General features: G+C 66.0%; 55 protein-coding genes and 8 tRNA genes (2 of these 63 cut by a window edge). 47 read left to right on the top strand and 16 right to left on the bottom strand.

Annotated elements, in window-relative coordinates:
* The 3 genes from AC5P6E_RS09680 to AC5P6E_RS09670 all read left to right on the top strand — a co-directional run.
* Positions 1 to 227, top strand: partial view of a cytochrome c1 gene (locus tag AC5P6E_RS09680; protein WP_010486117.1) — the 3' portion only. The gene continues 523 nt to the left of window position 1, outside the view; only the last 227 of its 750 coding nucleotides appear in the window; its start codon lies off the left edge, out of view; it ends in the stop codon at positions 225 to 227.
* A 134-nt stretch (positions 228 to 361) separates the two neighbouring features.
* Complete coding sequence (locus tag AC5P6E_RS09675) at positions 362 to 997, top strand: glutathione S-transferase N-terminal domain-containing protein (RefSeq protein WP_005408842.1); 636 nt, start codon at positions 362 to 364, stop codon at positions 995 to 997.
* An 84-nt stretch (positions 998 to 1081) separates the two neighbouring features.
* The gene (locus AC5P6E_RS09670) at positions 1082 to 1534 is read left to right on the top strand and encodes a ClpXP protease specificity-enhancing factor (protein ID WP_005412806.1); all 453 of its coding nucleotides are present in this window, start codon (positions 1082 to 1084) and stop codon (positions 1532 to 1534) included.
* Between the two features lie 104 nt (positions 1535 to 1638).
* Here the strand turns inward: AC5P6E_RS09670 and AC5P6E_RS09665 are convergent, their stop codons facing one another.
* The 4 genes from AC5P6E_RS09665 to AC5P6E_RS09650 form a co-directional block, all read right to left on the bottom strand.
* Positions 1639 to 1989, bottom strand: coding sequence for a DUF3301 domain-containing protein (locus tag AC5P6E_RS09665; RefSeq protein ID WP_005408844.1), 351 nt, complete (start codon positions 1987 to 1989; stop codon positions 1639 to 1641).
* Between the two features lie 68 nt (positions 1990 to 2057).
* Positions 2058 to 3056 carry a DUF2272 domain-containing protein gene (locus tag AC5P6E_RS09660; protein ID WP_333580188.1) on the bottom strand — a complete coding sequence of 333 codons (999 nt, stop codon included), beginning with the start codon at positions 3054 to 3056 and terminating at the stop codon, positions 2058 to 2060.
* Between the two features lie 198 nt (positions 3057 to 3254).
* Positions 3255 to 4106 carry a carboxylating nicotinate-nucleotide diphosphorylase gene (gene nadC, locus AC5P6E_RS09655; RefSeq protein ID WP_010486110.1) on the bottom strand — a complete coding sequence of 284 codons (852 nt, stop codon included), beginning with the start codon at positions 4104 to 4106 and terminating at the stop codon, positions 3255 to 3257.
* Positions 4103 to 4372, bottom strand: coding sequence for a Trm112 family protein (locus AC5P6E_RS09650; RefSeq protein ID WP_005408847.1), 270 nt, complete (start codon positions 4370 to 4372; stop codon positions 4103 to 4105). The genes nadC and AC5P6E_RS09650 overlap by 4 nt, the downstream gene beginning before the upstream one ends.
* Positions 4373 to 4430: 58 nt before the next feature.
* Here AC5P6E_RS09650 and purE point away from each other — a divergent pair, with 58 nt between their 5' ends.
* From purE to AC5P6E_RS09635, 3 genes are all read left to right on the top strand, one after another.
* On the top strand, positions 4431 to 4934 hold the full coding sequence (gene purE, locus AC5P6E_RS09645; protein WP_043400461.1) for a 5-(carboxyamino)imidazole ribonucleotide mutase: 504 nt from the start codon (positions 4431 to 4433) through the stop codon (positions 4932 to 4934).
* Positions 4931 to 6079, top strand: coding sequence for a 5-(carboxyamino)imidazole ribonucleotide synthase (locus AC5P6E_RS09640; RefSeq protein WP_414614840.1), 1149 nt, complete (start codon positions 4931 to 4933; stop codon positions 6077 to 6079). The genes purE and AC5P6E_RS09640 overlap by 4 nt, the downstream gene beginning before the upstream one ends.
* A 112-nt stretch (positions 6080 to 6191) precedes the next feature.
* On the top strand, positions 6192 to 6533 hold the full coding sequence (locus AC5P6E_RS09635; protein ID WP_004152082.1) for a carboxymuconolactone decarboxylase family protein: 342 nt from the start codon (positions 6192 to 6194) through the stop codon (positions 6531 to 6533).
* A gap of 74 nt (positions 6534 to 6607) precedes the next feature.
* On the opposite strand, the gene AC5P6E_RS09630 is transcribed toward AC5P6E_RS09635, so the two are convergent.
* Positions 6608 to 7186 carry a superoxide dismutase gene (locus tag AC5P6E_RS09630; protein WP_019337156.1) on the bottom strand — a complete coding sequence of 193 codons (579 nt, stop codon included), beginning with the start codon at positions 7184 to 7186 and terminating at the stop codon, positions 6608 to 6610.
* Between the two features lie 120 nt (positions 7187 to 7306).
* Between AC5P6E_RS09630 and grxD the strand changes: the two genes are divergently transcribed.
* The 11 genes from grxD to AC5P6E_RS09575 all read left to right on the top strand — a co-directional run bounded on the left by grxD (position 7307) and on the right by AC5P6E_RS09575 (position 21622).
* On the top strand, positions 7307 to 7627 hold the full coding sequence (gene grxD, locus AC5P6E_RS09625; protein WP_005408852.1) for a Grx4 family monothiol glutaredoxin: 321 nt from the start codon (positions 7307 to 7309) through the stop codon (positions 7625 to 7627).
* Positions 7624 to 8400 (top strand): SDR family NAD(P)-dependent oxidoreductase, encoded by a 777-nt coding sequence (locus tag AC5P6E_RS09620; protein WP_241872549.1) that lies wholly within the window; start codon positions 7624 to 7626, stop codon positions 8398 to 8400. Before grxD ends, AC5P6E_RS09620 begins: the two co-directional genes overlap by 4 nt.
* A 233-nt stretch (positions 8401 to 8633) precedes the next feature.
* Positions 8634 to 11882, top strand: a complete 3249-nt coding sequence (locus AC5P6E_RS09615) for a TonB-dependent receptor (protein ID WP_241872548.1) — start codon at positions 8634 to 8636, stop codon at positions 11880 to 11882.
* Positions 11883 to 12134: 252 nt separating this feature from the next.
* The gene (gene ppnN, locus AC5P6E_RS09610) at positions 12135 to 13523 is read left to right on the top strand and encodes a nucleotide 5'-monophosphate nucleosidase PpnN (protein WP_049436550.1); all 1389 of its coding nucleotides are present in this window, start codon (positions 12135 to 12137) and stop codon (positions 13521 to 13523) included.
* Positions 13524 to 13684: 161 nt separating this feature from the next.
* Complete coding sequence (locus tag AC5P6E_RS09605; RefSeq protein ID WP_043400476.1) at positions 13685 to 14200, top strand: GspH/FimT family pseudopilin; 516 nt, start codon at positions 13685 to 13687, stop codon at positions 14198 to 14200.
* Positions 14197 to 14667 (top strand): type IV pilus modification protein PilV, encoded by a 471-nt coding sequence (gene pilV / locus AC5P6E_RS09600; protein WP_054171396.1) that lies wholly within the window; start codon positions 14197 to 14199, stop codon positions 14665 to 14667. Before AC5P6E_RS09605 ends, pilV begins: the two co-directional genes overlap by 4 nt.
* An 8-nt stretch (positions 14668 to 14675) precedes the next feature.
* A complete protein-coding gene (locus AC5P6E_RS09595; RefSeq protein ID WP_313123896.1) occupies positions 14676 to 15848 on the top strand; it encodes a PilW family protein in 1173 nt (390 codons plus the stop codon).
* 7 nt (positions 15849 to 15855) lie between these two features.
* Complete coding sequence (locus AC5P6E_RS09590) at positions 15856 to 16347, top strand: pilus assembly PilX family protein (protein ID WP_099559616.1); 492 nt, start codon at positions 15856 to 15858, stop codon at positions 16345 to 16347.
* Positions 16344 to 21035, top strand: coding sequence for a pilus assembly protein (locus AC5P6E_RS09585; RefSeq protein ID WP_171954106.1), 4692 nt, complete (start codon positions 16344 to 16346; stop codon positions 21033 to 21035). The genes AC5P6E_RS09590 and AC5P6E_RS09585 overlap by 4 nt, the downstream gene beginning before the upstream one ends.
* Positions 21036 to 21058: 23 nt before the next feature.
* The gene (locus AC5P6E_RS09580) at positions 21059 to 21472 is read left to right on the top strand and encodes a type IV pilin protein (RefSeq protein ID WP_483698741.1); all 414 of its coding nucleotides are present in this window, start codon (positions 21059 to 21061) and stop codon (positions 21470 to 21472) included.
* A 73-nt stretch (positions 21473 to 21545) separates the two neighbouring features.
* Positions 21546 to 21622, top strand: a tRNA-Asn gene (locus AC5P6E_RS09575).
* Between the two features lie 60 nt (positions 21623 to 21682).
* Here the strand turns inward: AC5P6E_RS09575 and AC5P6E_RS09570 are convergent.
* On the bottom strand, positions 21683 to 22207 hold the full coding sequence (locus AC5P6E_RS09570) for a GspH/FimT family pseudopilin (protein ID WP_313208353.1): 525 nt from the start codon (positions 22205 to 22207) through the stop codon (positions 21683 to 21685).
* Positions 22208 to 22335: 128 nt separating this feature from the next.
* On the opposite strand from AC5P6E_RS09570, the gene uvrB reads away from it, so the two are divergent.
* The 3 genes from uvrB (at position 22336) to AC5P6E_RS09555 (ending at position 24715) form a co-directional block, all read left to right on the top strand.
* The gene (gene uvrB / locus AC5P6E_RS09565) at positions 22336 to 24360 is read left to right on the top strand and encodes an excinuclease ABC subunit UvrB (protein WP_049412587.1); all 2025 of its coding nucleotides are present in this window, start codon (positions 22336 to 22338) and stop codon (positions 24358 to 24360) included.
* Between the two features lie 107 nt (positions 24361 to 24467).
* Positions 24468 to 24542 (top strand) — tRNA-Val (locus tag AC5P6E_RS09560).
* Between the two features lie 98 nt (positions 24543 to 24640).
* A tRNA-Val gene (locus AC5P6E_RS09555) sits at positions 24641 to 24715 on the top strand.
* Between the two features lie 98 nt (positions 24716 to 24813).
* Here the strand turns inward: AC5P6E_RS09555 and AC5P6E_RS09550 are convergent.
* Positions 24814 to 25146, bottom strand: coding sequence for a hypothetical protein (locus AC5P6E_RS09550; RefSeq protein WP_049412590.1), 333 nt, complete (start codon positions 25144 to 25146; stop codon positions 24814 to 24816).
* A 182-nt stretch (positions 25147 to 25328) separates the two neighbouring features.
* Here AC5P6E_RS09550 and AC5P6E_RS09545 point away from each other — a divergent pair, with 182 nt between their 5' ends.
* Positions 25329 to 25469, top strand: a complete 141-nt coding sequence (locus AC5P6E_RS09545; RefSeq protein ID WP_272774012.1) for a hypothetical protein — start codon at positions 25329 to 25331, stop codon at positions 25467 to 25469.
* A 45-nt stretch (positions 25470 to 25514) separates the two neighbouring features.
* Here the strand turns inward: AC5P6E_RS09545 and AC5P6E_RS09540 are convergent, their stop codons facing one another.
* Positions 25515 to 25799, bottom strand: coding sequence for a hypothetical protein (locus tag AC5P6E_RS09540; RefSeq protein WP_483698707.1), 285 nt, complete (start codon positions 25797 to 25799; stop codon positions 25515 to 25517).
* A gap of 30 nt (positions 25800 to 25829) precedes the next feature.
* A complete protein-coding gene (locus AC5P6E_RS09535; protein WP_010486085.1) occupies positions 25830 to 26597 on the bottom strand; it encodes a MipA/OmpV family protein in 768 nt (255 codons plus the stop codon).
* A 145-nt stretch (positions 26598 to 26742) separates the two neighbouring features.
* Here AC5P6E_RS09535 and AC5P6E_RS09530 point away from each other — a divergent pair, with 145 nt between their 5' ends.
* From AC5P6E_RS09530 to AC5P6E_RS09440, 19 genes are all read left to right on the top strand, one after another.
* Positions 26743 to 27414, top strand: a complete 672-nt coding sequence (locus tag AC5P6E_RS09530) for a response regulator transcription factor (RefSeq protein WP_010486084.1) — start codon at positions 26743 to 26745, stop codon at positions 27412 to 27414.
* 1 nt (position 27415) lies between these two features.
* Positions 27416 to 28759 carry a sensor histidine kinase gene (locus AC5P6E_RS09525; protein WP_197578859.1) on the top strand — a complete coding sequence of 448 codons (1344 nt, stop codon included), beginning with the start codon at positions 27416 to 27418 and terminating at the stop codon, positions 28757 to 28759.
* A gap of 59 nt (positions 28760 to 28818) precedes the next feature.
* Positions 28819 to 31218, top strand: a complete 2400-nt coding sequence (locus tag AC5P6E_RS09520) for a DNA internalization-related competence protein ComEC/Rec2 (protein ID WP_483698710.1) — start codon at positions 28819 to 28821, stop codon at positions 31216 to 31218.
* A 3-nt stretch (positions 31219 to 31221) separates the two neighbouring features.
* A complete protein-coding gene (locus tag AC5P6E_RS09515) occupies positions 31222 to 31884 on the top strand; it encodes a MotA/TolQ/ExbB proton channel family protein (protein ID WP_010486081.1) in 663 nt (220 codons plus the stop codon).
* Between the two features lie 3 nt (positions 31885 to 31887).
* Positions 31888 to 32310, top strand: a complete 423-nt coding sequence (locus AC5P6E_RS09510; protein ID WP_010486080.1) for an ExbD/TolR family protein — start codon at positions 31888 to 31890, stop codon at positions 32308 to 32310.
* Complete coding sequence (gene msbA / locus AC5P6E_RS09505; protein ID WP_010486079.1) at positions 32307 to 34055, top strand: lipid A export permease/ATP-binding protein MsbA; 1749 nt, start codon at positions 32307 to 32309, stop codon at positions 34053 to 34055. Before AC5P6E_RS09510 ends, msbA begins: the two co-directional genes overlap by 4 nt.
* The gene (lpxK, locus tag AC5P6E_RS09500; protein ID WP_126560706.1) at positions 34055 to 35074 is read left to right on the top strand and encodes a tetraacyldisaccharide 4'-kinase; all 1020 of its coding nucleotides are present in this window, start codon (positions 34055 to 34057) and stop codon (positions 35072 to 35074) included. Before msbA ends, lpxK begins: the two co-directional genes overlap by 1 nt.
* Positions 35075 to 35148: 74 nt before the next feature.
* Positions 35149 to 35922 carry a 3-deoxy-manno-octulosonate cytidylyltransferase gene (gene kdsB, locus AC5P6E_RS09495; RefSeq protein ID WP_197578862.1) on the top strand — a complete coding sequence of 258 codons (774 nt, stop codon included), beginning with the start codon at positions 35149 to 35151 and terminating at the stop codon, positions 35920 to 35922.
* Positions 35919 to 36407: a low molecular weight protein-tyrosine-phosphatase gene (locus AC5P6E_RS09490; protein ID WP_019337178.1), complete on the top strand. Its 489-nt coding sequence runs from the start codon at positions 35919 to 35921 to the stop codon at positions 36405 to 36407. Before kdsB ends, AC5P6E_RS09490 begins: the two co-directional genes overlap by 4 nt.
* Positions 36404 to 37816, top strand: coding sequence for a hypothetical protein (locus tag AC5P6E_RS09485; RefSeq protein WP_019337179.1), 1413 nt, complete (start codon positions 36404 to 36406; stop codon positions 37814 to 37816). The genes AC5P6E_RS09490 and AC5P6E_RS09485 overlap by 4 nt, the downstream gene beginning before the upstream one ends.
* Positions 37813 to 39657, top strand: a complete 1845-nt coding sequence (gene uvrC / locus AC5P6E_RS09480; protein ID WP_010486074.1) for an excinuclease ABC subunit UvrC — start codon at positions 37813 to 37815, stop codon at positions 39655 to 39657. Before AC5P6E_RS09485 ends, uvrC begins: the two co-directional genes overlap by 4 nt.
* An 18-nt stretch (positions 39658 to 39675) precedes the next feature.
* Positions 39676 to 40302, top strand: coding sequence for a CDP-diacylglycerol--glycerol-3-phosphate 3-phosphatidyltransferase (gene pgsA / locus AC5P6E_RS09475; RefSeq protein WP_012510614.1), 627 nt, complete (start codon positions 39676 to 39678; stop codon positions 40300 to 40302).
* Between the two features lie 115 nt (positions 40303 to 40417).
* A tRNA-Gly gene (locus AC5P6E_RS09470) sits at positions 40418 to 40493 on the top strand.
* A gap of 138 nt (positions 40494 to 40631) precedes the next feature.
* Complete coding sequence (locus AC5P6E_RS09465) at positions 40632 to 41738, top strand: NAD(P)/FAD-dependent oxidoreductase (RefSeq protein ID WP_197597966.1); 1107 nt, start codon at positions 40632 to 40634, stop codon at positions 41736 to 41738.
* Positions 41739 to 41852: 114 nt separating this feature from the next.
* Positions 41853 to 41928: transfer RNA gene (locus AC5P6E_RS09460), tRNA-Gly, on the top strand.
* A 369-nt stretch (positions 41929 to 42297) separates the two neighbouring features.
* Complete coding sequence (locus AC5P6E_RS09455) at positions 42298 to 43761, top strand: efflux transporter outer membrane subunit (protein ID WP_019337181.1); 1464 nt, start codon at positions 42298 to 42300, stop codon at positions 43759 to 43761.
* Positions 43758 to 44897, top strand: coding sequence for an ABC transporter permease (locus AC5P6E_RS09450; protein ID WP_313270893.1), 1140 nt, complete (start codon positions 43758 to 43760; stop codon positions 44895 to 44897). Before AC5P6E_RS09455 ends, AC5P6E_RS09450 begins: the two co-directional genes overlap by 4 nt.
* 10 nt (positions 44898 to 44907) lie before the next feature.
* The gene (locus AC5P6E_RS09445; RefSeq protein ID WP_313270891.1) at positions 44908 to 45636 is read left to right on the top strand and encodes an ABC transporter ATP-binding protein; all 729 of its coding nucleotides are present in this window, start codon (positions 44908 to 44910) and stop codon (positions 45634 to 45636) included.
* Positions 45633 to 46553: an HlyD family secretion protein gene (locus AC5P6E_RS09440; RefSeq protein ID WP_126560710.1), complete on the top strand. Its 921-nt coding sequence runs from the start codon at positions 45633 to 45635 to the stop codon at positions 46551 to 46553. The genes AC5P6E_RS09445 and AC5P6E_RS09440 overlap by 4 nt, the downstream gene beginning before the upstream one ends.
* A gap of 22 nt (positions 46554 to 46575) precedes the next feature.
* Here the strand turns inward: AC5P6E_RS09440 and AC5P6E_RS09435 are convergent, their stop codons facing one another.
* Positions 46576 to 47004: a hypothetical protein gene (locus tag AC5P6E_RS09435; protein ID WP_010486062.1), complete on the bottom strand. Its 429-nt coding sequence runs from the start codon at positions 47002 to 47004 to the stop codon at positions 46576 to 46578.
* Entirely contained in the window at positions 46997 to 47398 is a 402-nt protein-coding gene (locus AC5P6E_RS09430; RefSeq protein WP_019337185.1) for a hypothetical protein, read from the bottom strand. The genes AC5P6E_RS09435 and AC5P6E_RS09430 overlap by 8 nt, the downstream gene beginning before the upstream one ends.
* Positions 47399 to 47528: 130 nt before the next feature.
* Here AC5P6E_RS09430 and AC5P6E_RS09425 point away from each other — a divergent pair.
* From AC5P6E_RS09425 to AC5P6E_RS09415, 3 genes are all read left to right on the top strand, one after another.
* Positions 47529 to 47604 (top strand) — tRNA-Gly (locus AC5P6E_RS09425).
* Positions 47605 to 47746: 142 nt separating this feature from the next.
* Positions 47747 to 47822, top strand: a tRNA-Gly gene (locus tag AC5P6E_RS09420).
* A 66-nt stretch (positions 47823 to 47888) separates the two neighbouring features.
* Positions 47889 to 47962 (top strand) — tRNA-Cys (locus AC5P6E_RS09415).
* A gap of 72 nt (positions 47963 to 48034) precedes the next feature.
* Here AC5P6E_RS09415 and AC5P6E_RS09410 read toward each other — a convergent pair.
* Positions 48035 to 48493 (bottom strand): NUDIX hydrolase, encoded by a 459-nt coding sequence (locus AC5P6E_RS09410; RefSeq protein WP_181389984.1) that lies wholly within the window; start codon positions 48491 to 48493, stop codon positions 48035 to 48037.
* A gap of 57 nt (positions 48494 to 48550) precedes the next feature.
* Here AC5P6E_RS09410 and AC5P6E_RS09405 point away from each other — a divergent pair, with 57 nt between their 5' ends.
* Both AC5P6E_RS09405 and AC5P6E_RS09400 read left to right on the top strand, forming a co-directional pair.
* On the top strand, positions 48551 to 49048 hold the full coding sequence (locus AC5P6E_RS09405; protein ID WP_312720418.1) for a GNAT family N-acetyltransferase: 498 nt from the start codon (positions 48551 to 48553) through the stop codon (positions 49046 to 49048).
* Positions 49049 to 49105: 57 nt separating this feature from the next.
* A complete protein-coding gene (locus AC5P6E_RS09400; protein ID WP_224329178.1) occupies positions 49106 to 49636 on the top strand; it encodes a GNAT family N-acetyltransferase in 531 nt (176 codons plus the stop codon).
* A gap of 4 nt (positions 49637 to 49640) precedes the next feature.
* Here AC5P6E_RS09400 and AC5P6E_RS09395 read toward each other — a convergent pair whose 3' ends face one another.
* Positions 49641 to 50282, bottom strand: a complete 642-nt coding sequence (locus tag AC5P6E_RS09395) for a flavin reductase family protein (RefSeq protein ID WP_313208725.1) — start codon at positions 50280 to 50282, stop codon at positions 49641 to 49643.
* Between the two features lie 105 nt (positions 50283 to 50387).
* Here AC5P6E_RS09395 and AC5P6E_RS09390 point away from each other — a divergent pair, with 105 nt between their 5' ends.
* Together AC5P6E_RS09390 and AC5P6E_RS09385 are read left to right on the top strand one after the other, a co-directional pair.
* Complete coding sequence (locus AC5P6E_RS09390; RefSeq protein WP_159359989.1) at positions 50388 to 51092, top strand: ArsR/SmtB family transcription factor; 705 nt, start codon at positions 50388 to 50390, stop codon at positions 51090 to 51092.
* Between the two features lie 124 nt (positions 51093 to 51216).
* Entirely contained in the window at positions 51217 to 51486 is a 270-nt protein-coding gene (locus AC5P6E_RS09385) for a hypothetical protein (protein WP_043402175.1), read from the top strand.
* A 15-nt stretch (positions 51487 to 51501) separates the two neighbouring features.
* Here the strand turns inward: AC5P6E_RS09385 and AC5P6E_RS09380 are convergent, their stop codons facing one another.
* From AC5P6E_RS09380 to AC5P6E_RS09370, 3 genes are all read right to left on the bottom strand, one after another.
* Positions 51502 to 52266 (bottom strand): acyl-CoA thioesterase domain-containing protein, encoded by a 765-nt coding sequence (locus AC5P6E_RS09380; protein WP_197654467.1) that lies wholly within the window; start codon positions 52264 to 52266, stop codon positions 51502 to 51504.
* A gap of 118 nt (positions 52267 to 52384) precedes the next feature.
* Positions 52385 to 52585, bottom strand: coding sequence for a hypothetical protein (locus tag AC5P6E_RS09375; RefSeq protein WP_197654468.1), 201 nt, complete (start codon positions 52583 to 52585; stop codon positions 52385 to 52387).
* A 90-nt stretch (positions 52586 to 52675) separates the two neighbouring features.
* Positions 52676 to 53614: the 3' portion of an alpha/beta hydrolase family protein gene (locus tag AC5P6E_RS09370; RefSeq protein ID WP_329834775.1), read on the bottom strand. The gene runs 135 nt beyond the window's last position; the window shows 939 of its 1074 coding nt (coding positions 136-1074); its start codon lies off the right edge, out of view — the gene reads right to left on this strand; it ends in the stop codon at positions 52676 to 52678.

Raw genomic sequence — 53614 nt, 5'->3', positions numbered from 1 at the left:
CGGGCATGGACCCGCCGGTGACCGGCCTGAAGATTGAAACGCCGGGTTCGGTCGATGCCGGGCAGTACGACCAGGCCGTGCGGGACATCACCAACTTCCTCGAATATGCCGGCGAACCGGCCGCGCTCAAGCGCCAGCAGCTGGGCGTGTGGGTGATCCTGTTCCTGGCCCTGCTGACCTTCCTGCTGTATCTGTTGAAGAAGGAATACTGGAAGGACGTTCACTGAATCTGCCGCCGGCCATCGCACGGGCCTATTGGCTTTTGTGATGGTCGGTTGCACACTCGGGGAGGAGTCGATCGCTGGCACGGTGCCGGCGGCGCCGATGCGGCAGGCGGTCTCCTGTCGTGGGAGAGCCTTTGATGGCGGCGAGCGTACGCATGCGCAATACACTGACGCTGTTTTCCTCGAACGACGATGTACTGTGCCACCGTGTACGCCTGGTCCTGGCGGCCAAGGGTGTGACCTTCGACTTCGTTCCGGTCGATCCACAGAATCCGCCTGAAGACCTGATCGACCTCAATCCGTACCACTCGGTGCCGACCCTGGTCGAACGCGAACTGGTGCTTTACGCCGCGTCGGTGGTCAGCGAGTACCTGGACGAGCGCTACCCGCATCCGCCGCTGATGCCGGTCGACCCGCTGTCGCGTGCGCGCATCCGCCTGGCCATGCTGCGCATCGAGCACGACTGGGTGCCGCAGGTGCAGGCCATCCAGCTGGGCAACAAGACCCAGGCCGAGGCCGGCCGCAAGCGCCTGAAGGAGTTGCTGACCGCCTCGCTGCCGCTGTTCAAGGCCAGCAAGTTCTTCCTCAACCCGGAAATGAGCCTGGCCGACTGCGCGATGGCGCCGATCATCTGGCGCCTGCAGTCGCTGGACGTACCGCTGCCGAAGGACGGCAAGGCGATCGAAGACTACGGCAACCGCATCTTCCGCCATCCCGGTTTCGTCCGCAGCCTGACCGACCAGGAAAAGAAGCTGCGCGATCTGCCGGTCTGATCCGGGCATGCGTTACCCGTCTGCACGCCGACCGGCGTGCAGGCGATCCGCCCCGGCAGGGCGCCGGGCGCGTACACTTCACGCATGACCGAAGACTTCTTCCACATGACCAGCCACCGCCCGTACCTGCTGCGGGCGCTGGTGGAATGGATCAACGACAACCAGCTGACCCCGCACATCCTGGTCGACGCCGGCGTTCCCGGCGTGCAGGTCCCGCCTTCGGCGGTCAAGGATGGCCGGGTCGTGCTCAACATCGCCGAACGTGCCGTCGTGCGGCTGATGATCGACAACGAGATGGTGAGCTTCTCGGCGCGCTTCTCCGGCACCAGCTACCCGGTGCAGGTACCGATCAGCGCCGTGCTGGCCGTCTACGCCCGCGAGACCGGGCAGGGCATGGCATTGCCGGATGACATTCCGGGCAACGAAACCGCGCCGACCAGCGACGAGCTGCTGCACGAGGAAGGCACGCCGCCGGACGATACGCCGCCGGCCAGTCCGCCGCCGAAGGGGCGCCCGAACCTGCGCGTGGTCAAGTAATGTTTCCGACGCCGCCCCGATGGGCGGCGTTTTCCTTTGCAGGATTTATCGGCGGGTGCCGGAATTGTGTGGGTGCCGACCGTTGGTCGGCACACCTTCAGGTCCTACACATCCTCGGCATCGTCCACATCTGCGCGGATCTGGCTGATCCGCGCCGCGCCCGGGCCAGTGAATGAGATCAGCTGATCGCCGCGCAGCACCATGCGGCCTACATGGCGATCGATGCCATCGTAGGAATACTCGAACTTGAAGGTGCGCTCGAAGCCGAGTCGGCCATCCTCGCCGCGCGACAGGCGCAGGCCGGTGGCGTGCACCGCCTGGTCCAACCATTGCACATCGGCGGCGCGGCAGGCATTGCGCCCCAGTTCGACCGCGCGCTCGGCGGCCGAACGTGCGGCATTCCAGAAGAAATAGATGATTCCGCCGGCAATCAGCAACAGCAGCAGGGTGGGCATGGCTTCAGCCGTCAGAGGTCGATCCCGCAAAGATGGCGGCGAACGCGCGCTGGATCAAGCGCCTCGCATCACCGCGTCGGTTGTGGACCAGCAGAGACTGGTTGAGGCGGTATGACGACCGGCTGCGGTGGCGCGGGCTGCATTGGCGTCGCAGTTGGCGACGGCATCACCAGCGGTGATGTGGCGGTCAACTGCAGCAGCGCTGCCCAGTCCTGGCGGTTGAAGCTGCATTCGTCCTCGCGGCCGGGCGTGCAGCTGGGGTCGATGCCGGTACTGTTGCGTTCGCGTGCCGGAGGCAACTTGATCAGCCCGGTGCGGTCCAGCTGCAGCAACCGCATCGCCACGGTGTTCATGACGTTGCCACCGACCAGGTACAGGGTCTGGTCGCCCCCCAGGTTGGCAGCCACCACCACTTCGCAATGCGATTTCCAGTGGCCCACCGAACCGTTGCCCAGCGCCTGCACCAGCCCGCTGTAGCTGAGCGTGGTGCTGCGGTCGCGCAGGAAGCACAGCAGGTCGCCGGGCGCGGGCTTGGCGGTGGCCGGGTCGACCAGCCGGTAGGGCACGCCCGAGGGGCCGCCCTGGTACGCGGCACGGATGTAGTCGATGTGGCGTGGCGACGTGTTGAAGCCGGGAACGCCGGACTGCACCATCACCCAGGAAATGAACGCGGCCGACCACGGGTTGTCGACCAGGAAGGCGCGGCAATCGCTGTCGGTGTAGCGCGTGCCCAGCGGTGCCAGACAGCTGCTGGCGCCCGCGATGCTTCCCATCGCGTTGAGCGTGCCGCTGTTGCGCCAGTAGCCTGCCACGCGCTGCCAGGCGATCAGGCCGTTGTCGGCCAGGTGATCGCTTTCGGCCTCGGTGACACTGAGGCTGGCGGCGCGGCCATCGCGGTCGATGAAGGGCCGGTACCAGAGCCGGTGCTCGTTGCAGGCAGTGTTGCGGATGGCCACCGCCAGCGGACTCAGGCCGAAGCGCGGTGGCACATCGCAGGCTTCGGCGGCCGTTGCGGACAAGGGGGCTGCCGCGAGCAGCAGACAGGCAGGCAAGAGCATCCGGCGCATGCGCGGCTCCTGTGGGGGATGCCGGCAGCGTCGCAGAGGCAGGCGTGGCCGAGCCGTGAAGGCCGCCAAGCCGGTAGCGCCGGGCCATGCCCGGCGAGCGAAGCGGTAGATCGGCTTATCGCGCGAAGCGCGTGCAGGGCGCGCCGCAGATCGAGAAGCAGCCGAGCGTGGGCTCGGCGCTACAAGGTCCCGTAGGCCTCAACCCGGCGGCGGGCCCAGCTTCAACGACAGGTCAATCGCCTGCACGTGCTTGGTCAGGCCGCCAATGGAGATGCAGTCCACGCCGTCCTCCGCGATCGAACGCAGGCCACCCAGGCCCACGCTGCCGGACACTTCCAGCGGAATGCGGCCCGCCGTGATGCGCACGGCCTCGCGGCGCAGGTCCGGGCTGAAGTCATCCAGCAGGATGCGTTCGCAACCGGTTTCCAGCGCCTGGCGCAGCTGCGCCAGATCCTCCACCTCGACCACCAGCGGCAGCGCGGGCCATTGCCGGCGCGCGGCAGCCACGGCTGCGGGCAGCGAACCGGCAGCACGGATGTGGTTTTCCTTCAGCATCACCGTGTCGTACAGACCGAAGCGGTGGTTCTCGCCGCCGCCACAGCGCACTGCGTACTTCTGCGCCAGGCGCAGGCCGGGCAGGGTCTTGCGGGTATCGAGAATGCGCGTGCCGGTGCCGGCCACCGCCGCCACGTAACGCGCGGTGGTCGTGGCGGTGCCGGACAGCGTCTGCAGGAAGTTCAGCGAGGTGCGCTCGGCGCTCACCAGGCTGCGGCTGCGCCCATGCAGCAGGGCCAGCACGGTGCCGGCAGTGACCGCGTCACCTTCGGAGACACGCCATTCAATGCGCACCTCCGGGTCGAGCGCGCGGTGGGTGGCGTCGAACCAGGGGCGACCGGCGATCACCCCGTCCTGCTTGCACAGCAGGTACGCGCTGTCAGCCTGGTCGGGCAACAGCGCAGCGGTGACGTCGCCGCTGCCCAGGTCCTCGGCCAGCGCACGCGCGACATCGGCGGCGACAACGGCCGCATCCGGCGTCGGCAGCGCGCTCATGCGGCCGGGAAGTCGGCGATCTGGGCGGTGGGGATGGCTTCCTCGGCCAGCAGCACCGGGATGCCGTCGTCAACGCGGAAGACCTGCTTGCGGTCGCGGGTGACCAGCGCTTCGCGCAGCGGCTGCGCCAGCGGGTTGCCATCGGCCTTGTTCACCGCGCCGGCGGAAATGGCCTTGTTGAGGGCTTCCAAGCCCTTGCCATCCAGCAGGGACAGGGGCTGGCGGGTGTCCGGCGACACCAGCAGGTCGAGCAGCTTGCGATCCATGGTTCTTCGTCTTGCGTGGAAGATGGCTAGAATACGTCTTTAAGGCAGGTGACGGCCAATGACCCCCAACCCGATCGCGCCGCTTGTCGGCATCGTCATGGGTTCCCGTTCCGACTGGGAAACCATGCAGCACGCCGCCCAGAAGCTTGAAGCCCTGGGTGTTCCGTTCGAAGTGAAGGTGGTGTCCGCGCATCGGACGCCGGATGTGTTGTTCAGCTACGCCGAGCAGGCGGGCCCGCGTGGCCTGCGCGCGATCATCGCCGGTGCCGGCGGTGCCGCCCACCTGCCGGGCATGATCGCCGCCAAGACCGCCGTGCCGGTGCTGGGCGTGCCAGTTCAGTCCAAGGCCCTCAACGGCATGGACTCGCTGCTGTCGATCGTGCAGATGCCGGCCGGCATCCCGGTCGCTACTTTCGCCATCGGCAATGCCGGCGCCTCCAACGCCGCGCTGTTCGCCGCAGCGATGCTGGCCAGCGACCAGCCGGCGATCGGCCAGGCGCTCGGCGCCTTCCGTGCACGCCAGACCGAAGACGTGATGGCCCACGACGATCCGCGCCAATGAGCCTGACCGTCGGCATCCTGGGCGGCGGTCAGCTCGCCCGCATGATGGTCCTGGCCGGTGCGCCGCTGGGATTGCGCTTCGAACTGTACGACCCGGCAGCCGACGCCTGCAGCGGCCCGCTGGCGCCGCTCACCGTCGGTGCCTTCGATGACCGCCAGGCGTTGGCGGATTTCGCCGCCAAGGTGGACGTGGTCACCTTCGATTTCGAGAACGTGCCTGCCGACAGCGCGCAGTTCCTGGCCGACCGCGTGCCGGTCTACCCGCCGCCGGCTGCGCTGGCGGTGGCCCAGGACCGGTTGAGCGAGAAGACCCTGTTCCAGCAGTTGGGCATTCCGCTGCCCGCCTTTGCCGATATCCGCAGCCGTGACGAGTTGGTCGCGAAGGCCGCCGAGTTCGGCCTGCCGTGCATCCTCAAGACCCGCCGCCTCGGTTACGACGGCAAGGGCCAGTTCCGCCTGCGCAGCGAAGCCGACATCGACGCTGCATGGGACGCGCTTGGCGCACAGGTCGAGCGCACCGGGCTGATCCTGGAAGGCTTCGTTGCCTTCCAGCGCGAGGTCAGTGTGGTCGCTGTGCGTGGCCGCGATGGCAGCTTCGAGGCCTGGCCGGTCACCGGCAACTGGCATGTCGACGGCGTGCTGTCGGCCAGCGTGGCCCCGGCCGTGCTGTCCGATGCCGAGCAGCAGGCCGCGATCGGCTATGCCCGCCGCGTCGCCGAGCACCTGCAGTATGTGGGCGTGTTCGCACTGGAGCTGTTCTGTCGTGACGGCGAACTGCTGGCCAACGAGATGGCACCGCGCGTGCACAACTCCGGCCACTGGACCATCGAAGGCAGCGAGACCTCGCAGTTCGAGAACCATCTGCGTGCGGTGCTGGGCCTGCCGCTGGGCAGCACCCGCATGCTCGGCCACGTCTGCATGCTGAACTGGCTGGGCGCGATGCCGGACCCCGCGCCGGTGCTGGCTCAGGCCAGTGGTCATTGGCATGACTACGGCAAGGAGCCGCGCGAAGGTCGCAAGGTCGGCCACGCCACGTTGCGCGACGATGATGCCGCTGCATTGGCCGATGCGCTGGACCAGATCGGCCTGGAGCTGGACCGCCAGGCCCAGGTGGCGCCGGCGGTACACGCGCTGCGCAATCGCTGAGCCCGGTAGTGCCGGCCGTTGGCCGGCAGTGCAACGCTGTGACGCGCCGGTGCAGGCATCGGCGCAACATTCCCGGTGGTAGCGTGGAGCTCCTTTCACAGGAGTCATCCCCATGCTCGACTGGAATGCCTACCGCAAGGAGCTTAAGGGTCGTATCGGCGAGATCGGCAAGCTCTCGCCGGACACGGTCAAGGGCTATGCCACGCTGGCCAACGCCGGTGCCCAGACCAACCACCTCGATGCCAAGACCCGCGAGCTGATCGCGCTGGCGGTGGCCGTGACCACCCGCTGCGACGGCTGCATCACCGTGCACGTGGATGCCGCGCTGAAGCACGGCGCCAGCCGCGAGGAGATCGCCGAGGCGCTCGGTGTGGCGGTGTCGCTGAACGCCGGTGCGGCGCTGGTGTACTCGGCGCGGGTGATGGACGCCGTGGCCGCGCACGAGAGCGCGTGATGCCTGATCTGTAGAGCCGAGCCCATGCTCGGCTGGCCGGACAGCAGCCGGGCGTGGGCTCGGCTCTACAGGGCTCAGCGCAGCTGGCTTTCGGCAAATTCCCAGTTGACCATCTGCCAGAACGCGTCCAGATACCGCGCGCGATCGTTCTGGTAGTCGGTGTAGTAAGCGTGCTCCCAGACGTCGCAGCACAGCAGCGGGGTGCTTTCACCGGTCAATGGCGTGCCTGCATTGCGGGTGGCCTGCAGGCCCAGCTGCCCGCCCGGATGCTGCACCAGCCAGACCCAGCCGGAGCCGAACAGGCCCAGCGCGGTGCGGTTGAATTCCTCGCGCAGGCGCTGCACGTCGCCGAACTGGCGCTTGACCAGTTCGCCCAGTCGCCCCTGCGGCTCACCGCCGCCGCGCGGGCGCAGGCACTGCCAGTAGAAGGCATGGTTCCAGGCCTGGGCGGCGGCATCGAACAGCGTGCCCTGGGCGTGGCGGACGATCTCCTCCAGCGACGCTTCCTCCCACTCGGTGCCGAGAATGCCGGCGTTGACGGCATCCACATAGGCGCGATGGTGGCGGCCGTGATGCAGTTCCACGGTCTGTGCGGACAGGTGCGGCTGCAGGGAGCCGGGAAGATAGGGCAGGGCGGGCAATTCGACAGGCATGGACAGGTTCGTGGCCAGGGGGCGGCGGCAGCCGGTTCCATCCGCTTACAATGGCGGCTACCGTGGGCAGTCTAGCCGACCATCACGGTCGGTTTGTCCGGCGAAGCAAGGAGTGTGGTTGTGGCGGTAATGCAGCAAATCCAGGCCGAGGTCGATCGTTACCCGCTCGTGCTGTTCATGAAGGGCACCCCGCAATACCCGATGTGCGGCTTCTCCAGCCGCGCCGTACAGGCGTTGATGGCGGCCGGCGCAGTCACCCTGCGCACCGTCAACGTGCTGGAAGAGCCCGAGATCCGCGCCAACCTGCCGCGCTTTTCCAACCTGCCGACTTTCCCGCAGCTGTTCATCAACGGTGAGTTGATTGGCGGCTGTGACATCGTGCTGGAGCTGTTCGAAGCCGGCGAGCTCAAGCGCATCGTCGAAGAGGCGACCCAGGGATGAGTGCCCGGCCATCGACGTCACCGACCGACGGGGCGCTCGATGGCCGCCCGTTGCAGGATCGCGTGGTGCTGGTCGCCGGTGCCGGTGGCGGATTGGGTAGTGCGGCGGCAGTGGCTGCTGCGGCCGCCGGGGCCACCGTGGTTCTGCTGGGCCGCAAGCCTCGCCGCCTGGACCGTGTCTACGCCCAGGTGCAGGCGGTCGGCCCGGAGCCGCTGCTGTATCCGCTGGACCTGGAAGGCGCGGGCCCCGACGACTATGCCGAGCTGGCCCAGGCCCTGCAGCGCGAGCTGGGGCGCCTGGATGGCCTGCTGGTCTGTGCCGCTCACTTCCCGGGCCTGACCCCGTTTGAGCTGGCAGACCCAGCGAGTTTCGCCCGCGCGGTGCACGTCACCCTGACTGCGCCCGCCTGGCTGGCCCAGGCCTGCCTGCCGCTGCTGCGGCAGCGCGAAGATGCGGCGCTGGTGTTTGCGGTCGATGCCCCTGAACGGGTCGGTCAGGCCTACTGGGGCGGTTACGGTGTGGCCCAGCACGGCCTGCGTGGCCTGATCGCCAGCCTGCACGACGAGCTCGGCCGCAGCCCGGTAAGGGTGAGTGGCCTGTACCCCGGCCCGCTGCGCACGGCCTTGCGGGCCCGGGCCTATTCCGTAGACCAGGACCCGGCCGCGCAAGGCCCGGAGGCCGCCGCCGCTGCGGCCGTGACCCTGTTGTCCGGTGCTGGCGCTACCTGGCGCGGCCAGATTCTCGATGCCAGCGAGGCGCCCCCCGGCGAGTAAATCCCTGGGAAAGGCGGAGTGAAGAACCCGTCACGATTGCGTTGCGATCCGGTGCCGTTTGTCGCACAACCGTCACATTGATGGCGTAGCGTGTTAATCTAGTGTTAACCGTTGTGGCTTCCTTCAGCCAAGCGGTAGGGAACCCCAGATAAATGTCCGACCAGCCACCCGCAGGGCTGTTTGGATGCGCTTTTTTTTCCGCCATCGCCAACTCGCATCGAGGCTACCGAAAAATGACCCACCCACTCCGGATGTCCAAGCTCACCCTTGGTCTCGTGGCTGCGCTCGCCGCCGCTCCCGCCTTCGCCCAGAGCACCTCTGCCGGTGTCGGCGGCCAGGTGATGTCCGCCGCAGGCCAGCCTGTTGCTGGTGCTGAAGTCACCATCACCCACACCGAGTCGGGCACCGTTTCGCGTGCCACCACCGATGCGTCGGGTCGCTACAACGCGCGCGGCCTGCGCGTGGGTGGCCCGTACACCATCACCATCACCAAGTCCGGTGAAGGCACCAAGACCGAAGAAGGTGTCTACCTGAACCTGAACCAGGTCAACACGGTCAATGCCAACCTGGGCGGTGACCTGGCTGCCACCAACCTGGACGCCGTGAACGTTGTCGCCACCGCCGGCGGCCTGGACCTGTTCAGCGCCACCAAGATGGGTACCGGCACCAACGTGACCCGCGAAACGATGGACGCGCTGCCGTCGGCCAACCGCAACATCCAGGACTACATCCGCCTGGACCCGCGCATCTCGCAGGTCAGCAAGGCTGACGGTGCGATCTCGGCCGGTGGCCAGAACACCCGTTACAACGCCATCCGCATCGACGGCATCAGTGCCTCCGACCCGTTCGGCCTGGGCTCCAACAACCTGCCGACCGAGCGTCAGCCGGTGTCGATGGACGCCATCCAGGAAATCAACATCGACCTGGCCAACTACGACACCACCATCGCTGGTGGCACCGGTGCGGTGATCAACGCAGTGACCAAGTCGGGTACCAACGAATTCCATGGCACCGTGTACGGTTCGTACCGCGACAAGGACATGGTCCGCTCGCGCCTGGAAGGTGATCGTACGGACTTCAACGGCTTCAAGGACGAGAAGACCTACGGCATGACCTTCGGCGGCCCGATCGTCAAGGACAAGCTGTTCTTCTTCACCAACTACGAAAAGTATGAGCGCAGCGGCGGCGGCGTCAGCCTGAGCGAAAGCCCGTACAACAAGGATCCGGCGAAGGGTGGCATCAGCGACGCCGACATCTCGGCCGTGCAGAAGCGCATGGCGGAACTGGGTCATCCGGTGGGTAGCGTCAGCGACCTGAACAACAAGACCGAGATCGAAGAGTACGCGGTCAAGCTGGACTGGAACATCAACGAGAACCATCGTGCAGCCCTGCGCTACAACAAGATGAAGCAGGACGTCGTCCGCTTCCCGCAGGTCAGCAGCAGCGCGCTGTCGCTGAGCGACTTCTGGTACACCCAGCCGACCGAATACGAAACCTGGATGGGTGAACTGTTCAGCGACTGGTCCGAGAACTTCTCGACCGAGTTCAAGGTTTCGCACAAGGACTACTCGTCCAACCGTGTTGCGGCTTCGCACCTGCCGCAGATGCGCGTCCGCTTCGGCAACAACTCGCTGTACCTGGGTACCGAGCAGAACACCCACACCAACCTGGTCGAGTCGAAGGAACTGAGCGCCTTCGGTGCCGGTACCTGGTACGTCGGTGACCACACCATCAAGTTCGGTTTCGATTACACCGACAACGACCTGATGAACTTCTACGGCCGCAACCTGTACGGCGCGTATGACTTCCGTGACCTGGCCTCGTTCCTGAAGGGCACCGCGAACGGCTACCAGCTGCGCGTTCCGCGTCCGGGCGGCAGCCTGGATGACATTCCGGCCAAGTTCCACCTGAAGAACACCGGTCTGTTCATCCAGGACACCTGGGCGATCAACTACAACCTGAGCCTGATGTTCGGTGTCCGCGTGGACATCCCGGACTTCACCAGCCAGACCAAGTACAACGCGGACATCCAGTCCCGTTACGGCTATGACAACACCAAGCTGGTGGACAAGAGCCTGATCCAGCCGCGCGTTGGCTTCAACTACACCTTCGACAGCGATCGCCCGACCCAGCTGCGCGGCGGCGTGGGCCTGTTCGGCGGCGCCGCCCCGAACGTGTGGCTGGCAGGTGCCTACCAGAACACCGGCCTGAACTACGTCGAGTACAACGTTCCGGGTAATCCGGGTGGCTTCAGCGTCGATGCCGATAATCCGTTCATTCCGGACCCGTCGCGTATCGTTGCGCGCCAGAACGTCGACATCATCAACCCGGGCACCCGCCTGCCGTCGGTGTGGAAGGCCAACCTGGCGTTCGATCACGAGCTGCCGTGGTACGGCATCGTGGCGTCGGCCGAACTGCTGTTCACCAAGGTCAAGGATGGCCTGTACTTCGAGCGTCTGGACCTGACCGATGGCAAGGGCAATGGCCCGACCTACGTGTCCGCACAGGACGGTCGTGAGATCTACTGGAACGACAAGGGCCTGAACCAGGCCAACAGCAAGATCGACAACCGCACCGGTGACAATCTGGGCATGGAGAACGGCACCAATGGCGTGCTGAACCGCAACTACCGCCCGAACAACATCGGCGACGTGCTGCTCCTGCGCAACACCAACAAGGGCCGTGGCAGCCAGGCGACCTTCTCGCTGGCCAAGCCGCTGACCGAGAACTGGGGCTGGTCGCTGGGTTACACCTACACCCAGTCGAAGGAAGTGAGCCCGCTGACCAGCTCGCAGAACACCTCGAACTGGAACAACACCCAGATCCTGAACGCCAACGAGAACATCGCGTACAACTCGCGCTATGCGATCAAGGACCGTATCACCGGTACTCTGGAGTGGAAGCACAACTTCTTCGGTGACAACGCCACCCGCGTCGGCCTGTTCTATGAAGGCCGTTCGGGCCGTCCGTACAGCTACGTGTTCTACAACGATGCCAACGGTGACAGCGCAATCGGCAACGACCTGTTCTACGTGCCGAAGGGCCCGGGTGACGTGCTGTTCGTGGGCGGCGTGGACATGGAGAAGAAGTTCTTCGACTGGCTGGCGCAGAACCCGGAACTCGATGCCTATCGTGGCAGCACGGTGCCGGCCAACCAGCACCGCGCCAAGTGGGTCAACAGCTTCGATGTCCGCATCAGCCAGGAGTTCCCGGGCTTCGCGAAGACCCACAAGGGTGAGATCGCGCTGGACATCATGAATGTCGGCAACCTGCTCAACAAGAAGTGGGGCCTGATCGACGACTACGGCTTCTATGCCACCCGTCGCGTGGGCAACTTCGCGGGTATCGATCCGGCCACCGGCAAGTACGTGTACTCGTTCACCGGTGCGGACGATTCCTCGGTCCAGGAAAACAACAACGACAAGGGCAACACCGCTGTGTCGCGCTGGTCGATGCAGCTGACCGTGAAGTACAAGTTCTGATCCATCAGAGCTTGAAGCAGTAAGTGAAAACGGCCGGGGAAACCCGGCCGTTTTCCGTTCAGGCGAAAGTCCTTGCAGGTCACCTGGCATCGGCGTAGCATCCGGAAATGTGCGCGGTGCCAACGCCGCCGATGCGGTCCCGGAGAGGCGAACGCGGGAAGCACACATCCAACGGTCGGGCTTCCCGGCCGTTTTGCTTTTTAAGGGGGCGGCAGTACAGTCGGAAACCTTGAAGGAAGCGAAAAATTGGACATGACCACGAACGAAAAATCAGCCCGTGCACTGCCGGTGCAGGACGCGCGGATCTACCCGCGCGGTGGGCTGGATGTGCTGTCGCGGGCCGAAGTGGCCCGCCTGCGCGATGCCTCCGCCGGCGGCATGCACGAGCTGCTGCGCCGCTGCGCGCTGGCCGTGCTGACCAGCGGCAGTGCTTCTGACGATCCGCGCGCGGCGCGCGATCTGTATCCCGATTTCGACATCCAGGTGGCGCAGCAGGATCGCGGCGTGCGCATCGACCTGGTCAATGCACCGGCGATGGCTTTCGTCGACGGCGAGATCATCCGCGGCGTCGCCGAACTGTTGTTCGCGGTGGTGCGTGACCTGGCCTACATGGCCATCGAGATGGGCCCGGCCTACGCGGCCGAGCTGGAGTCGTCCGAGGGCATCACCAATGCGGTGTTCGGCCTGCTGCGCAACGCGCGCATCCTGAACCCGGGTGACCCGAATCTGGTCGTCTGCTGGGGCGGCCACTCGATCTCGCGCGACGAGTACCTGTACACCAAGCAGGTGGGCTATGAGCTGGGCCTGCGCGGCCTGGACATCTGCACCGGCTGCGGTCCGGGCGCGATGAAGGGCCCGATGAAGGGCGCCACCATTGCCCATGCCAAGCAGCGCCGTACCGTGACGCGTTACATCGGCCTGACCGAGCCGGGCATCATCGCGGCTGAGTCGCCGAATCCGATCGTCAACCACCTGGTGATCATGCCGGACATCGAGAAGCGCCTGGAGGCCTTCGTCCGCATCGGCCACGGCATCATCGTGTTCGCCGGTGGTGTCGGCACCGCCGAGGAAATCCTGTACCTGCTCGGCATCCTGCTGCGCGAGGAAAACAAGGACCTGCCGTTCCCGCTGATCCTGACCGGCCCGACGGTGGCGGCTCCGTACTTCGAGCAGATCGACCGGTTCATCCGCCTGACCCTGGGTGATGCGGCCGCCGAGCGCTACGAGATCGTCATCGGCGACCCGGTGGCGGTGGCAAAGAAAATGGCCAACGGCATCAAGCGCGTGCGCGAGCACCGCCTGGCGCAGAAGGACTCGTTCTTCTTCAACTGGTCGATCGAGATTCCGTGGGAGTACCAGCAGCCGTTCGTGCCGACCCACGAGGCGATGGCCGCGCTGGACCTGCACCACGGGCGTGCCCCGCACGCGCTGGCGGCCGACCTGCGCCGGGCGTTCTCGGGCATCGTGGCCGGCAACGTGAAGGAAGACGGCATGCGCCGCATCGAGCAGTTCGGGCCGTTCCAGATCCATGGCGACCCGGACATGATGCAGGCCCTGGACGGGCTGCTGCGTGCCTTCGTCGAACAGCGCCGGATGAAGATCTCCGGCGAATACCAGCCCTGCTACCAGGTGCTGGCCTGAGCCTGCGCCGGCGCGATGGGGATCGCGCCGGCACAGGCAGGGGAGGGCGGGTCGTCAAGGCTTTGACGCCCGTCGCCCCGGATTGACCGTTCATCCTGCCGCCGCTTGCCGGGGGCAGGGCGATGGCCCATCGTGGCCATCAACACGCTGGGGAGCGTCCAATGTCTTTGCGCCGGCAAAACGGCTTTACGCTGGTTGAGTTGATGGTCACGGTTGCCGTCCTGGCGATCCTGAGCACCATCGCGTATCCCAGCTTCCAAAGTACGATCCGCTCAAATCGTGTGGCCACGACGACCAACGAACTGATCGCGTCGCTGGCACTTGCCCGTTCCGAGGCGATAAAGAACACGCGTGGTGGGGCTGTATGCGCATCCACCGCAGGCAAAGAGTGTGATGGCAGCAGCTGGGCCGACGGCTGGATGGTCTGGGAGGATCGCAACGGGAACGGGTCGCTTGATTCCGGTGAGAACGTGCTGCGCTACAGCGAAGGTCGCCCAACCATGAAGTCCGCAACCGAAACGTTGACCATCGGCTTCGATGGCCGTGGCCGCAATCGCGCCAACGCGGAAGTGGATGTGACACTGCGCCCTGAGAAGTGTGGCGACCAGCCCCTGCAGCGAACGCTGCGTATATCGCCTACGGGACAGGTCCGGCTGTTGAAGGAGAGTTGCTCATGAGAAAGATCGGCTTCCAGCCGCACCGTATGGCGCAGGGAGGTTTCACCCTGATCGAGGTCATGATCGCGATCCTGGTGATGGGTATTGGCCTGCTTGGCTTCGCGCTACTGCAGACGATGAATGTACGGTTTGTCCAGAGCGCGAACTACCGCACCCAGGCCACCAACCTGGGGTACGAGCTGCTTGATCAGATCCGGGCCAACCGGATCAACGCGCTCAGCTATGCCGGTACCTATGCTGCTACCACCGGCAAGGGTGACTGCGCGCCGTCCATTGGCAAGGATATCGGCAAGGATGACTTCACCCGCGACTGGCGCTGCCGCCTGGGCCGTGCACTGGGTGACTCGGCATCCGGAACGGTAACCGTCAATGACGGCCGGGTACGGGTGTCGGTCAGTTGGGGCGATGAGCGTTGGAATCCCGATTCGAAGGCTGACACCACCTTTGCTGCGGAGAGCCTGCTGTGATGACCAGAATGCGCTCCCGCCAAACGATGAGTGGCCTGTCGTTGATCGAGTTGATGATCGCCCTGACCATCGGCCTGATCATCATGCTGGGCGTGGTCCAGGTGTTCGCCGCTTCACGCACGGCCTACCAGTTGTCTGAAGGGCTGGCGCGGGTCCAGGAGAACAGCCGTTTCGCGATGGATTCCCTGCAACGCGAACTGCGCATGGCGGGACACTTCGGCTGCGTGAACGATCAGGCGCATGATCCGCAGGGCACCTTGGCAACCACCTTCGCTGCGGGAGGCCACCCCGCGCTGGACTTCGCGCGGTCGATCCAGGGCTACGAAGCAACGGATACCAAGCCGGGCGACGCGGTGACGTTGGCGGCAACGCCGTCAACGGGCGGCAGCAAGTACTCGCCGGCGTTGCCGAGTGAGTTCGCCGCGGCCATCAAGAACCGGGTCGACGGCAGCGATATCGTCGCTCTGCGCTATCTGGTGCCCACCGGTGTGCCGGTCACGGCGGTAGCCGGTACGGTTGCCCAGCCGGTTTTCAGCTTTGATCCAAAACGTCTTGCCGTGCTTGATAGCGGAGTTACCGACCCGGGGCTGTTCGGTGTGGCCGACTGCATTTCCGCCACGGTCTTCCAGGCTCGTGCGATCGATGCAAAGGCTGGCACCGTGACGGTGGGTACCGCACCCAACAACGATGTGGCCATCGCCCGCAACTACGAGCCCGGCCAGGCGGTGCTGTATCGCGCCGAGACGTCCATCCTGTACGTGGGCTACGACGCTACGACCAAGCAATCCTCGCTGTATCGCCTTCGATTCACCGCCAAGCCCGGTGCTGCCCTGGTGGCGGGACCGGCAGAGGCGCTGGTCGAAGGCGTGGAGAACATGCAGCTTCTGTACGGCCAGGATCACGGTCTGAGCACGGTGTCGCCGACCGGCTACATCGATCGCCAGGGTACCGCGACCGATGTTCAGGCCTCCATCGTGCCGGCCTCGCGCGGCTGGCAGCGTGTGGGCACGGTGCAGTTGGGGCTGGTGGTATCCAGCCCGGACCCGGCTGCATCTGTCCAGGCCAGTTCGAGTGCGCCGCTGAGCGCGCTCGGCGTGACCTATACCGCGCCCTCTGACGGCCGCATGCGCGCCGCCTACCAGAGCACGATCGCTCTGCGCAATCGCCTGTATGGCAACTGAGGCCACCATGCGTACCCATCCCGCCCGCCGCCACTCTCTGCATTCACCGCGCTCCCAGCGCGGCGCGGTGCTGTATGTCGTGCTGATCATGCTGGTGCTGATGGCCCTGCTGGGCATCGCCGGCATGCAGGTCACGAGCATGCAGGAACGCATGGCCGCTAATTATCTGCGCAGCAACGTTGCATTCCAGAACGCTGAGGCCGACGCCCGGCAAACCGAGAAATCCATCGAGAAGGCACTGGCTGACGGGGGCATCTTCAAGGCCAACCAGGAGGAATGCAGTCCCTCCTACGATCCGCAGACGTGGGCCGATGGTCTCAGTGAGACCAAGTCCACCTACACGCGTCGCATCGACAAGTGCTTTGCAGCGTCCAGCCGGCGCACCGGCGGCCGACAGAACGAAGAAACCGGGAACATCTACCAGGTCACGGCGCTTGCCAGTGACGATCCCTCCAATGCGTCCGCCAGTGCGGTCATCGACACGATCTTCATCCCATGAACAGCGAGCGCCGTTTCCTTCGACTTCGTTCCTCCACCTGGCTGCGGGCCGGTGTGGGTGTTGCTGCGCTTGCCGGTCTTGCCGCGTTGATCATTCCGCTGCAGGCCGCGCTTGGTGACTACGACATCGCGCAGGAGCCGCTGTACAGCAAGCAGAGCCAGCCGCCATTGATGATGATGGTGATGTCGCGCGACGAGCAGCTGTTCAACAAGGCGTACAGCGATTACAGCGACCTTGACGGGGATGGGGTGCTGGATACCACTTACCAGGACAAGTTCGATTACTCAGGCTACTTCGACTACAACCTCTGCTACTCGTACAACAGTGGTGTCTTCAAGGCCAGTGCAGAGGCAAAGGGCGCCAACAAGCACAGCTGCAGCGGCGCGTGGTCGGGCAACTTCCTCAACTGGGTGACGATGAGTCGCCTGGATGTGATGCGCTACGTTCTGTACGGCGGCCAGCGCTTCACCGATACGAAGGAAAAGACGGTGTTGGAGCGGGCGCCGATCCCCAGCGATCTGCATGCGTGGGTCAAGGTCTACAGTGGATCGAATCTTCGCGAGTTCGCCAACCTTCCTGGAAGCGGGACGGCTTTCAGCTTCTGCAGCGTAACGCGTTCGGATAAAGGTGCGCCTTTGATGCGCGTGGCAGAAGGTTCATTTACCGAGTGGGCATCGACTGCCAGCAATCAGTGCGATACCGGACGAGCCAGCAACGCCGATGGCTACGCAGACATTCCCCGCTCGACCTCGGTCCCGGACTACACCGTACGTGTCGAGGTGTGTGATGCCAGTTCAACGGTGCGTGAGAGTTTCTGCCGCAAATACAACGATGGCATCACCGACCGTTTCAAGCCGGCCGGGTTGCTGCAGACCTACGGTGAAAGCGGGCGCCTGCGCTTTGGACTTGTCACGGGAACCTACGCCAATCCACGAGATGGTGGCGTCCTGCGCCGGAACATCGGCAAGATCGCGGGCAATGGTACGAAGTTCTGCGGCACGGGCGATGAAATCGACCTGTCTACGGGGCAGTTCTGCTACCTGAATCTGACGGGAAACGCCAAGGCCGACGATGAGGGCGTGATCAACGCGATTTCAAGCTTCCGTCTGGACAACTGGAACTGGTCCAACAACTGGAATGACTGCAACACCTACGGCATTCTCAATCGCCAGGACCAGAAGGGAAATGGCAATCTGACCGATCCGGGGACCGGAGGCCAGAAGTGCAGTGCCTGGGGCAATCCGTTGGCGGAAATGTATGCTGAAGCGCTGCGCTACATCACTGCGGGTTCCAAGGTCTATAGCGACAGCGGAGATCTCAGCGGCCTGCCGACCAATATCAGCTGGAAGGATCCCTATCGCCTGCCTGCAGAGGGTGGCAACTCCTATTGCGCGACCTGCAATATCCTGGTGCTATCGTCGGGCCTGCCGTCCTTTGACAGCGACAACGTCGGTTCCGTGACCGGCCTTGCGTCTGCGGTGTCCGCGACGGATGCAGTCGGCACGGCCGAAGGAATCGCCGGCAAGAGCTACATGATCGGTCGCGTGGGTGATACACCGCGCGGTGCTTCGCTTGATACCCACAGTGATATCTGCCAGGGCCAGACAATCGGTAGCCTCAGCAAGGCGCGCGGCATCTGCCCGGACATTCCCTCCATGGAAGGCAGCTTCCTGATGGCGGGGCTGGCCAAGGCGGCCGCGGAGACCGATCTGCGTCCCAACGTGCAGAACAAGCCAAGCACGTACAAGGTCACCGCCACCACCTACGCCGTTGCCATGGCGGAAAATCTCCCGCAGTTCGAAATTGCGGTGGGCAACAGCAAGATCGGACTGGCCCCGCTCTGCCAGGCGAACAACACCGGCGGCGCAACTGCAACAAGTGCTGGCTGGCGCAGCTGCTTCCTGGGCTCGGTCGGCATTGGCACCAAGCAGGCCAACGACACCGGCGGGAAGCTGGTCTATGGCCGTCCCTACCGGACAGATGCAAAGTCCGGCAGCTTCTCGCTGGTGTGGGAAGACTCCCTGTGGGGCAATGACCATGACAACGACGTCGTTGCCATGCTGAGCTACTGCGTGGGCGCGGCGTGCAATGATACCGGGGATTTCAATGACATCTGCTGGCGTGCTGATGCGAAGGTGAGCAACAGTGCTGCGGGCAATACGCGGCTGTGCAACTACACAACCGTAGTAAAGAATAGAGTGGAGAGTTGGATCGGTACGACTCTGGCTGGCAAGGTTGAAGAGGATGAAGTACTCGTCCGCATTGAGAACCTGTCGGCCTACGCTGGCAACGCGATGTTGACCGGCTACACGATCACCGGCTCGAATGCCTCCAGCACCGTGCAGCGTCTGGCGCTGCGTCCGGGCAACAGCAATGGCTCTGTGCTGACCAGCTCAAACAACTTCCGCGACGATTGGCAAAAGCCGGTGGTCATCAAGTACAAGGCCTCTACCACTGCGGCGGGCCAGCTGCAGAGCCCGCTGTGGTATGCCGCCAAGTACGGTGTCCCGGCCGGTAAGAAGTGGGACAGCAAGAAGCCAGGGGTGCCGGACAACTACTTCCTGGCACGCAATCCGACCAAGCTGAAGGAGGCGCTGGAGGCGATCTTCAACAGTGCAGCGGAAGGTGATGCGCCGGTCGGTGGCAGCGGCAGTGGCGCGCGCATTTCGACCAACTCTTTCACCGTATCGTCCCATTACAGTGTGCCCTCTGGCACCGTGGACTGGACCGGTGATGTCATTGCCACCCAGGTCGACGGCCAGGGTGCGGATGGTGCCGTGCTGTGGAAGGCGTCCAGCAGCATCGGCAGTGCCACGCGCCGCATCTACATGGCGACGTCCCCTACCAGTACTGCATCCGATGGCACGGTGACCCCGGTCAATGCGACCGAGTTCCTGGCCACCAATCTGCCGGGCACCGATGAGCGGGCGAAACTGTCGGCATTGGGATTCAGCGACTCGATTCCTGCCTGGTTCGGCAAGATGACCTCGACCAATCTGGTCAACTATCTGCGGGGTGCAGCGGTGAGTGGCCTGCGTTCGCGCACATCGCCGTTGGGTGACATCGTCAATTCCACAACCGAGATCGTCTCCAAAACGGATGACTTCGGCTATGCAAGTTGGGCGAGGCAGTCGACAGTCAAGTGGAAGGCGACGCTGGGCACGTCTTATGATGCCTTCCTGAAAGCGAAGCGTGCGACCTCGGGGCCGCCGACGATGATCTATGTTGGCGCCAATGACGGCATGGTGCATGGTTTCAACGGTTCGAATGGGGCATCTGGCGGTACCGAAGAACTGGCCTTCATTCCCTCGGCTGCGATGCAGCACATCGCTGAGCTGGCCAATCCCAAGTATGGGCATCGCTACTATGTGGATGGCCCACTGACGTCGTCCGACGTCTACTACGGGGATGCCTGGAACACGGTGCTGGTGGGCACTACAGGTGGTGGTGGCTCCAGCAAGGCGCCCAATGCGGCGAGCGTAGGCAATGGCTCCGTGTTCGCGCTGAATGTCAGCGATCCGACCTCGTTCGGTGCATCGAGTGTGTTGTGGGAAGTCTCGGGCAAGACGGAATCGGATCTCGGGTTCGTGCTGGGAAAGCCGGCCGTGGTGGCGGTGAAGGGTGCTGACGCCAATGCAGCGCCGCGGTTCGTCGCGATCTTCGGTAATGGTGTCAATTCCACCAGCGGCAAGGCAGCGCTGTTCGTGGTCGATATCCAGACCGGCAAGGTGCTCAAGCGGCTTTCACCGGTAGGTGCGAAGTACGCGGCACGCAATGGCCTGATCAACATTGCCACGGTGGCGTTGAAGAACAATGACGGCATCACCGACACTGTGTATGGCGGTGACATGCAGGGCAATATCTGGAAATTTGATCTTTCCAGCACCGATCCGACCAATTGGAACATCGCCCTGTCTGGAACTCCGCTGTTCACCGCTACGCGCAACAACAGCCCGCAGCCGATCATGAGCGGCATCGAGATCAGCACGGGTCCGGGCGGCGGTATCAGTCTGTTCTTCGGTACCGGGCAGTACTTCGCCGCCGATGACAATGCGGTCAGCAGCACCTCGCCAGTGCAGTCGCTGTATGGCATCTGGGACAACCTCGCCAGTGCGGTTGGTACGCGCGACAACCTGGTACAGCAGGTGATCACTACCGGTACATCGGCCAGCGGCTATCAATTGCGTGATGTCACCCGCAAGGCGGTGAACTACGGTTCGGCCCGCGGCTGGTATGTCGACCTGCAGGCCGGATCGGCAGTCGAAGGCGAACGCTTCGTCGGCAACCCCCGTGTGCAGAACGGCATCGTGTTCTTCACGTCCTATGTGCCGGGTACCGCCATTTGCGGCAGCGGCGGTGGCGTGAACTGGCTGTACGGTCTCAATCTGCTGACCGGTGGCGGCCAGATGTCCGGCCTGAGCCCAACCATCGGCGGAGAAGCGCTGTGCACCGGCAACTGCGGTGGTGTCGCCCTGACCAAGAAGGGTGACCTCAGCCAAGGGCCGCCAGTGAAGGACACCAACATCTTTGTGCCCAAGCTTACGCCGTGCAAACCTGGCGACACGGGGTGCACGGTCGACAAGATGCTGCAGGCCAGCCAGTGTACGTTCGTGCTGCGTGCGGCCGGCGCCGATCCGCTTTACATGCCTCGGCCCTGCGGGCGGCAATCGTGGCGGCAGATCCGTTGATGAATCCGATATCGAGGTTGCCCATGCATGTGTACAGCAGGCGTCGAACCGCCGCCGGCTTCACCCTGATCGAGCTGATGATCACCGTGGCCGTGGTTGCCATTCTCGCTGCCATCGCGTTGCCTTCCTACCAGGCCTATGTGCGCAAGGCCAATCGTGCCCAGGCCAAGGCCGATCTGGTCGAGCTGGCGCAGATGCTGGAGCGGCGGCATACCGTGGAGAACACCTACGCGGGCATGACGCTGCCGTTCTCGCAATCACCGCGTGACGGCACCGCTCGATATACGCTCTCCTACGTGGGGACGCCGAATGGCACTACTTTCACCCTGCAGGCGGCGCCGACAGAGATCCAGAATAAGGACGACTGCGGCACATTGACCGTTGATCAGGCCGGACGAAAGACGCCGAATGCCAGCAAGGGCCCCGGATGCTGGTGAAGGGCGGGCCGTTTCGCCACATTGCAGAAAAGGCTTGCACTCCCCTGCGAACGCTGGCTAAAATGCGCACCCCGCCCGAATAGCTCAGCCGGTTAGAGCACTTGACTGTTAATCAGGGGGTCGTTGGTTCGAGTCCAACTTCGGGCGCCAGATTCGAAAAAGCCGCGAGAAATCGCGGCTTTTTTCGTTTCCGCGATGGCATTTCAGTTTTCAGCACGGGTTGGGAGTGCGCGGGCGCTGGCTCCTGACCCGTCCCGGGACGCTGATGATGACGCGGCTGTGCTCCTGTCCATTCATGCACAGCACGATGGACTGGTTGGTGCCTGCATTGCGGCCGTCGGGCCGGAACCGTATGTCGGGCCGATGATCGCTGGTGCGCAGGTCGACATGACGCCGGCGTGCCCTGTGTACGCGGAGTTCCCTTGCGGCGCCGGTCGCGCTGTTGGCCGGTTCGACCTGCACCCGCCAGCCCTGGCTCCATGCCTGGTCACACCTCAGGCCATCCGACGAACCGCAGACCGTCACGCGGCGGCGTTCGGTGATGGCGGCGTTGCGTGCCATCGACAGGCTGGCGACCAGTTCGGCGCGCAGCGTTTCCGCCTGGAAGTGCCGCAGCGTGCGTTGCCAGGGGCCCCACGCCAAAGCCAGCAGGACCGACAGCACCATGACAGCGATCAGCAGCTCGATCAGATGGAGGCCGCGGTGGAGCCGGGCAGGGCGAAGACGAAGGGACATGCCTCCAGCCTCGTTCTGTGCTCGCGCATTCACCATCGGTCAACGCCGCGGCTGCCCGCCCGGAAACCCCTCAGCTGGCCGTCACCGCTTGCCCCGTATACTCACCCTTCCCGGGAACTGGCAACACCATGAGCGACCGTTTTGAACTCGTCTCGCCGTATTCGCCGGCGGGCGACCAGCCTGATGCCATCGCAAAGCTGACCAGCAACTTCGAAGCGGGCATCGCCAAGCAGACCCTGCTGGGCGTCACCGGTTCGGGCAAGACCTACACCATCGCCAACGTCATCCAGAACGTGCAGAAGCCGACGCTGATCATGGCGCCGAACAAGACGCTGGCGGCGCAGCTGTATGGCGAGTTCAAGGCGTTCTTCCCGCACAACGCGGTCGAGTATTTCGTCAGCTATTACGACTACTACCAGCCGGAAGCCTACGTGCCGTCGTCGGACACCTTCATCGAGAAGGACAGTTCGATCAACGAGCACATCGAGCAGATGCGACTGGCGGCGACCAAGACCCTGCTGTCGCGCCCGGACGCGATCGTGGTGGCGACGGTATCGGCGATCTACGGCCTGGGCGCGCCGGAAGACTACCTGTCGTTGCGCCTGATCCTGTCCAAGGGCGAGCGCATCGACCAGCGCGACCTGATCAACCACCTCACCCAGCTGCAGTACACGCGCAACGAGTACGAGCTGCAGCGCGGTACGTTCCGCGTGCGTGGTGAAGTGATCGACGTGTTCCCAGCCGAGTCGGACAGCGAAGCGCTGCGTCTGGAACTGTTCGATGGCGAGGTCGAGAAGATCACCCTGTTCGACCCGCTCACCGGCGAGACGCTGCGCAACATGCAGCGCTTCACGGTCTACCCGAAGACCCACTACGCCACCACGCGCGAGCGTGTGCTGGCAGCGATCGAGACGATCAAGGTCGAGTTGAAGGAGCGGCTGGAGCAGCTGTACGCGCAGAACAAGCTGGTCGAAGCGCAGCGCCTGGCGCAGCGCACCCAGTTCGACCTGGAAATGATGGCCGAAGTCGGCTTCTGCAACGGCATCGAGAACTATTCCCGGCACCTGACCGGCAAGAATGCCGGCGAACCGCCGCCGACCCTGTTCGACTACCTGCCGGCCGACGCGCTGCTGGTGATCGACGAATCCCACGTGACCATTCCGCAGATCGGTGCCATGTTCAAGGGCGACCGTTCGCGCAAGGAGACGCTGGTCGAATTCGGGTTCCGGCTGCCCTCGGCGCTGGACAACCGGCCGCTGCGCTTCGAGGAGTGGGAGGAGCGCTGCCCGCGCAGCATCTATGTGTCGGCCACGCCGGGCCCCTACGAGTACCGCGAGGCCGGTGACGAGATCACCGAGCTGGTCGTACGTCCCACCGGCCTGATCGACCCGGTGGTGGAGATCCGCCCGGTGGGGACCCAGGTCGACGACCTGATGAGCGAAGCCAACGCGCGCATCAAGGCCGGTGACCGGGTGCTGGTCACGACGCTGACCAAGCGCATGGCCGAGAACCTCACCGAGTACCTGACCGAGCACGGGATACGCGTGCGCTACCTGCACTCGGACGTGGACACGGTCGAGCGTGTGGAGATCATCCGCGACCTGCGCCTGGGCAAGTTCGACGTGCTGGTGGGCATCAATCTGCTGCGCGAAGGCCTGGACATGCCGGAAGTGTCGCTGGTGGCGATCCTGGATGCCGACAAGGAGGGCTTCCTGCGCTCGACCGGCTCGCTGATCCAGACCATCGGCCGTGCCGCGCGCAACGTGCGCGGCAAGGCGATCCTGTATGCGGACAAGATCACCCGTTCGATGCAGGCCGCGATCGATGAGACCGACCGTCGTCGCGCCAAACAGGTCGAGTACAACGAGGAGCACGGCATCGTGCCGCGCTCGGTGGCGCGCCCGATCGTCGACGTGCTGGAAGGGGCGCGCTCGGACGCCGCCGAGAAGGAAGCAAAGAAGGGCAAGGGCAGAGGCAGGCCCGGCGTTGCCGAGGAGGGGAGTGACTATCGATCGCTCAGCCCGGCCCAGCTGGCGTCCCGTCTCAAGGCGCTGGAACAGCAGATGTACCAGCACGCCAAGAACCTGGAGTTCGAGGATGCCGCCCGCGTGCGTGATCAGATCCGGCAGCTGAAGGAGGCGAGTCTGGGCTGAACGCGGCAGTGCAGCATCTTCTTCACAAAAGTGTTGCGCTTCACGGCCGGCATCCGTAATATACGCGGCCTGCACCGACGCAATCGCGGACGTTCAGAAGCAAAAACGGGCGGTTAGCTCAGCGGTAGAGCACTACCTTGACATGGTAGGGGTCACAGGTTCGAACCCTGTACCGCCCACCACGAAGTCTCCGGAAGGGGGCTGTCGTGAACAGCAAAGCCCGGCCCTGGCGCCGGGTTTTTACGTAGCAAGGCCAGCTTTCGGGCGGCAAGAACAAGATGGGCGGTTAGCTCAGCGGTAGAGCACTACCTTGACATGGTAGGGGTCACAGGTTCGAACCCTGTACCGCCCACCACCTGGCTCCCGGCATTGCCGGTGCAGCGGTGGATCACGATGGAAGCCGGCCCTGGGCCGGCTTTTTTCGTTTTAGGCATCGACCATGGTTCCACATGGTCAGCGTTGCACGGCCAGATCTTCGACACTGATCATCCGCTGCAGCTTCCAGTGGCCGTCCACGCGCTCCCAGAGCTGGGCAACGCGAACCGTCGCACCACGCGTGGGCTGGGCATCGGCGGGTTCGCGTTGCAGGGGCTGGTTGGCCAGCCTCAGGACCCGGTCCTGGCGCAGCCGGTAAAGCAGCAGGGAGGGTGAACCGCAATCCTGTCGTACGGCTTCCGGCTGCTGGGTTTCGGCAATCAGGATCTGGCTGCGAAGGGCCTCTTCAGTGGGCTCGTTGCCAGCGCCGAACAGGCTGGAGAGCAGCAGCATCAGGGCAAGCATCGGCATGGCACGGTGCTCCAGCGGGAAAGTGCGCGCAGGCTGGCATGACATGTGGGGTGCTGCAGCCGGTCTGCGACGAAGGCCGGAATTGAGCCGCCAAAGACGGCCGGGGGGCGATGAATCCGGGCCGTGCAGGCGTAGACTTCGGTCTACCGCGCAATCGCGCCGTCACTGCAAGGAGCTGCCGCATGAGCGATCACGTTCCGGTTTCCCGGCCCAATCCCATCCTTGAGCTGCTGTTCGGCGGCAACATGCTGGAGGGTACCTTCAAGGCGGTGATCTGGGTGGCCCTGCTGGCGGCCGTGCTGGCGTGGACCACGTTCAGTTGAGTCTTCCCGCTGCCCTGCAGCACCGGCAGCGTTGCTGGCCTGCGCTCAGGCGCTGAAGGCCTGGCGCAGACTGCGCAGGGTGGCCTGGCGATGTTCCTTTGCGGTTGCTTCGCCCATCTCAAGTTCCTGCAGGCGCAATCCCACCAGCATCATCGACAACGCATAGCCGCGTGCCGCATCGGCAGCACGCGAAAGGACAAGTGCGCGGCGCGTCAACGCGTTCACGTGTTCCAGGTCCGGCAGCAGCCCCAGGTAGGCGCGCTCGGCGCTGTCCAGGTCCGGGGCACGCAGGATCGCGTGCGCTTCAGCAGCAGGGGAGACGGAGGCCATGGGGGGTCCTTGTCCGTTGCGGGCGCTCGATCAGAACGAGCGCATCAGGGAAATGAAGGCCGACGTCTGCGTGCCGCGACGGGCCATCGGGCTGTCCTCTACGGCATCGCCGAACCACTGGTTGGCGACGACGCCGGTCGCGCGCCACTTCGTGCCCAGGGGCGTGCTGACCGCGATCTGCAGGCTCGGCGATGTCGCGCTGCCCGGGTTGTAGGCGGCAAGTCCCGAGCGCAGCGCTTCTTCGTCGGTGATGCCGTAGTAGTAGTCGAGCAGGCGCGCACTGGAGTGCACCACGCCGACCTTGGGCACCCAGGTGAAGCGACCGGCCTGGATCGGATAGCTGTAATGCAGGCGCGATTCCATGCCACCTCCGTGGCCGGTGACCTCGCGCATCACGCTGGCCTCGACGATGCCCCAGTCGGCGCTGTATTCACCATTGATGCCGGCCATGGCAGACATCTGCCGGCTGTGCAGGCGACGCAGCTGAGGATCGTTCACGTCGTCGGTCTTGAAGCGCAGCGTGTAGGGCGTGACCGCCGCCGACAGGCGCAGGCCTTCGCGCTTGTAAAGGTACATGCCCAGCGAGCCCGGGCTGGCGAAGAAGCGCTCGCCCTGCCAGGCAATGGACGGTACGACCAGCGGCTTGACGTCGTAGTGGGCGTAGGCCCCTGAGGTCGCGCCGGCACTGATACCGGCCTGCACCCCCGGGTTCCGGTCGGCGGCGTGGGTGATCAACGGGAGGCCGATGGCAGCGGAGAACAGCAACGGGCGCAGCAGGGTCGGGGACAGCGACGGCATCGATCAGCCACTTTGCGGGGGATGGCTGTGCATGGTGCGGCCACAACATTGTCAGAACATTGCGCCTTGGCATTCGGCACGCGAAGGCGCCCAAAGCCGGCGCCAGGCACTATGATCGGCACCGTTTCCGGTAGCCGAGCCCCTGATGCGCATCCTCCTGGTCGAAGACGATCCCGATCTGTCCCGTGCCCTGCAATCGGGCCTGGAGCGGCAGGGCGTGGTCGCCGACGTGGTCGGCAGCCTGGCCGAAGCCGCGATCGCGCTCCGCGAGCCGGTGCACCAGCTGATGCTGCTCGACCGCCAGCTGCCCGATGGCGATGGCGTGGCGTTCGTCGCCACCGCGCGCGCGCTGCGCCCGAACCTGGCGGTGATCATGCTGACGGCCAAGGGAACGCTGTCGGACAAGGTCGAGGGGCTGGATGTCGGTGCCGATGACTACCTGGTGAAGCCGGTGGCGATCGAGGAGCTGATGGCGCGGATCCGCGCGGTCTCGCGCCGGCCCTCGGCGATGGTGACGCCAAGCCTGCATCTGGGCCGGCTGGAATTCGACTTCGAATCGCTGCAGGCGCAGGTGGAGGGCCAGCTGTTGGCGCTGCCCCGGCGCCAGGTGCTGGTGCTGCAGGCGCTGGCGATGCGACAGGGACGCACGGTCACCCGCAGCGCGTTGGAGGCGGCAGTGTACGGCTTCGATGACGAGATCCAGTCCAATGCACTGGACGCGCATATCTCCAAGCTGCGCAAGGCGCTGCAACAGGCCGGGGCCGGCGTGGAGATCCATGTGATCCGCGGCGTCGGCTACCTGCTGGCGGAGGCCTGAGATGGCACGTCCGATCCGCTCCATCACCCTGGGCCTGGCCTGGCGGTTGTTCCTGGCGCAGGCCTTTACCGTGCTGTTCGCGGTGGTTGCGTTGATCCTGACCTGGGGTGACAAGGACACCTGGGGCATGGACATGTTCATGGCCGAGGCGGTGGCCAAGGCGGTGCACAGCGAAGGTGGCCGGCTGGTGCTGGACCAGGCACGCTGGGAAAAGCTCGATGCCAGTGCCGGCGGCAACCTCTGGTTCGCGGCAGTCGACGACAAGGGGGTCTGGTTGGAGCGCGGCACGATTCCGGCGATCCACGCGCCGCTGCTGGCGCGGTTGCCGACGCTGGGCGCGACCGAACTCGGTTCGCTGGTGCCGCCCTACCTGGATGTGGCGCGGGTGATGATCCGCAACGAGGATGGACGGCGCATCACGGTGATGGTGGGCGGGGCACCGAAGGGCGGGCTGCTGGACGGCGCGCTGATGGTGCTGCGCCTGATCGGCCTGTGGTTCTTCCTGCCGCTGATCGTGGTCACGCTGCTGGTGATGCCGACCGTGATCCACCGCGCGATGCGTGGCGTGCGCCGCTCCGCGCAACAGGCCAAGGAGCTGGATATCGGCCAGCCGGGTGCGCGGCTGGATGCGCAGCTGGTGTCGACCGAGGTCGCGCCGTTGGTCGAAGCCTTCAACGACGCGATCGACAAGGTGCAGCAGGGCTATGCAGCGCGTGACAAGTTCCTTGCCGATGCCGCGCACGAGCTGCGTGTGCCGATTGCAGTGGTGCAGGCGCGCCTGTCGCAGCTGCCGCAGGGCGAGCTGAAGTCGCAGCTGCTGACCGACGTGGCGCGGCTCGGCAACGTCGCCGAGCACCTGCTTGACCTGCAGCGACTTGATCGCAATGTCGGCGCACTGCAGCGGCTGGATCTAGCGCTGCTGGTGCGTGAAGCGGCAGCCGATCTGGCGCCGCTGGTGGTCGGTGCCGGCTACGGCTTCGAAGTGGATGCACCTGAGATGCCGGTGTGGATCCACGGCGACAGCCTGGCGCTGGGCCGGGTGATCGCCAACCTGGTGCACAACGCCATCGTCCATGGCGGCGGGCGCGGCACCATCTGCGTGCGCCTGGACACGCGCGGCCTGCTGGAAGTCAGCGATCAGGGTGCCGGTATTCCGGTGAGCGATCGTGAAGCGATCTTCGAGCCGTTCCATCGCCTGCGCGCGGCGGGCAGTGGCAGTGGCCTGGGCCTGCATCTGGTGAAGGAAATCGTGCAGCACCACGGCGGCTCGGTCAGTGTCGGCGAGGCCGCCGGCGGTGGTGCCAGCTTCCGGGTCAACTTCCACCGCGGCACCGTCCGGCGCTGACAGCCACGCAGGGAAAATCCCGATAGGCAACCTGTCGCGCCCGGCGGCAGGCTGGTGGCATGGTTTCCGAACGTTCCGCGCCGGCCCTGTTCGGCCCCGGCTGCGCCGCCGGCCTGGTGCTGGGCGCGCTGGCCTGCGTGCAGATGCCGGCGCTGCTGCCGCTGTGGCTGAACGTGCCGATGGCGGTTGCCGGTGGCGCGGGCTGGCTGCTGCGCTGGCGAGGCCGCACCTGGGCTGCAGTCATGCTCGGCCTGGCATGGGCAACAGTGCACGGGCAATGGGCCTTGCACGACCAGCTTCCACCCGACGCGCCGCCGCAGGATGTGCAGGTGCGAGGGCGGGTGGCCGATCTTCCACAGAGCGGGCCCGGCTACACGCGCTTCGTGTTGCACGTGGATGAGGCCGATACGTTGCCAGCGTTGCGTGGCAAGCGCCTGCAGATCACCTGGAACGACCCGTGGCGCGGATCGTCAGCGCACGGGGCCGAGGGCGGACGCCATGCGGTTCGTGCAGGGGCGCATTGGCAGTTGTCGTTGCGCGTGCGTGCGCCACGCTCGCGGATCAATCCCGGCGGCTTCGATGGCGAACGCCATGCATTGCTGCGTGGTATCTCCGGCAATGGCACGGTGCGCGACCCGGGCGCTGCCCGTGAGCACGCGCCTGCGCAGGGCCTGCCGGCCTGGCGCGAGCGCAGCAGTGACGCCATCGCCACGCAGGTGGCACATCCTGCCGCGCGGTTCGTGCAGGCCTTGGCCCTGGGCGACACCCGCGGCCTGTCTGATGCCGACTGGGAACACCTGCGCGCGCTGGGCCTGACCCATCTGGTCGCCATCTCCGGGTTTCACGTGGGTGTGGTGGCGGGCTTCGGCGTACTGTTATGCCGCGTGTCGTGGTGGCTGTGCCCGCTGCTGGGACGGTACTGGTCACGGCCGCAGGCGGCGGCATGGGGCGCGGCGCTGGCCGCAGCTGCCTATGCCGTGGCAGCCGGTGGCGCGCTGCCAACGGTGCGCGCGGCGCTGATGATCGGGTTGGTGGCACTGGCCCGTGCCGGACGTCGCCCGGTGGGTGCGGGGCAGGGGCTGGCCCTGGCCGCGATGGTGATGCTGCTGCCGGCGCCGCTGTCGGTGCTGTCGGCCGGCTTCTGGCTCAGCTTTGGCGGCGTGCTGTGGCTGCTGTGGTGCCTGCCGCGAACCGGGCCGGAGGGCGCCGGTGGGGGCCTGCGTGGCTTCCTGGCCGCCCAGGGCGTGGCCAGCCTCGGCCTGTTGCCGCTGTGCGTGGCCCTGTTCGGCGGCACCGCGCGCTTGGGGCCGCTGGTCAACCTGCCGATCATTCCGTGGTGGACCCTGCTGGTGGTGCCGTTGTCGTTGCTGGGTACTGCGCTGCAGGTGCTGCACGACGGTGCCGGGCGCTGGGCCTGGCGTGCCGCTGCCTGGCTGTTCGAGCTGAGCTGGCAGGCGCTGCAGCCACTGGCGCTGCACCCGCAGGCGATGTGGTGGTTGGCCGAGGCGCCGCGCTGGGCCGTCCCGGCGGCATTGGCGGGGGTGTTCTGGTGGCTGCTGCCACGCGGCGCCGGCGGTGGCCTGGCGGGCCTGCTGCTGTGCCTGCCGCTGCTGTGGCCCGCCCGCCATGCACCGGCCGAAGGGGAGCTGGAGCTGCTGGTGCATGACGTAGGGCAGGGCACTGCGGTGCTGGTACGTACGGCGCGGCACGCGCTCTGGTACGACGTGGGGCCGCCGACCGGCGGCGAGGGCAACGAACGCATTCTGGTCCCGGCCCTGCGCGCGCTCGGCCAGGGGCCGCCCCGGCGGGCGATGCTCAGCCATGACCATCTTGATCACACCGGCAGCCTGTCCAGCCTGCGACGGCAGCTGCACGGACTGCAGCTGCTGGCACCACCGGGCAGCACCATCGCTGGCGCCACGCCCTGCCAGCAGGGGCTGCGCTGGCAGTGGGACGGGGTTGATTTCCAGGTCCTGCACCCGGCGCCGGGCAGCCGTCAGGCCGAAAACGAGGACAGCTGCGTGCTGCGCATCGCCAGCCGCCACGGCGCGGTCCTGCTGCCGGGTGACATCGGCCGGCCGGCCGAGCGGACGCTGCTGCAGGCGTCTCCGGCAGCGCTGAAGGCGGATGTGGTGCTGGTGCCCCACCATGGCAGCGGCGGCAGCTCCAGCGCGCCCTGGGTTGAGGCCGTGGCGCCACGGCTGGCGGTGGTCTCGGCCGGGCACCGCAACCGCTTCGGGCACCCTCGCCAGGACGTGGTCCGGCGCTGGCAGGCGCAAGGGGCCGAGGTACTGGCCACGGCCGATTCCGGGGCGATCCGCATATGGCTTGGCGCACAAGGGCTGCAGCTGCGTGAACAGCGCATCCACGCATCCCGCTGGTGGGATGCCGCTGGGCGGGCGCGGTCGGCTGCTATCCTATCGCCGATCGAACAAGCGGCCGTCGGGCCGGAGGGTTGAAACGTGTGGGAACTGGTCAAGGCCGGTGGCTGGCCGATGGTGCCGCTGCTGCTGTTGGGCGTACTGGCTTTGGCGATCATCCTGGAGCGTTTCTGGTCCCTGCGGCGTACTGAAGTGCTGCCGCCCGGCCTCGGCCAGGAAGTGCGCAACTGGGCGGCACGCGGCAAGCTCGACCCGGCCCACCTGCAGACCCTGCGCGCGAACTCGCCGCTGGGCGCGCTGCTGGCCGCGGCGCTGGAAGCGCGCAACCGTCCGCGCGACCAGATCCGCGAGCGCATCGAAGACACCGGCCGCCACCTGGTGCACCGCATGGAGCGTTTCCTCAACGCGCTGGGCACCATCGCTTCGGCCGGGCCGCTGCTGGGCCTGCTGGGCACGGTGATCGGCATGATCCAGATGTTCCTGGGCATCCTCGACCACGGCGTCGGTGATGTGAACCAGCTGGCCGGTGGTATCGGCAAGGCGCTGGTGTGCACCGCCACCGGCATGATCGTCGCCATTCCGGCGCTGATGTTCCACCGCTACTTCAAGGGCCGCATCCACGGTTACGTGGTGGAGATGGAGCAGGAAGCCAGCGCGCTGCTGGATACGCTGGATGGCCGACCCGGGGTGATGAACCCTGCCGCTGCCACGCGCCCGGCCGGCGCGGCGATGGCGAAGGCCTGATCGATGCGTATCGGCAACGACCGATCCCAGGATGAGCCGCATATCGACCTGGTGCCACTGATCGACGTCATCCTGGTGTTGATCATCTTCTTCGTGGTCACCACTACCTTCGATGCGCGCTCGACACTCCAGGTGGAGCTGCCCACGGCCAGCCAGCAGCCCAGCAATGAGCCACCGCGCTCGTTGAGCGTGCTGATCAACGCCGAAGGCCGCTACTTCATCAATGACCAGGAAGTGCTGCGCAACGACGTCGAGTCGGTCAAGCAGACCATCGCGGCCGTTGCCGGCAGCGACCGCACCCAGCCGGTGCTGTTGCGTGCCGATGCCCGCACGCCCTATCAGGCCGTGGTGACCGCGCAGGATGCGCTCGGTCAGCTCGGCTTCCGCCGTATTGCCATTGCAACAGCACCCGAGGTGCGTCCATGAGTTCCAAACACGCGCCGGTGTGGCCGATCTACAAACGTCTGCTGGGATACACCCGTGCCTACTGGGGCATGATGGTCGCCGCCGTCATCGCCATGGCGGTGGAGTCGGTGGCCGGCTACCACTTCACCAAGCTGATGGAGCCGCTGGTCAACCGCGGCTTTGTCAATCCCGAACCGAAAATGGCGGTGATCCTGCCGCTGACCATCCTCGGCCTGTTCCTGATGCGCAGCGCCGCCACCTGGGTGAGCGACTACGCGCTGGCCAAGACCGGTCGCAGCGTGGTGCGCGACCTGCGTGAACAGGTGCTGGCCAAGTACCTGCACCTGCCGTCCTCGCATTTCGATACCGAATCGACGCCGGTGATGGTCAGCCGCCTGAACTTCGATACCGAGCAGGTCACCCAGGCCAGTGCCGACGCGCTCAAGACCGTGGTTGCCGACACCCTGACCATCATCGCCATGCTGGCGGTGATGCTGCAGATGAGCGTCAAGGTGACCGTGGCCATGCTGGTGGTGGTGCCGATGATCGGCGTGATCGTGTCCTACGTCGGCAAGCGCTACCGGCGCATCAGCCGCGGCATCCAGGACGGCATGGGCACGATGGCGCAGACTGCCGAGCAGTCGCTGGCGGCCCAGCAGGAAGTGAAGGTGCACGGCACGCAGCAGCACGAAATGTCGCGCTACTCGCGCCTGGCCAACCGCATGCTGGCGCTGAACATGAAGGTGGAAATCACCCGTGCCGGTGCCTCCAGCGTGGTCCAGTTCCTGGCCGCGCTGGCGCTGGCGGTGATCGTCTGGGTGTCGACCCGCGAAGCACTGGCAGGCCGCCTCAATGCCGGCCAGTTCATGGGCCTGATGATCTCGATGACGGCGATCATCCCGTCGCTGCGCCGCCTGACCAGCGTGCAGTCCTCGATCTCCCGCGGTGTGTCCGCCGCCGAGCGCCTGTTCGACATCCTCGACATGCCGGTCGAGCGCGACGATGGCCGCAACACGGTGCAGCGCGTGCGTGGCGAACTGGCCTTCGAGCACGTCATGCTGCGTTACCGCGAAGACAGTGGCATCGCCCTGGACGACATCAGCTTCGTGGCCAAGCCGGGTACGGTCACCGCCATCGTCGGTCGGTCCGGCAGTGGCAAGACCAGCCTGATCCGGCTGGTGCCGCGCTTCTATGAACCCAGCGGCGGGCGCATCACTCTCGATGGCGTGGCACTGGATGACTATCCGCTGGCCGACCTGCGTCGCCAGGTGGCGATGGTCGGGCAGAAGGTCATGCTGTTCGATGACACCATTGGCGCCAACATCGCCTATGGCATGGACGCGACCGATGAACAGATCCGAGCGGCGGCCGAAGCCGCAAACGCCTGGGAGTTCATCGCGCGCATGCCGCAGCAGCTGCAGACCCCGGTGGGCGAGAACGGCGCGCTGCTGTCCGGCGGCCAGCGCCAGCGCCTGGCGATCGCCCGTGCGATCCTGCGCGACGCGCCGATCCTGATCCTCGATGAAGCCACCGCAGCGCTCGACAACGAATCGGAGCGCCTGGTGCAGGACGCGCTGCAGCGATTGATGCCCGAGCGCACCACGCTGGTCATCGCGCACCGCCTGTCGACCATCGAGCATGCAGACCAGGTGCTGGTGATGGACCACGGTCGCATCGTCGAGCGCGGTACCCACAAGGAGCTGCTCACCATGGGTGGCCTCTACCAGCATCTGCACAGCATGCAGTTCCGCGAAAGGCAGGACTGATGGCCGGCAAGGGTACCCAGACCCCGCCGTACTGGTACGACGGCAGCCCGGTTCCGTGGGCGATGCGCCTGCTGGCGCCGCTGTATGCCGGCGTCACCGCGCTGCGCCGGCGTGCCTATCGGCGTGGCTGGCGCAAGCGCTACACGCTGCCGGTGCCGGTCATCGTGGTTGGCAACATCACCGCCGGTGGGACTGGCAAGACGCCGCTGACCATCGCGCTGGTGGAGCGCCTGCGTGCCGCCGGCTGGAAGCCGGGCGTGGCCAGTCGTGGCTACGGCCGCGAAGATGCCGACAAACCGCTGTGGGTGAAGGCCAATACGCCGACTGCCAAGGGCGGTGACGAACCGGTGCTGATTGCCTGGAAGACAGGCGTACCGGTGCGCGTGGACCGTGATCGCGTTGCTGCCGGCAAGGCGCTGATCGAGGCCGGCTGCGATGTGATCGTCTGCGACGACGGCCTGCAGCACTACCGGCTGGCGCGCGACATCGAGATCGAAGTGGTCGATGCGCAGCGCCGCTACGGCAATGGCCGGATGATTCCGGCCGGACCGCTGCGCGAGCCGGTCAGCCGCGCCAGCGAGTGCGATTTCCGCGTGGTGAATCTCGGCCAGGCCGATGAGGAATCTGCGGCCCAGGCCTGTGGTTTCGGCCAGTGGCCGATGGCCCTGCACATCGACAGCGCGCAGCCGCTGGCCGGTGGCCGTGCCCGTCCACTGTCGTACTTCAAGGGCCAGCGTGTGCACGCCGTGGCCGGCATCGCCCACCCGCAGCGCTTTTTCGACATGCTGCGCGCGCGAGGCATCGGCGTGGTGCCGCATGCCTTCGCCGACCATCAGGCCTATCAGCCGCAGGACCTGTCCTTTGGCAGCCAGCTGCCGGTGCTGATGACCGAAAAGGACGCGGTGAAATGCCGGGCGTTCGGCAATGACTGGCACTACGCGGTCCCGCTGCGCGCCGAGCTGCCTGCCGCGTTCTGGGTGGCGCTGACCGACCGCCTGGACAAGCTGCGACCGAACTGAGTGGCACGGCGGCGCTTGCATTCATGCGCCGCCGGCCGCATTCCCGTTGTAACGAGCCTGCCGAGTACCGCCCCATGACCGAATTCGTCGTCGCCATCCCGGCCCGCTATGCCGCCTCGCGGCTGCCGGGCAAGCCGCTGCGCCTGCTGGGCAGTGAGCCGCTGGTGCTGCATGTGGCGCGCCGCGCGCTGCAGGCCGGTGCCGGCGAGGTCTGGGTCGCGACCGACGATCAACGCATTGCCGACGCACTGTCCGGCCTGGCCGAAGTGAAGGTGGCAATGACCGCCACCTCGCATGCCTCCGGCACCGACCGCCTGGCCGAGTGCGCGCGCATCGCCGGCTGGGCTGACGACACCGTGGTGGTCAACCTGCAGGGCGACGAGCCGTTTGCACCCGCTGCGGGTATCCGTGCGGTGGCCCAGGCGCTGGTTGACGGCAATGCGCCGATGTCGACCCTGGCGACCGCCGTGGAGGATGCAGAAACCCTGTTCGATCCGAACGTGGTGAAGCTGGTGCGCAACGTGCGCAACGAGGCGATGTACTTCAGCCGCGCGCCGATCGCCTGGCACCGCGATGGCTTCGCACGCAGCCGTGACACGTTGCCGGCCGGTCACAACTGGCTGCGTCACATTGGCATCTACGGCTATCGCGCCGGTTTCCTGCAGCAGTTCGCGGCGATGCCGCCGGGCCAGCTGGAGCAGGTCGAATCGCTGGAGCAGCTGCGCGTGCTGGAAGCGGGCTTCCCGATCAGCGTGGCGATCTCGCCGGAACCGTTCCCGCCGGGCATCGACACGCCCGAGGACCTGGAGCGCGCCGAAGCACTGCTGCAGACGCTGGCGGCACGATGAAGCTGCTGGTCGTCTGCCTCGGCAACATCTGCCGTTCGCCGATGGCCGAAGGTGCGCTGCGCGCACGCCTGGAGGCCTCGCCGCTGGCCGGGCGGGTGCAGGTGGATTCGGCCGGCACCGGCGACTGGCATGTGGGCGAGCCGCCGGACCGGCGTGCGATCGCCTGCGCGGCCGGGCACGGCGTGGACATCGGCGGCCTGCGTGCACGCCAGCTGCAGGCTGTGGATTTCGAACGTTTCGACTGGATCCTGTGCGCCGACGAGGCCAACCTGCGTGATGCCGGCCGTATCGCCACACCGGCCCAGCGCGAACGCCTGGCACTGTACCTGCCATGGTCGGGCGGAGAGGGCCGGGTGGCGATCCCGGATCCCTACACCGGCGGCAGTGATCATTTCGAACAGGTCTGGACATTGGTCGACAATGCTGCAAAACGTGCCGTGGCACGACTGTTGCATGACGCCGACTCCGGCATAATCGGGCCATGAACGTCCAGCCCGTCCCGGACCTGCCCGAGTTCGCCACCTGGCTCAATGCCACCCCCTGCACCCTGACCGAACTGCGCGGTCGGCCGGTGGCGCTGTTGTTCGTCAACGCCGCCTCCGCCTGGAGCGCGCAACGCCTGGCCGAGTTTGGCCAATGGCTGTCGCGCCACCCAGGCAAGCTGCAGCCGCTGGTGCTGCAGGTGCCGCGCTTCGACTTCGAACGCGACGCCGGTGCAGCACTGAAGCTGTTGCGTCGCCAGGGCCTGACGATGCCGGTCCTGCTTGATGCCGACTGGGATGGCTGGCGCCGCTTCGGCATCACCGCCTGGCCAACCCTGGTGCTGCTGGATGCGCAGGGCCGCGAACAGCAGCGGCTGGTCGGCCAGGGCGCGCCCGGCGAACTGGAGCGTGCCTTGAACGCACTGTGCGAAGGCGCACCGTCGGCGCCGCCGCGCGGCGGCAGCGAACTGCATCCGGAACCGCGCCAGTCCCTGCGCTTCCCGCAGGGACTGGCGGTCAGCACCGAACGCCTGTACATCGCCGACAGCGGCCATCACCGCATCCTCGAATGCAGCCATGGTGGCCGCATCCTGCGCCAGTTCGGCCTCGGCACCGCCGATTTCATGGACGGCAACCTCGCCGAAGCGGCGTTCCACCGCCCGCAGGCGCTGGTGCTGGAGCGCGATTCGCTGTACGTCGCCGACACCGGCAACCACGCGGTGCGCCGTATCAACCTGCTGACCGGCATCGTCGACACGCTGTGTGGCAACGGTCGTCCCGGGGCGCCGGTGGAAGGTCCGGTCGCGCAGGCGCGGCAGGTCTCGCTGGACCATCCGGTTGGCCTGGCCATCGCCGACAACCAGCTGCACATCGCCATGGCCGGCGACAACCGCATCTGGAGCTACCACTTGGGCCAGCGCAGCCTGCAATGGCGCGCGGGCAGTGGTTCCATTGACGAGCGGGATGGCAGCGGCCATCTGGCTGCCTTTGCCCAGCCAACCGCGCTGGCCGTGGTGCAGCAGGTGCTGTACGTGGCCGATGCGCTGGGTTCCTCGATCCGCGCGCTGCAACTGCGCGGCGACCTGGTGCAGACGCTGGTCGGGCAGGGGCCGTGGCGCTTCGGCAGTGAAGACGGCCCGCGTGCGCAGGCCAGCCTGCAGTTCCCCCAGGCGATCGCCTTGAGCTCGGACGCCCCGCTGCTGTGGATTGCCGATACCGGCAACGGTCGCCTGCGCACGCTGCGCCTGGGCGGTGGCGAACTGACCACCCAGCCGCTGCCGCGCCGCCTGCATGGCCCGGCTGGACTGGCGGTGGGCGCAGGTGCGGTGTGGATCGCCGAGACCGACGCCCATGCCGTGCTGCGCTTCGATCCCGACAGCGGCGTGCTCAGCGAAGTGCCGATCAGCGAATGACCGACGTTCCCGCTCCGGTCTTCGACGGCAAGGCCTTCGCGGCCCAGCTCAGCACCGCTCCCGGCGTGTACCGCATGTACGCGGCGGACGACACCCTGCTGTACGTCGGCAAGGCCCGTGCGCTGCGCAACCGCGTCGGCAGCTATTTCAACGGCAGCCCGAAGAACGCACGGATCATGTCGATGATCTCGCAGATCACGCGCATGGACGTGACCGTGACGCGCTCGGAAGCCGAGGCGTTGCTGCTGGAAAACCAGCTGATCAAGTCGCTGTCGCCGCGTTACAACGTCTCGCTGCGCGACGACAAGACCTATCCGCATGTGCTGCTGACCCGCGAGGACTGGCCGCGCATCGCCCTGCATCGCGGCCCGCGCGCCATTCCCGGTCGCTATTTCGGGCCCTATCCCGGCGTGACCGCGGTGCGCGAAACGCTGAACCTGATGCACAAGCTGTTCAAGCTGCGCAGCTGCGAAGACAGCGTGTTCCGCAACCGCTCGCGGCCGTGCCTGCAGTACCAGATCGGCCGCTGCAGCGCGCCCTGCGTGGAGCTGGTACCGGCGCCGGACTACGCCGAGTCGGTGCGCCGCGCTGCGCTCTTCCTGGAAGGCAAGAGCGACGAACTGACCCGCGAGCTGGGCGAGCAGATGCAGGCCGCCAGCGAGGCGCTGGAGTTCGAGCAGGCCGCGCGCCTGCGCGACCTGATCTCCTCGCTGCGCAGCATGCAGACCCGCCAGTACGTGGATGGCCGCGCCGCGGATCTGGACGTGCTGGCGGTGGCCATGCAGGGGTCTCAGGCCTGCGTGCTGCTGCTGGCCTTCCGCGATGGCCGCAACCTCGGTACCCGCCCGTTCTTCCCGCGCACCAACGGCGAGGAGAGCCCGGAGGAAGTGCTGGCCGCGTTCGTCTCGCAGTACTACATCGAGTTCGAGCCGCCGCGCGAGATCCTGCTGGACCGCGAGATTCCCGACGCCGACCTGCTGGTCGCCGCGCTGTCGGCCTCGGCAGAGCGCAAGGTGCAGCTGAAGTGGAACGTGCGCGGCGAGCGTGCCGGCTACGTGGAGCTGGCCAGTCGCAACGCGCAGCTGACCCTGGCCACCGAGCTCAACAGCCGCAATGCTCAACACGCGCGCAGCGATGCACTGCGCGACATGCTGGGCTTGGCCGAGCCGGTCAAGCGTGTGGAATGCTTCGACATCAGCCACACCCTGGGTGAGGCCACCGTGGCGTCGTGCGTGGTGTTCGACGCGGCAGGCCCGGTGCGCGCGCAGTACCGCCGCTTCAACATCAGCGGCATCGAGCCGGGCGATGACTACGCCGCCATGCGCCAGGCCATCGACCGTCGCTTCCGCCGTGCGGTGGAAGAGCAGGGCGTGCTGCCGGACGTGCTGCTGATCGACGGTGGCGCCGGGCAGCTGGCACAGGCGCAGGCCGCACTGGCCGACCTGGGCGTGGAAGGCGTGCTGCTGGTGGGCGTGGCCAAGGGCGTGGAGCGCCGCGCCGGCCACGAAGCACTGGTGATGCCCGATGGCCGCGAACTGCGCCCGGGCGCAGCCAATCCGGCGCTGCAGTTCATCCAGCAGGTGCGCGACGAGGCCCACCGCTTCGCCATCACCGGCCACCGCGGCCGCCGCCAGAAGGCGAGGATGACCAGCAAGCTGGAGGACATCCCCGGTATTGGGCCGCGCCGCCGCGCCAGCCTGCTCAAGCATTTTGGTGGCCTGGTCGGCCTGAAAGCCGCTGGCGAAGCGGAAATCGCCAAGGTGGAAGGCATCAATGACGCCCTCGCGGCACGTATCTACGCTAACCTGCACGGGTTGGCCACGCCTGATGCGGCCGAGTAGAGAGAGAAGCACGCAAGCATGAAGTTGACCCTGCCCACCTGGCTGACGTTGTTGCGGATCGTGATGATCCCGGTGCTGGTGCTGGTGTTCTACCTGCCCTACACCTGGACCAACTTCGCTTCGGCGGCGATCTTCGGCCTGGCCGCGATCACCGACTGGCTCGATGGCTGGATCGCCCGCCGCTACCAGTTGGAGTCGGCATTCGGCGCCTTCCTCGACCCGGTCGCGGACAAGCTGATGGTGGCAGTGGCACTGTTCCTGATCGTGCAGGGCCACCCGACGCCGTGGATGGCGTTCTGGGCGGCGGTCATCGTCGGCCGCGAGATCGCGGTGTCGGCGCTGCGCGAATGGATGGCCGAACTGGGCCAGCGCGCGAAGGTACGCGTGGCGATGATCGGCAAGGTCAAGACCACCGCGCAGATGGTCGCGCTGCTGTGCCTGCTGTATTCGGTGGCCCCCAACGTGCCGGTGGAAGACATCTGGATGGGCTGGCCGGTGTTCCACATCGGCGACTGGACCCTGGCGATTGCCGCAGTGCTGACCCTGTGGTCGGGCCTGCAGTACCTGCATGCAGCCTGGCCGAGCCTGCGCGATGACGAGCGCGCCGCGCGTGAGCGTGCGCGGCAGAAGAAGTTGGGCAACTGAGCCCATCGATGCGCGTATCCACGCATGGCGCCGATACGCGACGCCGGGCATCTCGCAGACCCTGAAAAAAAGCGCTTGACGCCTTCCTTGGAATAGGTAAAATTTCGCCTCCCAAGCGGGAATAGCTCAGTTGGTAGAGCGCAACCTTGCCAAGGTTGAGGTCGCGAGTTCGAGTCTCGTTTCCCGCTCCAGATTCAAGAAAAACGCTCCCGCAAGGGGGCGTTTTTCGTTTGCGTAGAGCCCGCTTCATCCCCACTTCACCGCCACCCCATCGCGTCACCACGCACCCGTTCGAAGCTGCATCTGTGTTCCTCCAGGACGATGCAGCAATGCCCCACACTCCCTCCGCCTACGACCACGATGTGGTCATCGTCGGCGCCAGCTTCGCCGGTGCCGCCTGCGCATTGGCCGCTGCCCAGTACGGCCTGCGCGTCTGCGTGCTGGAACGCAAGGCCGACCCCGGCGAGCGCCTGCACACCACCGGCATCGTGGTGAAAGAGGCGATGGAGCAGACCTGGCTGGGGCGAATGCCCGAACATCTCGTGCAACGCGTTGCAAACGTGCGCCTGTATGCGCCGAATCTGCGCAGCGTGTTGCTGGCCGCGCCGGGCTATTACTTCCTCACCACCGATACGCCGAACCTGATGCGCTGGCTGGCCAGCGAACTGCGCGCGAATGGTGTCGACCTGCGCCTGCAGCAGTCCTTCACCGATGCACATCGCAATGGTGACGGCTGGCTGGTGGATGGGGCAGGGCGATGTGCCTATCTGGTTGGCGCCGACGGCGCACGCTCACGCGTGGCACAGCGCACCGGGCTCGGCCAGGTGCGTGACAACCTCTACGGCGTCGAACGTGAGTTCGCCGGCCTGCAGGTGACGCAGGGCGACGCGCTGCACTGCTTCGTCAGCAAGCGCTACGCGCCGGGTTACATCGGCTGGGTCGCGCAGAATCCAACCGGCCTGCAGGTCGGGTTGGCGCTGCGTCATGACCCGCAACAGGTGCGGCCGCCGGATATTGAAGGTTTCCTCGGCCACGTGCGCGATGTGGTCGGCATCCCGCCTTCGGCGCGTCCCTCGGCCACCCGCGCCGGCCTGGTGCCCTGCGGCCGGCCGGATGGGCCGATCACCGGCCAACGCGTGATCCTGACCGGTGACGCGGCGGGCATCGTCTCGCCGCTCTCCGCCGGGGGTATCCACTCCTCGTGGCGGCATGGCTGGGCGGTCGGCGAAGCGATGGCCCGCCATCTGCGTGGGCAAGGGCCGGAAGCGGAACGGGTGGCGCGGCAGGTGGCGCCGGCATTCCATGGCAAGCGCCTGCTGCGCTGGGCGATGGATCATCTGCAGGTCGACTGGCCGCTCAACGCGCTGCTGCACACGGCGGCCACGCGGCGCATTGCCGAGCAGGTCTACTTCCACCGCCGTGGACTGCGCACGTGAAGAGAGCAGGCAGGGGCCTGAACGCCATCCTTCACGTCACGTGAAAATTCCTGTTGACGCCGTGCAACAATATCGACACAATAGCGCTCCTTCGACGCAGGTCGAACGGAATCTGCGGGAATAGCTCAGTTGGTAGAGCGCAACCTTGCCAAGGTTGAGGTCGCGAGTTCGAGTCTCGTTTCCCGCTCCAGATTCAAGAAGAACGCTCCCGGAAGGGGGCGTTTTTCGTTTGTCATGAAGTTGGCCGGCAGGGCCGCTACAGTCGCGCCACGGCATCTTCATGGCGGGCGTGATATCAGTGGCCCGGCGTGACGAATCCGACGTCAGTGTCGCAATCGGAATGGCGGGGCGTATCGGTCGTGGGGATGGCCGCAGGCGCGGGGCTCGGGGAAGGTGGCAACAAGACGCAATGGCCTGGATGTCGCACCAGCGTTCCGTGCGTCGCATGCAGTGAAAGGCTGGCGAAAGGCCAATGCCATCGTTGCCTGAACCGCACGCGTGCTGTGACCTTTTTCGGACCATTTCTCCATGTTCGCTCCACAATCGCACGGTAGCCTTCATGCTCCTTCTACACGTTGGCGGGCTGGTGGTCAGGCGTATCACTTCAGTGGCAGTGCCCAGGACAGGGCGTGGACTCTCCCTGCAGGCAGTGCTGCGCCCCGGCACGTTGTTGGCAACCCTGGCCTTGGCGGGTTGCATGTCGGTGTCCGTCCCGGACTTGCCTGATCGCACACCCAGCGCCTGGACCCAGGTGCCGCAGGGGCAGGGTGTGGCGGTGGACGCCAGGCAGTGGTGGAAGGTGCTGGCCGACCCGGCGCTGGACGGACTGGTGGACCAGGCCATCGCAGGCAACCTCGACCTGCAGCAGGCCACGCTGCGGCTGCAGGCCGTGCGGATCGTCGCCGGCACCTCCGACTCGCGTTTCCTGCCGGAAATCTCGGCCAGCGCCAAGCAGGTGCAGGACGCCGCCGCCGTCGATACCTACTTCCATGCCGGCATCGAAGCGATCTGGGACCTGGGCCTGTTCGGCGCCGCCGAAAGCGCGCAGCTGAGCGCGCAGGCCTCGGCCGGCAACGCCGAGGCGCTGCGCAATGCCGCACAGGTGGCGGTGATTGCCGACGTGGTGCGCAGCTATCTGGACCTGACCGTGGCACAGGCCCAGCAGGACCTGCTGGCCCGGCAGCAGACCGTGGACGACCGCGGTGAACAACTGGCCCTGGTCCGCCAGCGCCTGCGCCTGGATGAGCCCGGCGAGCTGGACCGCCTGCGTGCACGCCAGGCCGCCACCCGTGCCGCCATCGCACAGGCTCGGGAAAACGCCGACAACGCGGCTCGCGCGCTGGCATTGCTGCTGGGCCGTGACGGCCCGGATCCGGCCTGGCGCGCGTATCGCACGCCGCCGAAGCTGGGCACGTTCTCGCTGCAGCAGGTTCCCGCGGATCTGCTGCGCCATCGTCCGCAGATCCTGCTGGCCGAGTCGGAGGTGATGCAGGCTGCGGCCAGCAAGGGTTCGGCACGCGCCGCGATGTATCCGCGGGTCAGCCTTGGCGGCTCCATCCTGTATGCCTACAACCTTACCCAGAACGCCCGCTCCAATTCCGATTCCAGTCCGTCGATCGGCCCATACGTCGATATTCCGCTGTGGGACTGGGGTCAACGCCGCGCGCGTTTCCAGGCCGATGAGAAGCAGCTGGACGCCGCATTGCTCGGTTACCGCAAGGCGGTGCTGGAAGGCGTGAGCGAAGTGGAAGGTGCGCTCGGCAGCCTGGCGCGCCAGGGCAGCAGCATCCAGTCGCTGCGTGTGGCCAATGATGCCGCCGACCAGCAGGTCAAGCGCCAGGCGCGGCAGGTGCAGCTGGGTTTGTCCAGCGAGTTCGATGGGCTGGACACGCAGCGTGCCGCGCTCGCCTCGCAGGCCGACCTGATCGGCGCGCAGGGCGCACGCGTGCTGGCCTTTGCGTCGCTGTACCGTGCCCTTGGCGGCGCACCGCTGCCGGTCGAGGCTGAGGGCGAGTTGCAATGATCGCGCTGGCCCGCAAGACCCTGGCCTATGAGTGGCGCCGGTTCCTGCCGGTGGTGCTGGCGATGTGCTTTGCCGGTGTGCTGCTGATCGTGCAGGCCGCACTGGTGCTGGGCATCTTCGGTACCGCCGCGATCTATGTGAAGGCATCGTCGGCCGACATCTGGGCCGGTTTCCCCGGCACCCAGAGTGTCAACTACGGTCATGCGATCAGCGCGGATGTGGAAAGCCACCTGCGCATGGATCCGGATGTCACCCGCGTCGAACCCTACGAGTGGGTTGATGGCGAATGGCGTTCCAGTGCCCAGGGCACCGGCAATGTGTCGGTATACCTGTCCGGCATTTCCACCCGCGACGACGCGATGATGTTCGCTCGCATCCTGCCGGCCGATCTGCGCGCGCAGCTGCGCGAGCCGGGTGCGGTGATCGTCGACAGAGCCGATCTGGATACGCTCGGCGTGGACCTGCAGAACAACCGTGCCTGGATCAATGGCAAGGCCGTGCGCGTGGTTGCCGCGCAACCGGGCCTGCGTGGCCTTGGTGGTGTCAACGTACTGGCTTCGCTGGATACTGCGCGCGCCATCGCCGGTACCGACCCACATGAGGGCAGCACCTATTTCGTGGCGGGCCTGCTCTCGCCGGACCTGGCCGATCGCGTGCGTGACCGCTTGTCCGCGTCGATGGGCCGGGCCACGCCGGTCGAGTTCTGGACCGCGCCGGCGTTCGCCAGCCGCTCGCAGCAGTACTGGCTGTTCGATACCGGCGCCGGCATCGCGGTGTTGTTCATGGCCGTCATCGTCTGCTTCGTCGGCGCGGTGATCACCAACCAGTCGTTCGCCTCTGTGGTGGCCGGCTCGGTGCGTGAGTACGCCACGCTCAATGCACTCGGTGCAGGCCGCTATGCGCTGGCGCGGGTGGTGTTCGAGCAGGCCTTGCTGATCGGCGGCGTGGGTATGTTGCTGGCGGCGGCCTTCAGCACCGTGGTGCTGTTGATCGCGCAGACCCAGCGCGTTCCGGTGCAGCTGACACCGATGGTGATCCTCGGCTGCGTGGCGCTGGTTGCGGTGATGGCCATGCTCTCCAGCATCATGGCGGTACGCAGTGTCGTCCGCTCCGATCCATCGTTGCTGCTGCGTTGAGGACCGGCCGATGACTTCCTTGCGCGCCGTCGCCCCGACTCTGCGGGCCGATGCACTTGAAAAGGGCTTCATGTCCGGCGACGTGCAGGTGCCGGTGCTGCGCGGGCTGTCGCTGGACATCTACCCCGGCGAGCTGACCCTGGTATCGGGCCCGTCGGGTTGCGGCAAGAGCACGCTGTTGTCGCTGCTGTCTGGCCTGTCCGCGCCCGATGGTGGCCGCGTGCACGCACTCGGCCACGATGTGGGCCACATGAGCCGCAGCGAAGTGGAGCGTTTCCGCCTGCACCATGTCGGTTTCGTGTTCCAGGGCTTCAATCTGTTCCCGGCACTGACCGCGCTGGAGCAGGTACAGCTGCCACTGGGTTACCGCGGCATGCGCAATCGTGAAAGTGAGCCCCTGGCCCGCAAGGCGCTGGAAGAGGTCGGCCTCAGCCATCGCAGCCACATGCGCCCGGCGCAGCTGTCCGGTGGTGAGAAGCAGCGTGTGGCCGTTGCCCGCGCGTTTGCCAAGTCGCCGACGCTGATCTTCGCTGACGAACCCACCAGCGCGCTGGACGCCGAGAACGGCCAGCGCGTGATCGACATCCTGCATCGCTACGCACGTGCGCATGGCGCCACCGTGCTGTGCGTGAGCCACGATCCGCGCCTGATCCGGCATGCCGATCGGGTGATCGCCATGGAAGACGGCATGGTCCGTGACGACCGCCGCCAGAACGAAACTGTAGAGTCCGCCCCATGACCAAGACGTCGCACCTGCTTCCCCTCAGCCTGGCCCTGTCGGCGGCATTGCTGCTCGGTGCCTGCTCCAGGGAGGCGCCCACCCCGGCATCTGCACCCTCAGGCAAGGCGGACACTGCCGTCGCCAGCAAGGTCGCCGTAGCGCGGGGCATCATTGACGTCGAAGGCGGGCTGATCGCACTGGCGCCGCCGGTGGATGGCTCGATCACTGCCGCACCGGTGAAGGAAGGTGCCACGGTGAAGAAGGGGCAGCTGCTGCTGTCGCTGGATGGCGCCCTGCTGCAGCAGGAAGTGGCAATGGCCACCGCCGATCTGGCGTTGGCCAATGACCGCCTGAAAGGCAGCCAAGCGCAGCTGCGCGAACTGGAGCGCAACGCCACCCGCCTGTCCACGGGCGCCAGCGAAGGTGTGTCCTCGAACCAGCAGGCCGATGCGGCCAAGCAGCAGTTGGCCGGTGTGCGCGCCGACGTCGACGTGGCCGGTGCGCAGGTCGACATGGCCCAACACAAGCTGGAACACGCCAGACTGAAACTGCAGCAGATGTCGTTGAGTGCACCGGAAGCCGGCACCGTGGTCGGCCAGGTACCGGGCCTTGGCGCATTCGTGCAGGCCGGCAAGCCGGCGATCTCGCTGTTGCCGGCGCGTCCGCTGCAGGTGCGTGCCGAACTGAGCGCCGCCTATGCCGATGCCGTGCAGGTGGGCATGAAGGCTACCGTCGTGCCGGACAGCGATGGCGCCGAGAACACCGGCACGCTGCCGCCGGCACGCGTGGTGCGCATCAGCCCGGTGTTCGCGCAGGCGCGCCTGCCTGAAGACGCAGGGCGTGGCGTGGCCAAGGTGGTGGAGTGCGTGCTGGAGTTCGACGGGCAAGCCAAGGCGCGCTTCGGCCAGCACGTGCGGGTGGAGTTCCTGAAGTAGGCCGGGCGTTGGGTGGGGCCGTCTATGGGCCCTTTCGATGCCTGAGTGCCCGCCACGCGCTCACCGCCGACACCGCGCACAGTGCCAGTAGCAGGCCCACGTCCAGCAGCAGCAACCACAGCAGGTGCATGCCATGCACCGGCGGCTGGTGCATGGCCGACAGCATCCACGGTACCGACCACGCCAGCAGCAGAACGAAGGCGATCAACAGGCGCAGCCACAGTCGTTTCAGTCGCCACGGCCGCACGATCAAGGCGGCCACCACCAGTTCAACCGTACCCAGCAACGCGAACACGATGACGGTGCTGGTCGGATAGGGCAGCTCGGCGCCTTCCAAGTGATGCAGCAGCCAGTAGTCCGGGGTGAAGCCGGCATTGACCAGCGCGGCGATCAGCGCCAGCCATGTGAGCGCGACCAGCAGCCAGAACAGGCGGACGTAGCGTCTAGGCATCGGCGGTGCCCGTGGTGGTGGGCAAGTGGTTACGTGATGCATGGCGCACGGATATGGCGATCGCGGCCAGTGCCAGCAGGCCGGGCCCGACCGTGAAGTACAGCAGACGCAGCGGGTGGTTGTGCATCAGTGTCCAGGTTGCGAATGCCAAGGGAATGGCCAGCACCAGCAGCTTGGCGAAGAGCGGCCGCAGCACTGCGATCAGCGGCTGCGCGCCAATGAACATCCAGAACAGATAAAACTGGGCGATGCCCAGGCCGATGTCCCGATGGGAAGTGAAGCCGAAATGGTCGCGATACCCGTTCATTCCCAGTGGTATCAGTGCCCAGTACAGCAGGGCCACCAGCAGATGCAGCAGCAGGGCGATCAACAGGGGCGAGCCGCGAAGGAGCATGGGCGCAAGGGGCTGGGCGGGGCAGCGTACCTCAGTGCGGACGCCTGTGACCGCATGGTGTGAAGACTGTTGACGGCGTGAAGGAATTTGGACACAATAGCGCTCCTTCGACGCAGGTCGAACGGAATCTGCGGGAATAGCTCAGTTGGTAGAGCGCAACCTTGCCAAGGTTGAGGTCGCGAGTTCGAGTCTCGTTTCCCGCTCCAGATTCTACAGGGCCCCGGTAGGGGCCTTGTTTTTCTCTCGCCACGGCAAGGCGGGGCACGTTGAGCCACAAGGCTTTACGCGTAGTCAGAAAAGTGAAATCGCTGGTGTGTTTTCCGGATTTCCGGTAACATATCGGCTTACGCGGGAATAGCTCAGTTGGTAGAGCGCAACCTTGCCAAGGTTGAGGTCGCGAGTTCGAGTCTCGTTTCCCGCTCCATGTTCCGACAGGCCCCATCTTGGGGTTTTGTCTTGTCAGGGCTACGTTCCTGGCGCGCAGTACGTTGGCCTCATGGCAGAGTGGCTATGCACCGGATTGCAAATCCGTTTACAGCGGTTCGATTCCGCTTGAGGCCTCCAATTGAAAAGCCCTGACCTCGGTCAGGGCTTTTTGTTTGCCTGGATACCAGCACGCGCCCGGATCGATACCCGCTACAGCCGGGCCAGCGCCTGAACTGTGGCCTGCGTCAGCGGCTGGGGCAGGGCATCCAGCGCGAACCAGCCCAGGCCGGTCTGCACACCCGGCTCCTGGATGGAAGCCTCGGCACCCGCAGCTGCCCGAGCCTCGAAGATCGGCGCGACCCAGTGCTGCGCGAGCGCAGGCTCGAAATGATCGGCCACGCACAGCAGGCGCAGCAGCGTCACTTCCAGCGCCGTTTCCTCGCGGATTTCGCGGACCACGGCGGCCTCCACCGTTTCCATCCAGTCGACTTTGCCGCCGGGCAGGCCCCAATGCCCGCGCTCCGGATCGCGTCCGCGCTGGATCAGCAGGATGCGGCCGTCGGCATCACGGACGACGGCGCCGCATCCAACGCGGGGAATCTGCAGTTCATTCATGGCGGAGAAGGAGAATGAAAAAGGACGTTCCACATTCTTGCATGCACGCCGCATCAGTGGACCCGCGCTACGCTGGGCACCTGTGCATCAACAGCTTCACGAGGGTGTCGCATGCTTATCCGGCAACTCAGCGCTGAAGACGCCGAGATTCTCTGGCAAGCGCGGTTGCAGGCGCTTTGCGAGTCGCCTGCGGCGTTCCTGTCCACGCTGGCCGAGGCGCAGAATGACTCGGCGGAGGTGATGCGCGCCCAGCTTGCTGATCCCGGCACGCGCTACTTCGGCGCTTTCATCGACGGCATGCTTGCGGGCTTCCTGCGTTATGTACGCCCGATGCGAATGGCGCGACGGCATACGGCAGAAGTGCACAGTGTCCACGTGGGCACCGACCATCGTGGCCAGGGTGTCGCCCGCCAGCTTCTTCTTGCAGCGTTCGCGGCTGCGCGCGCGGAAGGCATTGAATCGCTCTCCCTCACGGTGCTGGCGGACAATACTGCCGCGCGCGCGCTGTATGAATCGCTGGGCTTCAGCGTAATTGGCACAGAGCCGCGGGCAGTCAAACGCGCGGGCAGCTACGCGGATATCGTCTCGTACTGGATCTCGCTGTGCTGACGGTGAAATGTTGCCGCGGGTACGGTCATGTTTCCGTGGCACGATGAGGCTGGACACATGTTCCAGGAAGACAGGGCAATGCACGTTCAGGTATCCAGCAGGGAGCGCGTGGCGCCGGATCACCGTCACCAAGCGGAGGATCTGCTCCGCGAGGCGTTCCCGGACATGCAGGGCGACGGCTATGCCATCCCGGGGCCGGTCGCTCTGGTCCTGGCGATGGAAGGTGATCAGGTGGTCGCCCACCTCGCACTGTACGAACGCAACGTATTGCTGGACGGCGAGCCGGAACGCATAGGCTTGATCGGCGGCGTGGTGGTACGCGTTGACGTTCGCAGGAAGGGCATCGCGTCACGCTTGATCGAAGCTGCGCACGCCGAGTTGCGCCAACGCGGTATCGATTTCGCCGTGCTGTTCGCCCTGGATCATCGGCACTACGCCTCTGCGGGCTATGTGCCAATGCAGAACGAGACCTGCTTCATCGAAGACGGTCACGCGCGCCGTTTCGTCTATCGAGGCGGCATGGTGGCCGCGCTGGGGGAGCGCCGCTGGACCACGGCCTTGCTCGATCTGCAGGGCGAAACGGTCTAGAGAGCTAGACAGAAGCCCCCACGGGCGTCTCCGCGCGGAAGTTGCGCCCGACCGGTTCGCTTACGCCCAGGTAGTGGCGGAACAGGTAGATCAGCGGTTTCCAGTGCGCAACGTCGATGTGCTGGGTGCCCGCCACGGTGATCGCTTCGTGCGCATGCACGCAACGGATCCGTCCTTCAACGATCACGAAGCCCTGGCCGTCATCCTCGCCGGGCGGGTGCATCGCCATCACGCTGACTTCCACCTGCAGCGGGCATTCGACAATGGCCTCTGGCGCGACGTGTGTCGATGCGACCGCACTGAATCCGGCCAGCGCGAACTTGTCGCGCACGTGCACGTAGCCCATCGTCTGTTTGGCAGCGGGCACCGGATCGCAGCCTGTCGCCCGCGCGATGGCCTCGACCTGTGCGGCCTGCGCGGATGAGGGGAAGTTCAGTACGCACTCGTTGCGCAACTGCAGGTTGCGATAGCCCTGGCCCTGCACGCCGAGGCCCAGCACCACCCGGTTGCCCAGGGCCCAGAACGAAGACAGCGGACTGATGTTGCTGCTGCCGTCGTCGTTCAGCGTGGTCATCAGCAGCACCGGCGTGCCCGGATACAGGACTGAAGGGGTGATGCGGCGGCGGGGGATCGGAGCGTTTTTCACGGCAGGCCTTGCGCTAACGGGGTAGCCACTGTGCCTTGGCAGACGGTGCCGACGCTTCGGCCTGCATCGAACTGTTGGCCTGCGACGGCGTGCCACAATGCGGCCATGGTCCACACCCCTGGTTCCCTTGTCAGCGTCGGTGCCCTGGTCGGCGACCAGGCGCGCGCGGCCATGCTGCTGCAGCTGATGGATGGGCGTGCGTATACCGCGACGGAGCTGGCTCGCGTGGCCGGAGTGACACCGCAGACGGCGAGCACGCATCTGCGCAGGCTGGTTGAGGGCGATCTGCTGGTGTCTGTCGCGCAGGGGCGCCACCGCTACCACCGGCTGGCCTCGCACGAGGTTGCCGACATGCTGGAGGGCATCCTGCGCGTTGCTGACCGCACGCCGTCCTGCACGGCTTCCGCATCGCGCAGCATGCCGGCGTTGCGTGAGGCACGTTCCTGCTATCGACACCTGGCCGGCGTGCACGCGGTGGCCATCACCGACCATTTGCTGAGGGCGGGGCATGTGTTGCCGGGCCTGGGGCATTGGCGGGTGAGCGAGGGCGGTGCCGATTTCTTGCGAGGACTGGGCCAGCCACTGGCCGATTTACTTGGGCAGCCGGTCGCGGCCAAGCCTGCGCGCTATTGCAGGGGGTGCCTGGACTGCACCGAGCGGCGTCCACATCTGGCGGGCCTGGTCGGCGAGGCGATGCTGGACAGCTTCGTGAGCAACGACTGGCTCCGACGCGTCGAGGGCCGGCGCGAACTACGCCTGACTCCGCCGGGGCGCGAGGCACTGTGGCGGCTGTTCACCCTGGCGACCTGAGCCCTGCGGTCAGTCTCAGCCACCTGCGACATGGAAAGGCGCTATGGTCGAGTTCCACGTCTTAGGGAGCTGCAATGGCGAGCAAGGACACTACGGATCGCTTGCGGCACGGAGCGAATCGGAAATGAGCAAAATCATGGCAGATGTGCGCTGGTTGACCTTTCGGCTCAAGAACGGGCAATCCATCGGACCGGATCGGCTGAAAGACGGATGGGTGATTGCCTCGGAAACCGCCCGCTGCGAAGTCCGCCGCGAGCATATCGAAGGATCGGGCCTGGTCTATGCTCTGTACGCCCCGGCCAACCTGGCCTCACCGCGGCGCGCGGAGATGCGCATGCGCGAATTCCTGATGAGCTCCGGCTACACCTTCACCATGGGCACGCTGGGCGGCTGACGCCGCCCGTTGGGATCACGGGCGCACGGTCAGTGCCTGGCCGAGCGTGCCGATCGGACCGCGTGCATCGTGCAGCACGGTGCTGGTCAAGCCGAGACCCTGGTGGCCAAACGACACCGACGTGTCGAAGCCCAGCCACTCGCCTTCGGGCATGCCGAACAGGTGCGCGGTCAGATCGAGGTTGGGGAAGGCGACCTCCTTCGGATCGGCGCGCACGGCCATGCCATTGGACAGATCGAACAGGGTGGCGGCACGGGCCAGTGGACTGACCGGCTCGCCGTCCAGCAGCGCATGCTTCGCGCGCGCCCAGTAGGTGGCACGGCCTGGCCCCTGATCGTGCCGGCGGATCTCCACGCTCTTGATGAATCCGCCTGGCCAGACCGTACCTGGATCCCATTCGGGCATTGATTCCGGCGGTGCAATGGCAGCGATCGGCGTGCCGGCGATGGCCTGCGTATCGTTCGGGCGCATCAGCCATGCACGCACGCGCAGCGCCGGGCGATCGTCATGACGCAGCGTAGCTTCGACCAGTTCGATGGTGCGACCAGCGCGCAGCACCTGTACGTCGGCCTCCATCGCTTCGATCGGAATGGTGCCGAGGATGTCGTAGGACAGGCGGGCGATCAGGAAACCGTGCCCGCGCGCTGCGGCGTCGCGTTCCAGGTGGTGCGCCAGCAGCCCGATCGCCGGTGCGATGTGTTGTTCGCGGATGTTCCAGGCGCCGCCAGCGTGTTCGGTCGGCAGGTAGCGGGTATCGCTCAGTCGTTCGAAGAAGGCCATCGTATGCGTTGTTTCAGCAGTGAGCGGAGGCGGCAGGCATTGCACCGATCCCTGCATCGTAAGCGCTTGGCGGCATCGCCGGCTGAGCCGGCTCCCGCAGGAGCCGGCCGGATGCCGGTCAGGAGGACTGGCAATCCATTTCGCGGCACATCTTGTACTGGGCCAGGCATTCTGCGGGTGTCTTGGCCAGTGGGCCTGAGGTTGCACGCAGACAATATTCGTACTGCTGGCTGCAGAATTCACAGGGGCCTGCGGCGAAGGCCAGGCCGGTCACGGCCATGCCAAGGAGCATCACGGTCTTCAAGGTCGTCTTGATCATCACGTCAGTCCTTTGTGTGCCCGTCAATGGGCCGGGCCACCATAGCAGCACTTGCTGGACGGTCCTGATGCGCTGCGGCACGCGGTGGTCTCAGTGCTGTACCGCCTTCAAGGCGTCGACCACCTGTGCTTCCGCAAAGCCACAATGCCCTTCGCCCACTGGCGGCAGCACGCGCGGCAATGGTCGCGCGCCAGCCCGTGCGGCCATCTGCGGATACACCGCCTGCATGTGGGGCACGATGGTGGGGTCGTTGTGGTTGAACTGGATCGCCAGCGGTCGCTTCACCGCGCCGGTCAATGCGAGCGCATTGCGGACATGCGCCTGCGCCGCAGGCACGGGATCGATGCGCTGCACGCCGGCATTGAACGCGGCGTCGTCACCGAATCCGCTGTACACCACACCAAGGTTGCCGACCGGCATGCCGCCGCTGCGCGTGGCCAGTTCATGCAGGACCAGTGCGTGCAGGCTGATCGTGCCGGCCAGTGCATCAGCGGAGACCTGCAGCCGCTGCGCCAGCAACGCGGCGTGCAATGGATCGTGCTGCAGTGCATTGGCGATGCCCTGGTACAACTCGCCCTGTGGCAGCGCGGCGGCTTCGCGCGATGCCAACCCGGTGCCCGGCAGCCCCTTCGCCTTGGGGAAGAAATAATCGAACGCGACCAGCGTGGTCAGCAGGTCGGTCGCGATCTGTTCGCCACTGAGATTGGCGCCGCACAGCGACACACCACCGGCATAGTGCTGCGGGAAGCGCTCGAGGCTGCCAATGGTCACGGCACCGCCCATCGAGAATCCCAGCATCCAGGTGTGGCGCACATGCTTGAGTTCAGCCACTACCTGCTGGCGCAGGCGTTCCGTATCGGTAATCGCATCGGTCACCGCCCAGCCCTGGCTGGAGTATGCGCTCTGCGCGACGGCGTAACCGGCGCCCAGCAGCGCTGCCGTGCTGTCGTTGGCGGCCATCGGCGTGGTGCGCGGCACGCCCACGGGCTCATAGCCGTGTGCCAGCATCACCAGGTCGCCGTTCCAGTC

Source organism: Stenotrophomonas sp. YJH_SMC_16 (assembly GCF_059367875.1).
This window is presented reverse-complemented; position numbering and strand designations above follow the sequence as displayed.

Excerpts from the sequence above, each read along its gene's own strand:
- AC5P6E_RS09675 (WP_005408842.1), top strand. The coding sequence starts at position 362 with ATGGCGGCGAGCGTACGCATGCGCAATACACTGACGCTGTTTTCCTCG.
- AC5P6E_RS09670 (WP_005412806.1), top strand. The coding sequence starts at position 1,082 with ATGACCGAAGACTTCTTCCACATGACCAGCCACCGCCCGTACCTGCTG.
- AC5P6E_RS09665 (WP_005408844.1), bottom strand. The coding sequence starts at position 1,989 with ATGCCCACCCTGCTGCTGTTGCTGATTGCCGGCGGAATCATCTATTTC.
- AC5P6E_RS09660 (WP_333580188.1), bottom strand. The coding sequence starts at position 3,056 with ATGCGCCGGATGCTCTTGCCTGCCTGTCTGCTGCTCGCGGCAGCCCCC.
- nadC (WP_010486110.1), bottom strand. The coding sequence starts at position 4,106 with ATGAGCGCGCTGCCGACGCCGGATGCGGCCGTTGTCGCCGCCGATGTC.
- AC5P6E_RS09650 (WP_005408847.1), bottom strand. The coding sequence starts at position 4,372 with ATGGATCGCAAGCTGCTCGACCTGCTGGTGTCGCCGGACACCCGCCAG.
- purE (WP_043400461.1), top strand. The coding sequence starts at position 4,431 with ATGACCCCCAACCCGATCGCGCCGCTTGTCGGCATCGTCATGGGTTCC.
- AC5P6E_RS09640 (WP_414614840.1), top strand. The coding sequence starts at position 4,931 with ATGAGCCTGACCGTCGGCATCCTGGGCGGCGGTCAGCTCGCCCGCATG.
- AC5P6E_RS09635 (WP_004152082.1), top strand. The coding sequence starts at position 6,192 with ATGCTCGACTGGAATGCCTACCGCAAGGAGCTTAAGGGTCGTATCGGC.
- AC5P6E_RS09630 (WP_019337156.1), bottom strand. The coding sequence starts at position 7,186 with ATGCCTGTCGAATTGCCCGCCCTGCCCTATCTTCCCGGCTCCCTGCAG.
- AC5P6E_RS09620 (WP_241872549.1), top strand. The coding sequence starts at position 7,624 with ATGAGTGCCCGGCCATCGACGTCACCGACCGACGGGGCGCTCGATGGC.
- AC5P6E_RS09615 (WP_241872548.1), top strand. The coding sequence starts at position 8,634 with ATGACCCACCCACTCCGGATGTCCAAGCTCACCCTTGGTCTCGTGGCT.
- ppnN (WP_049436550.1), top strand. The coding sequence starts at position 12,135 with ATGACCACGAACGAAAAATCAGCCCGTGCACTGCCGGTGCAGGACGCG.
- AC5P6E_RS09605 (WP_043400476.1), top strand. The coding sequence starts at position 13,685 with ATGTCTTTGCGCCGGCAAAACGGCTTTACGCTGGTTGAGTTGATGGTC.
- pilV (WP_054171396.1), top strand. The coding sequence starts at position 14,197 with ATGAGAAAGATCGGCTTCCAGCCGCACCGTATGGCGCAGGGAGGTTTC.
- AC5P6E_RS09595 (WP_313123896.1), top strand. The coding sequence starts at position 14,676 with ATGCGCTCCCGCCAAACGATGAGTGGCCTGTCGTTGATCGAGTTGATG.
- AC5P6E_RS09590 (WP_099559616.1), top strand. The coding sequence starts at position 15,856 with ATGCGTACCCATCCCGCCCGCCGCCACTCTCTGCATTCACCGCGCTCC.
- AC5P6E_RS09585 (WP_171954106.1), top strand. The coding sequence starts at position 16,344 with ATGAACAGCGAGCGCCGTTTCCTTCGACTTCGTTCCTCCACCTGGCTG.
- AC5P6E_RS09580 (WP_483698741.1), top strand. The coding sequence starts at position 21,059 with ATGCATGTGTACAGCAGGCGTCGAACCGCCGCCGGCTTCACCCTGATC.
- AC5P6E_RS09570 (WP_313208353.1), bottom strand. The coding sequence starts at position 22,207 with ATGTCCCTTCGTCTTCGCCCTGCCCGGCTCCACCGCGGCCTCCATCTG.
- uvrB (WP_049412587.1), top strand. The coding sequence starts at position 22,336 with ATGAGCGACCGTTTTGAACTCGTCTCGCCGTATTCGCCGGCGGGCGAC.
- AC5P6E_RS09550 (WP_049412590.1), bottom strand. The coding sequence starts at position 25,146 with ATGCCGATGCTTGCCCTGATGCTGCTGCTCTCCAGCCTGTTCGGCGCT.
- AC5P6E_RS09545 (WP_272774012.1), top strand. The coding sequence starts at position 25,329 with ATGAGCGATCACGTTCCGGTTTCCCGGCCCAATCCCATCCTTGAGCTG.
- AC5P6E_RS09540 (WP_483698707.1), bottom strand. The coding sequence starts at position 25,799 with ATGGCCTCCGTCTCCCCTGCTGCTGAAGCGCACGCGATCCTGCGTGCC.
- AC5P6E_RS09535 (WP_010486085.1), bottom strand. The coding sequence starts at position 26,597 with ATGCCGTCGCTGTCCCCGACCCTGCTGCGCCCGTTGCTGTTCTCCGCT.
- AC5P6E_RS09530 (WP_010486084.1), top strand. The coding sequence starts at position 26,743 with ATGCGCATCCTCCTGGTCGAAGACGATCCCGATCTGTCCCGTGCCCTG.
- AC5P6E_RS09525 (WP_197578859.1), top strand. The coding sequence starts at position 27,416 with ATGGCACGTCCGATCCGCTCCATCACCCTGGGCCTGGCCTGGCGGTTG.
- AC5P6E_RS09520 (WP_483698710.1), top strand. The coding sequence starts at position 28,819 with ATGGTTTCCGAACGTTCCGCGCCGGCCCTGTTCGGCCCCGGCTGCGCC.
- AC5P6E_RS09510 (WP_010486080.1), top strand. The coding sequence starts at position 31,888 with ATGCGTATCGGCAACGACCGATCCCAGGATGAGCCGCATATCGACCTG.
- msbA (WP_010486079.1), top strand. The coding sequence starts at position 32,307 with ATGAGTTCCAAACACGCGCCGGTGTGGCCGATCTACAAACGTCTGCTG.
- lpxK (WP_126560706.1), top strand. The coding sequence starts at position 34,055 with ATGGCCGGCAAGGGTACCCAGACCCCGCCGTACTGGTACGACGGCAGC.
- kdsB (WP_197578862.1), top strand. The coding sequence starts at position 35,149 with ATGACCGAATTCGTCGTCGCCATCCCGGCCCGCTATGCCGCCTCGCGG.
- AC5P6E_RS09490 (WP_019337178.1), top strand. The coding sequence starts at position 35,919 with ATGAAGCTGCTGGTCGTCTGCCTCGGCAACATCTGCCGTTCGCCGATG.
- AC5P6E_RS09485 (WP_019337179.1), top strand. The coding sequence starts at position 36,404 with ATGAACGTCCAGCCCGTCCCGGACCTGCCCGAGTTCGCCACCTGGCTC.
- uvrC (WP_010486074.1), top strand. The coding sequence starts at position 37,813 with ATGACCGACGTTCCCGCTCCGGTCTTCGACGGCAAGGCCTTCGCGGCC.
- pgsA (WP_012510614.1), top strand. The coding sequence starts at position 39,676 with ATGAAGTTGACCCTGCCCACCTGGCTGACGTTGTTGCGGATCGTGATG.
- AC5P6E_RS09465 (WP_197597966.1), top strand. The coding sequence starts at position 40,632 with ATGCCCCACACTCCCTCCGCCTACGACCACGATGTGGTCATCGTCGGC.
- AC5P6E_RS09455 (WP_019337181.1), top strand. The coding sequence starts at position 42,298 with ATGCTCCTTCTACACGTTGGCGGGCTGGTGGTCAGGCGTATCACTTCA.
- AC5P6E_RS09450 (WP_313270893.1), top strand. The coding sequence starts at position 43,758 with ATGATCGCGCTGGCCCGCAAGACCCTGGCCTATGAGTGGCGCCGGTTC.
- AC5P6E_RS09445 (WP_313270891.1), top strand. The coding sequence starts at position 44,908 with ATGACTTCCTTGCGCGCCGTCGCCCCGACTCTGCGGGCCGATGCACTT.
- AC5P6E_RS09440 (WP_126560710.1), top strand. The coding sequence starts at position 45,633 with ATGACCAAGACGTCGCACCTGCTTCCCCTCAGCCTGGCCCTGTCGGCG.
- AC5P6E_RS09435 (WP_010486062.1), bottom strand. The coding sequence starts at position 47,004 with ATGCCTAGACGCTACGTCCGCCTGTTCTGGCTGCTGGTCGCGCTCACA.
- AC5P6E_RS09430 (WP_019337185.1), bottom strand. The coding sequence starts at position 47,398 with ATGCTCCTTCGCGGCTCGCCCCTGTTGATCGCCCTGCTGCTGCATCTG.
- AC5P6E_RS09410 (WP_181389984.1), bottom strand. The coding sequence starts at position 48,493 with ATGCGGCGTGCATGCAAGAATGTGGAACGTCCTTTTTCATTCTCCTTC.
- AC5P6E_RS09405 (WP_312720418.1), top strand. The coding sequence starts at position 48,551 with ATGCTTATCCGGCAACTCAGCGCTGAAGACGCCGAGATTCTCTGGCAA.
- AC5P6E_RS09400 (WP_224329178.1), top strand. The coding sequence starts at position 49,106 with ATGTTCCAGGAAGACAGGGCAATGCACGTTCAGGTATCCAGCAGGGAG.
- AC5P6E_RS09390 (WP_159359989.1), top strand. The coding sequence starts at position 50,388 with ATGGTCCACACCCCTGGTTCCCTTGTCAGCGTCGGTGCCCTGGTCGGC.
- AC5P6E_RS09385 (WP_043402175.1), top strand. The coding sequence starts at position 51,217 with ATGAGCAAAATCATGGCAGATGTGCGCTGGTTGACCTTTCGGCTCAAG.
- AC5P6E_RS09380 (WP_197654467.1), bottom strand. The coding sequence starts at position 52,266 with ATGGCCTTCTTCGAACGACTGAGCGATACCCGCTACCTGCCGACCGAA.
- AC5P6E_RS09375 (WP_197654468.1), bottom strand. The coding sequence starts at position 52,585 with ATGATCAAGACGACCTTGAAGACCGTGATGCTCCTTGGCATGGCCGTG.